The organism is Paenibacillus nuruki, from assembly GCF_001721045.1.
Lineage (GTDB): Bacteria > Bacillota > Bacilli > Paenibacillales > Paenibacillaceae > Saccharibacillus > Saccharibacillus nuruki.
This window is the reverse complement of record NZ_MDER01000025.1, coordinates 1-57,671: the sequence shown is the minus strand read 5'-3', so window position 1 is coordinate 57,671 and position 57,671 is coordinate 1. Positions and strand designations below refer to the sequence as shown.

The window sequence follows — 57,671 nt, the reverse complement described above, 5'->3', positions numbered from 1 at the left end:
CTGAAGTGCTTTTATTAACTTTACCTGTAGCTAGTGAGCAAGTGGTACAACGTTTATTAGCAGAACCACCTATGTTCTTACGTCATATTCAACCGGTTCATTATGATCTGGTATTGGATCAGATCGATGCAGCGCAACATCCATTTGATGTATTAGCCGATTTACTATTGAAACGTGATGAATTGAAAGGTATTCGTCTAGCTGTGCATATTCGCAAAACAGCTGATGCTACGCCAGAAGAAAATGCATCTGAATTACGGCTTCTGCTTGAACAACGTCTAATGGGCTTACAGTCTGATTTTGCAGTACAGGATGCAGACAAAGTAGTCTCTGTATTTTGGACAGCAGAACGATTGTATGCAGGCATTTCGGTGCCAACAGATAATCTGTCGGATTGGAATGGTGGAGCTGTTCGTTTCCAACGAGAAGAAGGTCAGATTTCACGTGCCAAATTCAAATTACTTGAAGCAGAACGTGTATTTGGAATCGACTTTACTGCGTTTCGTTCTGCGGTTGATGTAGGTGCTGCGCCGGGAGGCTGGACTTCTTTTCTACTGGATAAAGGATTGCAAGTGACAGCAGTAGATCCAGCTAAAATGGATCCTTCTCTACAAAATATTCCTAATCTTAAAGTAGTCAAAAAAAATGCAGCTGATGTCAAATTCAAACCGAATGAATTTGATCTACTGGTTTGTGATATGAGCTGGAGCCCTAAGTTAACAGCTAAATTGGTTATTGGTATGTTAGATGCTGTTGTGCCGGGCGGAACTGTGATTGTTACAGTGAAGTTAATGAACAAAAAGCCACTGGCTTTGATCAAAGAAGTCATTAGCACCTTTGAAGAAGCGCGTATGCAGGTTCAACGTGCGAAGCAATTATTTCATAACCGTGACGAGATTACGCTCTATATGGTCAAATACTGATAAAATAGGGTTGATCAGATCATTGGATATATCAATATAAAGATCAATGTGGAGAAGGATGTGTACTTATGCAAAACGCAATTTATCGTTATTTACCGGATATGGAGCATTTTGTAGAACAGATTCGCGCGATTCCTGAAGCAGAAATTGATTTTAAACCAGCACCAGAAGCATGGAGCATTCATGAGATCGTTGTTCATCTATTTGATGTAGAAATTATGCTTCAATCCCGATTGAAATCAGTCTTGGCTGAAGAAAATCCTGTGATTAGAGCATTTGATCAAGATCTATGGGCACAAAATCTAAAGTATAGTTCACTTAATATGGAACATCACCTACAAGCATTGATCGCGATGCGTAGGGCTTTTGCACCTGTTTTGGAGCAGATTCGTGATGAAGATTGGGAACGTACAGGTGAGCATACAGAAGATGGAACCCTGACTGCACGTATGATTGCAGAGAAACTTTGTGTATCTCATTTAGAATTGCATGTCAAACAAGTGCAACGTAATCGAGACGCTTATGCTGCTCAAAAATGATCATATTGAACTATGTAGGAAAATAGTCTTATAAAAACTCTTTACAAATCCCGACTTTATCATTTATAATAAATTCAAATTGAAGTGCAACGGACAGGGAAAGCATCCCGTCCACTGAAACAACTAATCCTAACAGGGTTATTTTCAGTGTGGCGGAAGCTTTCCCTTTTTTGTTGCATTTTTTGATATGGAGACGATATGACTGAATAACAAACTGTAATCAAGGAGGTATATCTATGATTCATTCATCCAAATTAGCATATGGCATGGTACTAGGAGATCGCTATCGGATTGAGCAAAAGTTAGGCAGTGGTGGTATGAGTCATGTCTATCTAGCTCATGACTTGAAGTTACTCGGAAGATCGTGGGCGATCAAAGAAAGTGTCTCTGCGCCATCACAATTTGTAAATGTAGCCGATGAAGCACAGATGTTAATTACATTGAGTCATCCTTCTTTACCGAGAATTGTAGATTTTTTTGAGCCTGATGCTGAAGGATTTACATACTTAGTTATGGATTATATTGAAGGTATTACATTGGATCAACAATTCAAAAAACATCCTGAATATATTACAGCGTCTTTTATTATGCGCTGTGCAGATCAATTGTGCGAAGTACTAGAGTATTTACATGATCGTGAACCACCGATTGTTTTTCGAGATATGAAGCCTTCTAATGTGATGGTCACGCCGATGCAAGATATGAGGTTGATCGATTTCGGAATTGCACGCAACTTTAAGCCAGAAGAAACAGAAGATACAGTGAAATTAGGAACAGTTGGATTCGCTGCACCCGAACAATATGGTAGTGGACAAACGGATAGTCGTTCTGATTTGTATGGATTAGGAGCATTAATTCTGTATCTAGCTACAGGAGGTCATTATAGCGAATGGATGCCCGGTATGGAGAAATTTATTCGTAGCGATCTTCCTCGTGGAATTATCCCTGTATTACGCAAAATGCTACAACAGCGTCCAATCGATCGTTTTCAAAATGCTACTGAAGCTCGTGAAGCAATACGCAGAGCGGTGCAAGAAAATACAGCGCCTATCTATCCGAATTCATTTTCTAGCGCTGTAAATATGCAACAAGCGACGATGGTAGTGGCTGTAATTGGCACAGCATCAGGTACAGGAACAACACATACAGCTATAGCAATCGCCCATTATCTTGCCCGTCATGGAGGCGGCGTTGCCCTAGCAGAAATGAATGGAGTACCTGGAACATTTGCAAGAATTCAATCGGTTGCAGGAGGAAGCTCCAACCCGCTTGATCGTAAATTTCAAATACAACATGTAGATTATTGGCGAGAATCAGCACGTGCAGAAGTAGTGAATTTATTGGGTGGAAGTTATCGCTTTCTCGTACTTGATCTCGGTTGCTACAAAGACAATGAGCGCTTAGAAGAGTTTTTAAGATCCGATATTCCGATTGTAGTAGGATCGGGAGCTGAATGGCGTTATCAAGATATTTTGAAGTTTGCAGAACAATTGCAACGTCATCCGCAAAACAAATGGCATTATTGTTTACCTTTGGCTACACAAGAAGTGACACAGCGGATAAGCAAAGAGATGGAGACTCAGCAAGTCTATGCGTTACCATGGCAACCTGATCCTTTTGATCAACATGCGCAGATGGATACCGCTCTACAAACTATTTTCAATAGTATTATCCCAGCACCTATCAAAAGAAAAAAATTTCGCTTTAGTCTACGTTAAAAAGCAGAAATGAAGGAGATTATAACATTGTCTAAAATCAGACAACGCACCAAGCATTTAATATATGCAGGTTTATGCGGAGCAGGGGCGATTGGTCTTTGTTTTGCAGGATATGTGATTTACTCTAGTATTCAGTTCAAACATGATCAGAATGAACTTAGAGCACGCTATGAACAGCAGATACGCACATTAGAAGAAGGTACAGAACGTGTAACTGTATTTGTACCTTCACAAGAAGTAACAGCAGGCAAAGAAATCACTAAAAAAGATCTAGTTAGCATCAATTTGCCTAAGCAATCTTTGCCAGATCATCTCTTACCTACAGTCAATGAGTTAGTCGGTAAAACAACTAAAATTAATTTAACCCGTAATATGCCGATCACCACTTCGATGATTTATGAAGAACAGCCGACTACAGATGATATGCGTAATCGTGAACTAAACACCATCTTAATGCCTACAGATATCAAAAAAGGAGATACGATTGATATTAGGATTCAATTTCCTACCGGACAAGATTATATTGTGTTAACCAAAAAGAAATTAAATAATCTAGATTACCCAACCATATGGACCACTTTAAAAGAAGACGAAATGTTAGCATTATCCAGTGCAACCGTAGATGCGTTATTGCATAAAGCATCATTGTACGCTGTTAGTTATGTAGAACCAGAATTACAAAAAGAAGCTATTCCTACGTACCCTTCTAACGCTGAAGTATTAAATTTAATGAAAGCAGATCCTAATATCGTAGGCACAGCAGAACGTTATTTATTAGACAATGTACGGAAGCAATTAGAATTAGATCTTAAAGCTCTATCCGATGAACAACGACTCAATATTGCACAGTCTGCTCAATCGGCAGCAGAATCTGCTGTATCTACAAGACAATCCTACAATCAGTCAGGTGGAGCAAGTTCATATAACAACAATTCTAATCAGGAAATGAATACATCTAACAACGAACAGACAACTACAGATAATAGTTCTACCAATACTGAGAATTCGATATATAAAAACAACGCATCTGAAGCCTTTACATCCCAATAGATCGAAACTAGAAACGATACCCTTTACCAAAAGAAAGGATTGAGCAGTTTGAAAACCTGGATATTTACAGGATTGTGCGATAAGCGAGATTTAATGTTATCCCTTTGTGCCTTGATGACCTCAGCCGGGCAAAAAGTATTATTAATCGATGCGACTTTAGAACATCGTTATCGCTACTACAGTGGCAATTCGGATTATAGACAGACTATTACTGAATTTGCCGGATTTGATTTAGCGACAGGGTTTGAAGCTTTTGAACATATTAATACACAGTTATCCCATACAGATGAAGATTGTATGCACTACGATTATATTCTTTGTGATGTAGAACAGACTACTTTTTATAATCGTGAGCAATGGATTAGTGCCGAGGAACATGTCTGGGTAAGCGATTATGATCGATTGACAATCGACAAAAGTATTAACTGGTTCGAACAGTGGTATCAACAGATGCAAGCTCAAGATAAAGCCACTTTTGTCCCTTCATTTCATTTAACGTTTATTCATACAATAGATTGTTCATTAGAATCGCAATATATCCGCAGTCATTTAGATCATTTACCGATTGCTTGGAATACAGAGATTGTTACTATTCCATGGACAGAATCGGATATGGCTCTGAAGTTAGAAAATGAATATGCAGAAAAGTTACGTATTCGTCCATTATCCCGTTTGTTCAAAAAAGGATTGTGTGAACTTACAGGTCAGATCAGCGGAATGGAAAATAAAGAAATTAAAAAAGCGCTTAAACAAGCAGAAAGGAAAAGAGCATGAGTACAGTAATGTTTTGGAGTCCGCAAGCAGGTCATGGTAAAACATCTTCACATACCGCATTAGTTACCTTGACAGCAGCACTACAATATCGCTTACGCATATTGGTCTGCCATAATCAAGCTCAAGGCGAAAGTATAGAGAGCGGATTAATGGCTCATGGTACTCTCGTATCTACCGCTTATCAGGAATCAGATATTGGTATTGATAGTGTGCGTCGATTGTTATCTTCACGCAAGCTGAACAAAAATAATATATCTGATTACACGATTCCTTTATTAAAAGATCGATTAGACCTACTACCGGGTACAATGATTCAATCCAACCAGACAGTGATAGATAAAGATTCCGATTGGCATGATATTTTGAATATTGCGAATGAGTATTATGATCTTGTGATTGTAGATATAGGTTCAGGTATGGATAAAGTGGAATTGTTGAAGTATGCAGATGGTGTAGTCGTCAATATGAGCCAGAATATCAATCATTTAGAATCCTTTTTTACTACTAGCAAGCAATGGGCATCGATTCATCAGCAACCATGGACAACTGTATTGGGTGCTTATGATCCAGATTCCAAATGCACGATATCCAATATTCGTCGCAAATACAGTTTGAAGCAAAATATATTCGCTATTGAAAATGATGCTCAATTTAGAGATGCATGGAATGTACAGACATTGCTTCCTTTTGTTCGTCGGAATCTGGGAGTGGCTCAGCCGCGTAAATATGTGGAACTCTTTAAGCAAGCGACTATGTTAACAGAACATGTACTCGAACAGTTAAATGAAGGACATGATCATAAGCAGCTTGGAGAGGGGAAGCTTCATGCTATTTGAAAATGGAATCAATATGACTTTGATTATTATCGTTCTGCTGATTCTGGGTGTACTTTTGTTTGCACGTCATCGTCGTGCAGCCCTTGCAGGTAATGATATCGCTGTCAATCATAGTCAGGAGCATACATTGTCTGCATTGATTCAATATGTTAAAGATCAATTGCATGATATGAGCCATAGTCGTTTATCAGATTATGGTCTGAATGAAGAAGAGTATAGACGTAGAATTGCAAAGCGTACCGAATTACGTCAAGCGTTAAAAGGCTGTATTTCTGGAGATATAATGGATAAGCGCTATGTCAAAGATTTTATTGCAGGTCTTTTACACAAAGGATACGGGCTAAATGAAACCAATATCAATCAGATTATTCCGTTTGATCAAGAAGAACGATTAACAACAGGTGAACAGTTCGATATTTTGTTATATCGCTATATTAGCAAATATGGACGTGATGGATTATCGATGCTGATTGATACATATGATCTAGCAGCGCCTAAATTAATCGAAACCGATGGAGATAGCTTATCTTATGCTATAACAGATCATGATATTCAGCAGATTTTTAGACAGGAATATCGTCCTTTAACTTTTGAAGAAAAGTTAGATATTGTAACGCAAAAAGTCTATCAGCATTATAAAGGATTTTCTGTTATTGATGAAATTAGAGATCAACGAGTGGATGGAGTAAGTGGCGGGGTCAGTGGTGTATTGGAAGACTCAGGGCAACTGACACCACGGTATATGCCTAATCCTAAAGATGAAGTTGTTGAAGCACCTGCTAAAGGATGGGAAAGCGTATGGCTATTTTATAAAGGTAAATCTATTCACTTATCTTTTTTAAGCTTTGGGTCTGTGCGCGAATTAAAACGGGTCTGTCAAAATATCTATAAATACAATCATCCAGGGCAATTGTCTGAAGCTAATGGATACAAAGTAAATGAAATGAAAGATGGTTCACGGATCGTCGTTGTACGTCCTCCTTTTGCAGAATCATGGGCATTTTTTGTACGTAAATTTGACGTGCAAAATGCTACCTTAGAACAATTGATTCGTGGCGATCAATCGGCAATGGTGATTGAAATGCTGGTTTACTTGATGAAAGGAGCACGAATCACATCGATAACAGGTGCTCAAGGTTCTGGTAAAACAACATTGTTGATGGCACTGGTGAAGCATATCTACGCTTCGTATACATTGCGTGTACAAGAAATGGCGTCAGAACTTCATTTGCGTGAAATCTATAGTCGACGTAATATTTTGAGCTTCCGTGAAACTGAAAATGTATCTGGTCAACAAGGTCTAGATGTGCAGAAAAAAACCGATGGAACAGTTAATATTCTGGGAGAAGTTGCTACTGATGAAGTCGCTGCATGGATGATTCAGATGGCACAGGTAGCTAGCTTATTCACTATTTTTACTCATCATGCCAAAACATTTCGTGATCTGATCTATTCGCTTCGTAACTCATTGCTCAAAACAGGGGTTTTCCAAAATGAAGTGATCGCTGAAGAACAAGTCGTTAGTGTCATTAACTTTGATATTCATTTGAAAAGAGATGCAGAAGGACAACGTTATATTGAACGTATCACTGAATGTGTACCTGTAGCAGATCTAAGTGAAGAAGAAGGTCATAACCAGCGATATACGTTTATTGCACGTAATATTATTGAATACCATGATGGTGTATATGTAGCTGTTCATCCGTTATCTACAAAAAATAAGATCGAAATGCAGGAGCAAATGACAACGCAAGATCGTGTTTCGTTTGAACGTTTTGTACATACGTATTGGGGGCAAGTGGTATGAGTATCAAGCATTTGCTTATCGCTGTATTGATTATATGTGCAGTTGGAATGGCAGTTGTTATCATACTTTATCGGATACAGCATAATCGTAGTCGTCATTTAACAGCAATGATGCCTTCTGAGAAAAATCATGATCTGCGCAAACGATGGCAAGCATGGCATTATCAGACGCTACAGCAATCGTATATGGTAGCAATGAAAGTTCCATTATTAGGAAGTTATGTGCTTCGGATCCGTAAACGGCTTACCAGTATTCATGCTTATGAAGAATGGGAATTACGTCGTCGTACGATGGCAGTAACATGGATGATTATAGGTATACTAGGTGGATCGATAGTGATCCTTATGATCCGTAATCCTGACCCTTTGTTCTTTATTATGCTTTGTATTGCTGCTGTAGTGCTCAATGGCATGTTTATCGAAGCTTATGCAGGTCGATTAGAACGAAGACTGCTGCGTCAAATGGTCGATTTGCTAGCAGATGTCAGACATCATTATCACCGTCATGGAATGGTGGATGAATCTCTATATGAAGCGTCAGAATATGCCGCTCCTGAGATTGCGCTCCATGCGAATTTGATCGTAGAAGCATTAACCGACCAACATCCAGAAGAACGATTAGAACAGTATTATGAGACAGCTCCTAACCGCTTTCTGAAAGCTTTTGCCGGTATATCCGGTATGGTGATGGAATATGGGGATAAAGTAAGGCAAGACGGTTCTATGTATCTTAGAGGACTCAGTAATCTCACTAAAGAGATTCATTTAGAGATTTTACGAAGAGATAAGCTGGATTATCTGCTTAAAAGTCTAAACATTATTGTGCTTGTGCCAATCTTTTTTACCAATCCAATCGAACAATGGGCACGTAGTAATTTTCCAGCAATGGATGATTTTTATACCAGTAAATTAGGATTTATCGCACGTATTTTTATTTTTATCTTGATTCTCATTAGTTATCTGTTACTTCAAAAATTACAAACTTACGATGAGACAACGTATCGAGCAGGGAAAGATTATCGTTCCTGGGAACAAGCATTGTTGAAATGGAAATGGTTTAACAAAATTGTTTTTCTAGCATCGGCAGGAGAAAATCCACTTCATAAGTATCGGTTAGACAAATTATTGAATGATGTAAATGCCAGAATTACAGTGGAGTGGTTACAAGTACGCAGATTAGTACTTTGCATCTTATGTTTCGTCGTTACTTTATCAGCAGGAATGATTCTACATCATCAATCCAAAGAAATGATTCTATATGCGCCTGTCAAAAACGATATGTTATTTGGCTCTATGTCTATAGATGAACAAAAAAACGCGCAGGAATTAGCTGACTTGGATCGTCAAATTATGCTTTCTGTCGGATTGTCTAGTCAAGTGACTTATGAGCAGATTGCAATACAGGTGAACAACTCTGGCAAGTTTCGAGATCAAGAGCAGATCAATACCACAACGGATCGCATTTTGCTCAAGCTCAAAGCATATGATAGTGAATATTTTCGCTGGTGGGAGTTGCTGATTGCCCTTATGATGGCTTTGATTGCTTATCAAGTCCCTGTATGGATGCTGTATTTCCAGAAAAAAGCACGAAGTATGGATATGAAGCACGAAGTATATCAATTTCATACCGTGATCTCCATGCTCAGTGGAATGGATCGTATGTCTGTCGAAGTGATTTTGGAATGGATGAATCGATTCGCCGTTATCTTCAAATTACCGTTACAGAAATGCTTACTTCATTATGAACATGGACCTGAAGATGCATTGGAACAGCTCAAAGATGAAGTCTCTTTTCCTGAATTCGGTAAGCTAGTCGACAAACTTCATCTAGCCGTAGATAAAATTCCGATTCCACAAGCATTTGATGATCTAGAAAGTGATATGTCTTATTACTTTGAACAGCGTCGTCAAGAATATGAAAAAATGATCGAAACGAAAGCAACATGGGGAAAAATGATTGGCTTTACGCCTATGTATGCTTTGATATTCCTTTATCTGGTATTACCGTTAATCGGTATGAGCTTTAGCCAGATGGAAGTGTATTATGATCAGATTCAGAAAATATAGCTATTCATAAACTATTAACGTATAAACTACAAAACCAATAACGGGGGATTTTACAATGAATAATGCTTCAACTGCTTTGAAGGTAGCCGCAGGAATATTTTTAACGATTGCTTTGATTACGATTGTTGTTATTTTATTTATTTCTGCTCAAGAAGCTACCAAGACTGCACAAAATAACTTTGCGGATATCCAAACTGAATTATCTCAAGCTTCTTATACAGTATATGATGGTACAACTATAAGTGGTTCTCAAGTAACGAATGCTTTGCGTAAGTTCAGCGGCAAAGAACAGTTTGGTGTTCAGGTAACAACGGGTAAAAACAAAGGGTCTAACGGACAATGGTATGGCAATACGTTAAATACAAGCGGAGAATTAACTTCAGATTCGTATGGATCCGTAACCGCTAAAGCTAATGGGGATATGAATAATACAATGGCCGAATCAAGTGCCGAGTATGTTAATCCAAGTGGTAAATTCAAAGCAGCGATTATCAAAGATCGTTCTAATGTAGTTCGCGGTCTTGTTTTCACACAACAGTAAGGAATGATCTATGGATAATAGTACAAAAAGTATGTTATGGCTGGCTGTTCAATTATTTTTGTTTGGAACAGCTTGCCTAGCGGCGCTTTACTTGAGCGGTGGAATGCAGAAAGTCACTCAATTATCAGAACCCGTGATGCAGGGTCAAAAACAAAGTGTTCAGCAGTATATTGGCGTTTCAGAACCGCTGACATATACAGGCGCACAGGTCAGGCAGTCGATAGCTCAGATTCAAGAGATCGGTGTCGATATGCAAATAGATCATTCTCTTTATCCTCATCATATACAACCTGAACCATCTGCATTACTGAAAATAGACGTACAGCGTACGTATCAGGTCACTTACCAGACCGATCAGCAAGGGAATATAGTGACTATTCAATTTAGCTAAGAAGGATCAAGGAGAACGCTATGAATTCGATGTCCAAAGTATTTGCCGCTTTTCTTGCGGTAGCTTTATTATATGTATTTCCGACGATGCAGGCGGCAGAGCGGCAAGACGATCTTTCTCAGATGATGGTTTATAATGCAGTTGTTCAATTTACCGATGCTGTACGTACCAAAGGATATGTGACTCCAACAATGTACAATGATTTTACCCGTGAAATGAATGCCACAGGGAATCAGTACACTATTCAATTAGAACATTTGCACAAAACGTATCATCCTGAATATACAGATCCTGCGAATCCGAATACATTTGAAAATAAATTTACTACTGTATATGAAGGGTATTATGAGAATGCGATACTCCCTGTATTGTATCCAGAAAATAGTATGGCTAAAGATGATCCAAGCAGACAATATCGTTTACAAAATGGTGATTATTTCACCGTAAAAGTAGAAAGTACCAATCGAACCATGGCAGCGATCTTACGTGGGATGCTGGGGATTGAAGGAAATCAGAATCGTTCTGCTGTACTTGCACGTTATGGAGGCATGGTGCTCAATGAAGATTACTGATTTTGCAATTTTATTCGTAATTATTTTCTTTCCATTATTTTGGCTAAGTGGACTACATACCGATGAACAGTCACAAGCATCCAGTCTACAGATTTCGTACACTACAGCACTTCGGACTGCTTCTCAAGACGCAGGTCAGGTTATGAGTACTAATGAACAGCAACAATATGAAGCAGGATATTCTTCTGAGAAGTTTTTTCGAGCAGACAAAGAACTAGCCTTACAGACATTTCTGAATACACTTTATTTGAACTTTGGTATTCGTGGTGATGAATCGGCTCAGCAAAACCTTTTGTATTATATTCCTGCTATTGTTGTCATAGATTATGACGGATATTATATTTATGCTACCGAAAATTACATAGGTGCAGATGGATCATCCAATGCTAGACATACATGGCATCCCAAAAAGCCGTATGCGTATTCAGATGCGCAAGGTAACAGTATACAATTTACATTAGATCATACTGTTCATGTGACAGAAGCAAATACCGGCGAAGTATTAGATGGACAAGCAGAGCAGTTAGCTAATGAGACAGATATTGCACTTTTAGACCAAATGGATACCTTTGAGCAAGTTAGACGTACAGCTATCGTTAGTTCGATACAAAAGGATTTGGCTTATTATATCAACAAGCACAATGAATATGCTTCTCGTTACGGGATTTCTTATACATTTACGTTGCCAACGATTTCGCAAGAGGAATGGAATAATAGTATCAATGATATCGGTATTTTATCTTTTTTACAGGGAATTCCTACAGGTAGCGGTTATTACAACAATTATGCGCTAGGTGGAGGACGATTAGTGAAAAAGACTTCTTGGTTAGGAACAGTCGATCCTAATTCAGGTATTAAATATGCATATCCTAATGGCTGTAAGTTACCTGCGCCTGCTCAAGATTTATTCACCGATGCCAAAGAAGCAGCGAAATCAGGATACTTTCTACGTGATTGCCGTAATCCTTTAATACATTAATCATTTACTAATTGGAGAGTATTATCTTTTTGACAATAAATAAGAATCGTTCAAGCCAATGGCTACCTATTTACAGCTTTATTAATCGTTTTTTTTATTTATTCGTAATAAATTCACTTACAACGGTGTTCAAATTTATTTAAAAAGTAGTAAATATATTTGCTTGATCAGAAAATGAATGTAAAAAAATGAAAATTTTCAGTTCTAGACAGCTTCTGCTTATGTTACAATACACTCTGTAGCAATTTTGTAACGGTGCATATTTAAAAAAGAGATATTTAATATAGACAGGAGCATTATTTAACATGAGTTTGTTATCAGTAGAAAATGTAACGCATAATTTTGGAGACCGGACATTATTTCGGGATGTATCTTTTCGTCTGCTTGCTGGAGAGCATGTAGGCTTAGTCGGTGCGAATGGCGCTGGCAAATCAACACTAATGAATATTATGACAGGTAAACTGTTAAAAGATAGCGGTAAAGTCGAATGGGCTCCGCGTGTACGTTATGGTTATTTGGATCAGCATACGAAGTTAACTGAAGGAAAAACAGTACGCGATGTACTTAAAGATGCTTTTCTTCCTTTACTGGAATTAGAACAACAACTAAACGAAGTCACTAACCAGATGGCAGATGCTTCACCTGAACAATTGGAAGTATTGTTAGAGCAAATGGGTGATATCCAAGAACAATTGGAAATTGGAGATTTCTATTTACTAGATACCAAAGTTGAAGATATGGCTTATGGTCTGGGTTTGAATGTGATCGGACTTGATAAAGATGTAACAGCATTAAGTGGTGGACAACGTACCAAAGTATTACTTGCCAAATTACTACTTGAAAAGCCTAATGTATTGTTATTAGATGAGCCTACCAACTATCTGGATGTAGAACACATTCAATGGTTAACACGTTATCTACAAGACTATCCACATGCTTTTGTATTGATTTCGCATGATACGGATTTCATGAATCAAGTTGTTAATGTTATTTATCATTTGGAATTTGCCAAATTAAATCGGTATACAGCTGATTATGCTAAGTTTTTGGAAATGGCAGATATTCAAAAGCATCAACATATTGAAGCGTTTGAAAAACAGCAAGATTTTATCAAAAAACAAGAAGAATTTATTCAAAAAAATAAAGCACGTGCATCGACATCAGGACGTGCGAAAAGTCGTGAAAAGCAATTAAATCGGATCGAGCGAATCGACAAACCGGAAGAATTTGCAAAGCCGACATTTAATTTCAAAGAAGCACGTGCAAGTAGTAAAACGGTATTTGAAGGTAAAGATTTCGAGATCGGTTATACTCACGCTTTATTGCCTAAAATGACTATGAATATTGAACGTGGTGAGAAAATTGCTATCGTAGGTTGTAATGGTGTAGGTAAATCAACTTTGCTCAAAACAATTCTAGGTAAACTTCAACCAGTTAGTGGTAAAACGTATCTTGGCGATTATTTACATTCGGCTTATTTTGAGCAAGAAGTACGCCCGGATCAATTGACACCGATTGATGAAGTATGGAATGAATTTTCGCATTTGAGTCAAAATGAAGTTCGAGGTCACCTGGCACGTTGTGGATTGAAAAATGAGCATATTACACGTCCTATGCGTATGTTAAGTGGTGGAGAGCAAGCGAAAGTACGCTTATGCAAACTTTTATTACGTGAAAGCAACTGGGTACTGTTCGATGAGCCTACCAATCACTTGGATGTTCATGCTAAAAACGAACTGAAACGTGCTTTAAAAGCATACAAAGGTACGATCTTGCTTGTTTCTCATGAACCTGAATTTTATGAAGATTGGGTCACTAAAATTTGGGATGTTGAGCAATGGTCTGAAGCTAAAGCAAAATAATAGATGTATAAATATTTTTATAAATAAAGCTAACAATATCATTTATTTATAATAATTTTGGATGTATATTTGCTTTTGATTTACATTATTTGTATATTATATTTCTATAATGATTTGCTTTATCGAAATCTGTTTGCTAAGATGAATAACAAATCGAATAGCTTGAATGCACTAGGGGGGCCGCTTGAGGCTGAGATGAAAGTAGATATTGCTTTCGGACCCTTTGTACCTGATCTGGATCATACCAGCGTAGGGAAGTGGTAGCAGAGTTACGGAAATGTTAGATCATATTGTATGTACGATTAAGTCATTGACTGTATAGAGTAGAAATTATTTTATACAGAATTAGCTTATGACGATTGTCGATATGTTGTCCGTTATTCTAATAATAATCTTGTTTGATCTCAGACAAGAATCATTATTTTCTAAGTTTATACTAGCCACTTCTTTATTCATAAGAAGTGGCTTTTTTGCGTTCACTTATACATATTTTGAGGGAAGGAGAGCATATATCTTATGGAGCTTCATGCCATCAGTACAGGTCAACAATCGATCGATCAGCTTGTAAAGATAGCTTCCCAGATCTATTCATGGACGACCGCTATTCATATTCGTGAAAAAAAGTGGTCTGATTCTCAGGTCATTAATGCTGTCCAGCAGTTGATTCATACAGGAGTGCCACCATCCAAAATCAGGATCAATAGCCGACCTCAATTAGCAGTGAATCTGAATATAGGTGGTGTGCATTTAAGTGAACATATGTCTTATATAACTACAGATGATCCTCTTTCACGATGGAAAGTCGGGCGATCTGTTCATAGCATAGAGCAAGCATTACAAGCTCAAGATGAAGGGGTCGATTACCTTTTTTATGGACATATTTATGCGACTACTTCTAAGCCAGATCTGAGTCCACGAGGATTAGATCAATTAGAAAAGCTTTGTCATGCTGTATCTATACCTGTGATTGCTATAGGTGGTATTCAACCCGAACATTGCCAAGACATTCATCAAGCAGGTGCTACAGGAATAGCTGTCATGTCGGGTATTTTTGAAGCGGAACATCCACAGCATGTCTGTCAGTTATATAACGAAAGTATTCAACAAGTTACTTTTACCGATCTACAATCACAATCATTAGGAAAGAAGTGAATCGGCGGATGGTTCATCTATCGAATGGTAAGACTAATCATTATGACGTGATCGTTGTAGGCGCTGGCGTTATCGGTGCTGCGCTTGCTTATGAACTGGTACAACAAGGAGTCAAAGTCGCTTTGCTGGAAAAAAATCAACCCGCTTCTGGTGCGTCAGGGGCAGCAGGTGGAATGTTAGCGGCTCATTCAGAACATTTCGCTCATCAAGAGTTGTATCAATTGGCATTATACAGTCAATCGCTCTATAGCAAGCTGGCTACTGATCTATTGGAGCAGACAGGGATTGATATTGGACTGCGAACAGAAGGATTTTTGCTACCCATGACTGCTGTTCCTACACATACTGATTCGAAAGTAGATCTCAAAGAGTGGTGGAGTCCTTCACATTTAGCACAAGTGGAGCCATATATTCATGCTCCTTCTGGCATGATCTACAATCCAGATGAACCGCAATTAATTCCAGCTTTGCTCAATCAAGCCCTTGTTCAAGCAGCGATTCAATATCATGTCGATTTTTATCCAGAGACTGAAGTATATCGCTTGCTACATTCGCAAAAGAAAGATCATATTACAGGTGTAATCACTAATCAGGGAGAGATCCATGCTGAGCAAGTAGTTTTAACAACAGGCTTATGTACACAACAATTGTTAGCAACAGAGCAGTATCATTTGCCTTTTGTGCCGGTCAAAGGAGAATTAATCGAAGTTAGTACGCCTTCTCAGTATCTTGGACATACGATCTATGGAGAAGGCATTTATATGATTCCCAAAAGCGATTATCGAATCTGGATCGGAGCTACGAGTAAACCAGAACGTACAGATACAACAGTAGATATTTCTGCAATTGCTCAGTTGTTGTCTGGAGCGGAGCAATTTCTACCTGCGGTGGGATCAGCTACGTTTGAACGTTGTTGGTCAGGCATACGACCTGGAACACCGGATGAATTACCTTACTTGGGGCAAATTCAACCGCTCGCTGGATTATGGACCGCGTCAGGTCATTATCGCAATGGAATGTTGTTGGCTGCTGGCACAGCAAAATGGATAGCAGAGGCACTCATAAACAATCATACAGTTCATATTCCCGATTGTTTTTCACCAGAACGAGCTTTACGAAAGTCGAAATCTCTATCAACTAAATCTTTATCCACAATCGAAGGAGTGTCTACATGGAATTAATAATTAATGGCAATCGGAAATATGTAGAACCTGAATACAATACCGTATCCAAACTACTAGAATCATTATCTCTCGGTCAAAAAACAGTCATTGTAGAGCATAATCAACAAATTTTGCAAAAAGAAGAACACCCGCATATTGCACTGGCAGACAAAGATATATTAGAGATTGTACATTTTGTAGGAGGTGGCTGATTTGTTAACGATAGGTACACATACATTTACATCACGGCTATTATTAGGAACAGGGAAATTTACAGATTTACAGATTCAGAATCAAGCTGTTGAAGCTTCAGGTACAGAAGTGCTAACTTTTGCCGTCAGACGATTGAATTTAGATCAAGTGAATGAACCGAACTTTCTGGAAATGTTAGATCTCAAAAAATATAAATTACTCCCAAATACCGCAGGAGCCAAAACAGCAGAAGAAGCGATCCGTATCGCTCGCTTAGCAAAAGCTTCTGGATTATGTGATATGATAAAAGTAGAAGTTATCGGAGATGATACGTTGCTTTTACCTGACCCTTTGGAGACGGTCAAAGCTTGCGAAGTCTTGCTAGCAGAAGGATTTATTGTTCTGCCGTATATCTCTGATGATTACATGTTAGCCAAACGTCTACAGCAACTTGGTGTACATGCGATTATGCCGGGTGCTTCACCGATCGGTTCGGGTAAAGGAATACTCAATCCATCTGCTTTACAATGGATTATCGATCAAGCGACTGTACCTGTGATTGTAGATGCAGGTATACGTTCTCCTAAAGATGCTGCTTATGCAATGGAATTAGGTGCGGATGCAGTACTGCTAAATAGTGCAGTCTCAGGTGCAACCAATCCTGTCCAAATGGCAACAGCAATGAAGCTGGGGGTAGAAGCAGGTCGATTAGGAAGGGAAGCAGGCATGATTCCTGTACGTGAGTATGCTGTGGCAAGTAGCCCAGCAGAAGGGATGATTACCACTTGAACGTGAATACTACCAACATAGAGCAACAACCTGAACAACAAAATCGGTACTCCAGACAAGAACGATTTGCTCCATTAGGGCAAAAAGGTCAGCAACATTTAGCAGAAGCTACTGTACTTATTGTAGGCGCTGGAGCTTTAGGGTCGAGTTCAGCAGAAACGTTAGTGCGAGCAGGCGTAGGTAAAGTCATTATTGCAGACCGTGATTATGTGGAATGGAGCAACTTGCAACGACAACAACTTTTTACAGAGCAAGATGCTCAAGAGCGTATGCCCAAAGCGATCGCTGCTCAACGTCGTCTACAACAGATCAATTCTGAAGTAGATATACAAGCACATATTGCAGATGTTACTGCTGATGAAATGAAAGATCTAGCTAAAGGTGTAGATCTTATTATGGATGCAACCGATAACTTTGAGACAAGACTTATGATTAATGATATATCACAAAAATATAATATTCCGTGGATATATGGTGGTTGTGTAGGTAGCTATGGTATTACATTTACGATTATTCCGGGAGTTACTCCTTGTCTGCAATGCTTAATGGAATCTGCACCACTTGGAGGAGATACATGTGATACTTCAGGTATTATTCCTCCAGCTGTGCAGATGGTGGTGGCTCATCAATGTACAGAAGCAATTAAGTTACTTAGTGGTAATGTAGATCAACTGCGAGGTACATTGTTATCGTTTGACCTATGGAACAATGAACAAGTCTCGATCAAAATGAGTAGCGCACGCAAACCTCATTGTCCTTCGTGTGGCAGTGAACCCACGTATCCTTATTTGACAAAAGCCGGTCAAAGTAAAACCGAAGTATTATGCGGTAGAGACACGGTACAGATTCGTCCCGCACAAAAAGTAACCGTAGACTTGCAAGAAACCGCTCAGCGCTTAGCTAAATTGGAAGAACATCAAGTCAGTGTTACTCCTTTTTTAGTATCTATGACGATGCAAAGTGGACAACGTCTTGTTATTTTCCGTGATGGACGTGTAATGGTGCACGGTACTAAAGATATTGCAGAAGCGCGTACTTTATATCACAGATATTTTGGTTAAAAAGGAGAGGATCATATTGACTGATATTCACAATGAATCAACTTGGCCTGTCTGGGCAACAGAAGCTATTGAAATTGCTCAACCTGATCCACAATGGGTAGAACAGGGGCATATGTACAAAAACGAATTAACGATATTATTAACTCCGTTTGCGATAAATGATATTCAACATTTTGGTAGTACAGCGATACCACATCTACCAGCCAAACCTATTATTGATATGATGGCAATCACAGATTCTTTTGATTCATTACCAGCGATCATTTCTGTATTGGAAAAAGAAAACTGGAATTATGTACCGCCTGAATTGGATGGTAAAGAACATCGTAGATTTTTTGTGAAAGTAATCAATGATAAGCGTGTTGCTCATTTGCATATCGTATTGCAACAAGGAGAGCAATGGAAAAATCAACTGCTGTTTCGTGATCGCTTAATCGCACATCCAGAATGGGCAGAGCAATATGCTCAATTAAAGCAAAAGCTGGCTATAGATAACAAAGATGATCGAGAAGCCTATACGCAAGCTAAAACAGATTTTGTACAAAAAGTACTAAGTCATCATTAAGAACGGTCTCATTAACTTAATCTTATTATGCGTACAAGAAAGCTTATCATGACTAGACAGATTCTATAGCGATCAATAACTTTACAGAGGTATACAAAAATCCATGTACAAAGAGAATATCCTCTTCATACATGGATTTTGTATGTAATACTATGAACTGATCATAAGCACGATTACAACCTATATGATTAAAATAGAGCGATTAATCTCTACTTTGAATAATAAGTAGTAGACCACCTTCAATACTCACTGTACCTTCTTCATTAATCAAATGATTACTAATACCACGGGATTGACCCATACGTAAAGTAGCATGTTCTAACGGATATTGAAATCCGGTGAGATTAATACCGGTCACCTCAGAAGTAATAGGCAACAATGAAATATAAGGAAAACCACGATTTTCGATAACCGCTTGAGTACTGGTAAGTGAAATATAATTATTCATATCCATAATGCTACAATTCACTTGATGCTGAACAGCACGGACTAGCAGTTGTACATTGGCTAACGTATGATCGAATCGTGTACCAAGCGCTCCCAAAATTAAAATTTCCCGAATATGACGTTCCATCGCAATTTCAAAAGCAGCTTCAGTATCAGACCAATCTTTTTCCACCGAGTCATAGACAATCAACTGATCACTATTAGCTTTGATATTCTCTAGATCATGTTCACGATTGGTCAATGAGTCGAAATCCCCTACAGCGACATGAGGGTGAATACCGTGTTCAATTAAAAATAATGCTCCACGATCTGCACCGATAATCAAATCGTCTTCTTGAATCTGTTGTACAAAATCAGGATGTAATTGACCACCCGAGAAAATAATAGCACGCTTCATCGACATGAATCAGCCCTCGTTTCATCAAATAAAAGAAGATATATTGAAATTGTAGTTGCATAACTTTCTATCACACAGATACAATAGAAAAGACGAGCAATCAAACGAATTATAGATTTTTTTGGATGTGAAAGCGTAAACATCAATATAACCCGTTTGAAAGTTCGATTTCTACTGTAAGTAATAAAGAGCTACAAATTTTAGATTTCTGGTAAAAAGTATTTTAATGCAGCAGGAAGTTCTTTTTGCCAGAAGCCCCACAAATGTTTACCATCTTTTTCGCTATATTGTACAGTGGCTCCACGTTCTTGTAAAAGGTCACGAGTCTCACGGTTTAATTGTACAAAATCGTAAATACCTGTATCGCTCTCAAAATCAGTTTCTTGCAGACCTACAATCATATATACATTCAAATCTGTAAGATTTTGAGCTTGTGCGATAATATCTTGACTTTGCTTATAGTAAGCACCGGATAGACTAATCACCTGCTGGAACAGTTCAGGATATAACAGGGACAGATGGATCGAAACGCTGCCGCCAAGGGAGTCACCTGCCAAAATACGCTGATCTGGCGTACGTCGTACAGGATATTTTTGTTCAATATAAGGAATGATTTCTTCAGCAAAACAAGTGGTGTACTTTTCGAAGCGATCACCAAATGGAGCATATTCTTGTGTTCGAATCTTCGTATTTACTTCTACACCTACAATAATAAAAGGTTCGATATTTTCATCAAGGATTAATTGGTTGGCATACGTAGCAATGCGACCAAAGTTGAAAAACTCTTCACCATCCTGACAATACACGACAGGGTAACTTAATACTTCATTATAGCCTGGCGGCAAGTAAATCCGTAATGTACGACTTTCACCAAGATGGCTGCTTTCGATCTGTTCTTTCAGTATTGTCCGTTTAAGATAACGGGAATCTGTCACAGTGATCACCTTTTTCGGGAATATTTTTTGCATTGCGTATCACAATGCGTTAAGATTGTTTCGTGCGGTCGTGAAGTCTTTGAATACCAAGATCGTAAAACTGTTATACAAATATTAACCTGCTGTTATACATACAATAATACACATATCTACTAAATTTCAATGTATGTTTTGACGAATGGAGTAGAACAGGTGTATAATAATTCTATAACAGCGGGACATGATATTCAAATTTTTTATTGAGGTGAATAAAATGAGCAAGGTTCCTTATGAAGTTTATACGGAGGACGTGGAAGCTCTTTCCGTTCTTTCTCCTGAAGGCAAAATCGTCAACAAAGATTTATTACCTGATCTTAACGATGATCAATTGAAAGAAATTATGTATCGTATGGTCTTCACACGTAGTTGGGATGATCGTGCAGTTAACTTAGGTCGTCAAGGTCGTCTTGGTTTCTATGCACCAGTATCTGGTCAAGAAGCTACAATGGTTGGTAGCGAATTCGCTTTGCAAAAAGAAGATTTCGTATGCCCGGGATACCGTGATATTCCTCAGTTGGTATGGCACGGATTACCACTTTATCAAGCATTCTTGTACTCTCGTGGACATCAACACGGTGGACAAATTCCTGATGGCGTTAACGTTTTGATGCCGCAAATCATCATTGGTGCACAAATCTTACATGCAATGGGTATTGCTATGGCTTACAAATTGAAAAAACAAAAGCAAGTTGTTATTGCTTACACAGGTGATGGTGGTTCTTCTGAAGGTGACTTCTATGAAGGTCTTAACTATGCTGGTGTATACAAATTGCCTGTTATTTTCTTTGTACAAAACAATGGTTATGCTATTACAACTCCTTTTGCAAAACAAACAGCTGCATTGTCTATCGCTCACAAAGCGGTTGCAGCAGGTATCAAAGGCGTAAAAGTAGACGGTATGGACGTTCTTGCTGTTATCAAAGCGGTCCAAGATGCTGCTGAACGCGGACGTAATGGTGAAGGTGCTACATTGATCGAAGCGGTTACTTATCGTTTCCGTCCTCACTCCATGTCAGATGATACAAGTAAATATCGTACTAAAGACGAAGAAGGTATCTGGAGTGAAAAAGATCCAATCGCTCGTCTTGCTAAATACTTGGCTGAAAAAGGTCTCTGGACTGATGAAGATACAGAGCGCGTAAGAGAAGAAGCTAAAGCTAAAGTAAATGAAGAAATCAAAAAAGCAGAGAAAACAGAGAAAATGACTGTTTCTGGCTTGATTGATAGCATGTTTGAACAAACACCTCAACACTTGGAAGAGCAAAAAGCTGATTTCGAATAAGAGGTTTCTAACAATAGAGCGTTAATCTAGATCCTTGATGCGTGAACATGAACAGTGAAATGTTTAAGGAGGAAATGAAGCAAATGGCACAAATGAATATGAAAGAAGCGATCCGTGATGCGCTTCGCGTTGAATTGAAAAATGATCCTAATGTGATCCTTTTCGGAGAAGACGTAGGTCATGTTGGCGGCGTATTCCGCGCAACAGAAGGTTTGCAAGCAGAATTTGGTGAAGATCGTGTATTTGATACACCTCTTGCTGAGTCAGCTATCGGTGGTTTGGCAGTAGGTTTGGGTATCCAAGGATTCCGTCCTATCGCTGAGATCCAATTCGTAGGTTTTATTTTTGAAGCACTTGACCAAATGGTTGTTCAAGCAGCTCGTATGCGTTTCCGTTCTGGTGGCAAATACAATTCTCCAATCGTTTTCCGTACACCTTTCGGTGGCGGTGTAAAAGCGGCAGAATTGCATACTGACTCACTAGAAGGTTTACTTGCACAAACTCCTGGTATCAAAGTGGTTATTCCGTCTAACCCTTATGATGCTAAAGGACTTATGATTGCTTCTATCCGTGATAATGATCCTGTCTTCTTTATGGAACATTTGAACTTGTACCATGCATTCCGTGCAGAAGTACCAGAAGAAGCTTATACAGTAGAATTGGGTAAAGCAAACGTAGTACGTGAAGGTTCTGATGTAACAATCATCGCTTACGGCATGATGGTTCATACAGCAACTAAAGCGGCTGATCAATTGGCTGAAGAAGGAATCAAAGCAGAAATCATTGACCTTCGTACAGTAAGCCCGATTGATATTGATACAATCGTAGCTTCTATCCAAAAAACAAACCGTGCAATTGTTGTTCAAGAAGCACAAAAAAGTGCTGGCGTAGCAGCAGAAGTTATTGCACAAATCAATGAAAAAGCAATCTTGCACTTGGAAGCTCCAGTACTGCGTGTAGCAGGACCGGATACTGTTTATCCATTTGCACAAATTGAAGATTCTTGGTTGCCATCACCTAAACGCGTGATCGATGCTGTTAAAAAAGTAGTACAATTCTAAAATAGTTTTTATTGTCAAAAGGCGGGTACATGAGCATATTCATTCAGTTTGATGATCGTCCTTTGGATACTCGTTAAATCGAAGAATATAATTTTGCGGACGCCTTTTGGCTTTCAAATATGCACTAAATAGATTATGTAAAGAGATATTGCTGAATGATAGGAGTGGAATCAATTGTTCAGCAATCTAAATAGGGAGGTTTTGCAAGTGGCAAAATTTATTTATAAATTTCCAGAGCTTGGTGAAGGTTTGCATGAAGGCGAAATCATCAAAATGCATATCAAACCAGGTGATAAAGTAACAGACGATAGCATCATTATGGAAGTACAAAATGATAAAGCAGTAGTTGAAGTACCTTGTCCAGTTGACGGAACAGTACTTGAAGTATTGACTAAAGATGGTCAAGTTTGTCATGTAGGCGAAACGGTAGCAATTATCGAAGCTGAAGGTGACATTCCAGATCAAGACGAAGAAGAAACAGCTCCAGAACAAAAGAGCGGTCAAGAACAAGAATCCGTTCAAGGCGGAGTAGACACAACTTCTTCTCCTGCTTCTGATAGCCCTGCTGATGCAAAAGAAGGCAAAGAAACAAATGCTTCTACACCAGCAGCACCTAACAAAGATGTTTTAGCTACTCCAAGCGTTCGTAAATTTGCTCGTGAGCAAGGTGTTGATCTAGCGCAAGTTAGTGGCACTGGCAACAACGGTAAAATTACACGTGAAGATGTAGAATCTTTCAAACAAGGTGGCGGACAAGTTTCTTCCCAAACTGCAGAAGTAGCAGCAGAAGAGAAAACATCTGCTCCAGTTGCACCTGCGGCAGCTCCTACAGCTATCGCAACAGGTGGAGACGAAGAGCGCGTACCATTCAAAGGTATTCGTAAAGCGATCTCTAACGCTATGGTTAAATCTGCATACACAGCTCCACACGTAACGATTATGGACGAAGTAGACGTTACAGAATTGGTTGCTTTCCGTACGCGTATGAAACCACTTGCTGAGAAAAAAGGCATCAAAGTAACTTACTTGCCATTCATCGTAAAAGCACTAGTTGCTGCTACACGTGAATTCCCAGCATTGAACGCTTCTATCGACGAAGCTTCTAACGAAATTGTATACAAAAAACATTATGATGTAGGTATTGCTACAGACACAGATAATGGTCTAATCGTTCCTGTTGTTAAAGATGCAGATCGTAAGAGTATCTTCATGATCGCAAGTACAATCAATGATTTGGCTGTACGTGGTCGCGAAGGTAAATTGTCTGCTAATGAAATGCGTGGAAGCACAATTTCAATCTCTAACATTGGTTCTGCTGGCGGTATGTTCTTTACTCCAATCATCAACTTCCCAGAAGTTGCTATCTTGGGAACTGGACGTATCAGCGAGAAAGCTGTTGTTAAAAATGGCGAAATCGTAGCAGCACCTGTAATGGCTCTATCCCTAAGCTTTGACCACCGTATTATCGATGGTGCAACAGCACAGAACTTTATGAACTTTATCAAATCACTTCTCGCTAATCCCGAGTTGCTGGTTATGGAGGTGTAATCAATGGTAGTAGGCGATGCTTCACTCGATATTGATACTTTAGTTATTGGTGCAGGACCTGGTGGATATGTAGCTGCTATTCGTGCAGCTCAATTGGGTCAAAAAGTTTTGATCGTAGATAAATCCGAACTAGGCGGCGTCTGTTTGAACCGTGGTTGTATTCCTTCTAAAGCGCTAATCTCTGCCGCTCATCAATTTGAAGCTGCACAACATGGCGAAGCTTTTGGTATTACAGCTGAAAATGTTAAAGTGGATTTCTCCAAAACTCAAGAATTCAAATCAGGCGTTGTTAAAAAAATGACTTCTGGTGTAGCTGGATTGTTGAAAGGTAACAAAGTGGAAGTATTCCAAGGCGAGTGCATGTTCATTAACCAAAATGAAGCACGTGTATTCAACGATCATGAATCTCCTCGTTACCGTTTCAAAAACTGTATTATTGCAACAGGTTCTCGTCCAATCGAACTTAAACCATTCCCATTCGGTGGACGCATTCTTTCTTCTACAGAAGCATTGAATTTACCTGAAATTCCGAAAAGCATGGTTGTTATCGGCGGTGGTTACATCGGCGCTGAGCTTAGCCAAATGTATGCTAAATTTGGTACTAAAATTACAATCATCGAAGGTCTGGATACAGTATTGCCAGGCTTCGATAAAGATATGACTAGCCTTGTTGCTAAAAACATGAAGAAATCCGGTATGGAAATCTTCACGAACGCGAAAGCGGAAAGCGCAGAGCAAACAGATAAAGACGTAACTGTTAAATTCAGCGTTGGTGGCGAATCTAAAGAAGTTACAGCAGATTACTTGCTAGTAACCGTTGGTCGTCGTCCTAACACTGATGGTGAGTTGGGTCTAGATCTTATTGAAATGGAATTGGACGAGCGTGGATTGATCAAAATTGATCACCAAGGACGTACAAATATTCCTCACATCTTTGCTATCGGTGATATCGTTGCTGGTCCTGCTCTAGCACACAAAGCTTCTTATGAAGCTAAAGTTGTTGCTGAAGTTATTGCTGGTGAATCATCTGTAATCGACTATAAATGTGTTCCGGCTGTTGTATTTACAGATCCAGAATGCTCTAGCGTTGGTTACACTGAGACTGAAGCAAAAGAAAAAGGATACAAAGTATCTGCTGGTAAATTCCCTTATGCAGGTAACGGTCGCGCAACTTCTTTGAACAACACAGAAGGTTTCGTGAAAATCGTAGCAGACGAAGAAACAGGTCTTGTTCTTGGTTCTCAAATCGTAGGTTTGGAAGCTTCTAACATGATCGCTGAAATGGGTCTTGCAATCGAAATGGGCGCAACTCTTGAAGATTTGGCATTGACTATCCATGCGCATCCAACATTGGGTGAAATCGTGATGGAAGCTGCTGAATTGGTTATGGGTCATCCTATCCATGTTATCGCTCCACGCAAAAAATAATAAATAAACATCAGTGTTATGTATAATCATTAAGTTTATCTATAGGATTGTGCTAACATGAGTGGTTACTCCAAGCCGTCAGAATATACTTCTGGCGGCTTTTTGCTGTTCATAAATATCCGTGTATATCAAAGATAGATTATAAAAATAATTGACAATAGGTATATCCATCAGTATATAATAATTTAATAGTAATTATTACGATTAAAGTGTGATGGGGGAAATTTTAATGATAAACAATCAACAGTCCAGAATTCCAGTAACTGTATTGAGCGGTTATTTAGGTTCAGGTAAAACAACCGTTCTCAATCATATTCTCAATAATCGAGAAGGTTTAAAAGTAGCTGTAATCGTAAATGATATGAGTGAAGTGAATATCGATGCTAACCTGATCAAATCAGGCAGTACATTATCACGAACTGAAGAAAAATTGGTTGAAATTTCGAATGGATGTATCTGTTGTACACTACGAGATGATCTATTATTAGAAGTGAAGCAGTTAGCAGAAGAAGGAAGATTTGATTATATACTTATTGAATCGTCAGGAATTAGTGAACCTATTCCTGTAGCTCAAACATTTAGCTATGCAGATGACTCGCTAGCTTTTGATTTAACGACACTTACACGTTTGGATTGTTTAGTTACAGTAGTCGATAGTAATCGCTTCTGGCATGATTATGAGTCGGGTGAAACATTATTAGAACGAGGAGAAGCTGTAGGTGAAGACGATACACGCGATGTGGTAGATCTATTGATCGATCAGATAGAGACTTGTGATGTTTTGATTTTGAATAAATGTGATCTGGTTACGGAATCTGAGTTAAATAAATTAGAAGCAGTTATTCATAAGCTTCAACCAAGTGCACGCATTATTCGTACAACAAAAGGAGAGGTTGATCCTAAAGAGATTCTAAACACTCAATTATTTGATATGGAAAAAGCAGCCACTTCAGCAGGGTGGATGCAGGAATTGCAAAAAGATCATCATACTCCTGAAAGTGAAGAATATGGTATTCAATCATTTGTTTATCGCCGTAGACGTCCGTTTGAACCGCAACGATTATACGATTTTATGGAAGAATGGCCTGAACAGATTGTACGGGCAAAAGGTCTGGTCTGGCTAGCTACAGGTGAAGATGTTGCAGCTACATTAGGTCAAGCAGGCCCATCAGTACAATTTGGACCCGCTGGCAATTGGGTAGCAGCATTACCTCAGCAAGAACGCCAGCAGATTCTGGAGAAAGAACCTGAACTATTGGAGCAATGGGATCAAGAGTGGGGAGATCGTATGACAGAAGTTGTTTTTATCGGTATAGGGTTGAATCAAAAACAGATAGAGTCTGATTTGGATCAATGTCTACTTACTGATTATGAAATGCAACAAGATTGGTCAACATTTTATAATCCTTTACCATGGTTACAACCGGAAGAGAATCATGTGAATGAAGCGATACAACATTTACTGGGGTAATCGTAGTAGAAATGTAACTCAAAGATTCAACGCATTTTCTTTTCAAAAATTAAGCGTACTCAATATAAATATTGAACAATCTATGGTATAATAGAAAAGGCTGTTGGACATCAAATCTGTGTGTTATTGAACAGATTGAGAAAAGATTTAACATATCATTTAGTGAATATAGTGTTTTTCTGAAAATTGAAGTTGAACATTTCTCACAATTAGGGTACATTAGTATAGTTGAATATTTTTGTCTATTAATTAGTGAAGTGAGGTGAATTCACATGCGCGTTATCGTAACTATGGCATGCACAGAGACTGGCGACCGTAATTATACTACAACCAAGAACAAAAGAAATCATCCAGAACGTCTTGAGTTGAAAAAATATTGCCCACGTCTAAAAAAATACACGATCCATCGTGAAACTCGTTAATATTTATTAACGTCTAAACGTTCGCCCATCTGTTTATGCAGATGGGTGTTTGTGTTTTTGAAGATGTTTTTTAATTGCAGTTTGCTTTAGGATTTTAGGATAAAGGTGAGATTATAGTTTATTTTTTGTTATTAGATTGTATTACATATAAACATAGATTGAATATTTAGCATCATTTCTTGGTATAAATGTCTATATGAATAATCATCTGATTTTGGTATCATAATAAGAAGCTAAGTAGATACGGATATGAGTATATTCTATATTGAACGTTTAGCGAAGTCTTATAATGAGGTGAATTATGAAAGCATATTTAGAGCTATTACAAGATATTTTGGATGAAGGCGTGGAGAAATCAGATCGCACAGGAACAGGAACGACTTCTGTTTTCGGTAGACAAATGCGTATCGATTTACAAAAAGGATTCCCTTTATTAACAACGAAGAGGTTACATACTCGTTCGATTATACATGAATTGTTATGGTTTCTCAGTGGTAGTACTAATATCAAATATTTACAGGATAATGGCGTTACGATCTGGGATGAATGGGCAGATGCAGAAGGCAATCTAGGACGCGTATACGGAGCACAATGGAGAACATGGCGTGGACCGGGTGGCGAAGTGATTGACCAGATTACATCGGTGATCGAAAGTATCAAGCACAACCCGGACTCACGTCGTCATATCGTGAATGCTTGGAATGCGGCAGAAGTGGATTCAATGGCTTTACCCCCGTGTCATTATGCTTTCCAATTTTATGTAGCGAATGGCAAATTATCTTGTATGTTCCAGATGCGTTCGGTCGATACATTCCTTGGATTGCCGTTCAATTTGGCTTCGTATGCGCTTCTCACTCATATGGTGGCTCAGCAGTGTGATCTTGAAGTTGGAGATCTAGTATGGACAGGCGGAGATGTTCATATCTATGCTAATCATATGGAGCAAGCGAAATTACAGCTGACAAGAGAGCCGTATCCATTGCCACAGCTTCGTCTAGCTCGCAAGCCGGAGTCTATTTTTGATTATCATTTTGATGATTTTGTTTTTGAAAATTATGAATATCATCCAGGTATCAAAGCACCGATCTCGGTTTAAGCGTAGATCAGCTATAGAATGATGAGCTTTTGATATCTATAAGACGATATATCGTTTGAATAGAACTCTTATTATCTTTTCTGTAACGAGAAAAGATAGTAAGAGTTTTTTGTATATAAAGGGTGTATTTGTAAAAGGTTATCGTAAAATTCTAGGTAAGAGTACAAAGTGATCAAATAAGTGATCAAATTTATAAATAAGGAACCAAAGAACATTTTATATATTGCTTTTTTACAAATGATTGAGTATAGAAGCCAATGAATAGTTCGGGATTGGATAATAATGTGATGCCAATGATTCATTTTGATGATATGATACAGTATAAATTGGTCTGAATAGTATTCTGGATAGATGGAGGATGCACAAGCGATGACAATTACAATGATATGGGCACAAGCAAGTAACGGAGTGATTGGAAAAGATAATGATCTGCCATGGCGCTTGCCTCGTGATATGGCTTATTTTAAACAACAAACCCAGCATAAGACAGTCGTTATGGGTCGTAAAACGTGGGAATCGTTTGGTAGGAAGCCACTACCTAATCGTCGCAATATTATTATTACACGTAGTCAGGAGTTTACAGCTACAGATGCTGAAGTAGTTTATTCTGTAGAAGAAGCGATACAACTGGCAGGACAAGACAATGAATTGATGGTGATTGGTGGCTCCACGATCTATGAGCAGTTTTTGCAGTATGCAGATCGTCTGCTGATGACAAAAATTGATCATGATTTTGCAGGGGATACTTATTTTCCAGAAGTGGATTGGTCTCAGTGGCAACAAGCCTCAATCACTGAAGGTATTCGCGATGAGAAAAACGATTACGATTACCGATTTGAAGAATATTTGCATATTTAATCATTTTATGAGATATTTATGCGAAAATAAAAAATGAGTTATCTTTACAAGTATACGTATAGCATAGGAATGAGTACTTATTTTCAGCTTAAATGTTAGCAAACAGTCTAAATATAAGCTTGAAAAAGTAGGAAAATAACAGAAATATGCTTGCAAGATGTTTCATCACGGTGTAATCTCTATGTAAAAAGTACAAACAATCATGCGCATAATCCATTTGGTATTCATTTGTGTGAATGATAATCTAGAAAATAAACTTATTGTAAGTAAAATGTAGCATTCCAAAGATTGTAGATGTATCCAAGTAAGCTAAATACAGAAAGAAACCAGCTTTGAATATCATACAATATCTGTAACACAGGCTCAGCAGTGACAGAACGGATGGGGGAAATGTTAAAATGTCTACACCAACTGGATTCATGGAATACAAAAGACAAATTCCCGCGGATCGCAATCCGCTTGAACGCGTAAAAGATTGGCAAGAGTTCCACAAACATATGGCAGAAGATGAGCTTCGTACACAAGGAGCTAGATGTATGGATTGTGGAACACCTTACTGTCACACAGGAATGGATATGGCAGGTGGAACTTTTGGTTGTCCGGTTCATAACTTGATTCCTGAATGGAATAACTTGGTGTATCGTGGATTGTGGAGAGAAGCATTAGAGCGTCTACACAAAACAAATAATTTTCCTGAATTTACAGGGCGTATCTGTCCAGCACCGTGCGAAGGCTCTTGTACGGTAGGTCTGATCGGACAACCGGTAACGATCAAAACGATTGAAGAAGCGATTATCGAAAAAGGTTTTGAAGAAGGTTGGGTTGTTCCACAACCACCTGAAAAACGTACAGGTCGTCGTGTAGCGGTTATCGGATCAGGTCCAGCCGGTCTGGCATGTGCAGCACAATTAAACAAAGCAGGTCATTCGGTAACCGTCTATGAGCGTTCTGATCGTGTCGGTGGATTATTGACTTATGGTATTCCAACGATGAAACTAGATAAAGGTATTGTTCAACGTCGTGTGGATCTCTTGATAGCAGAAGGTATTGAATTTATTACAGGTACAGAAATCGGGAAAGATATTCCTGCACAACAATTAGTTGATGAGTATGATGCAGTGATACTTTGCGGCGGTGCAACGAAACCGCGTGAATTCAATATTGAAGGTAGCGAACTTAATGGCGTTGTCTATGCAATGGATTTCCTAAACGGTTCAATCAAAAGTTTCCTTGATAGCAATCTTGAAGATGGTAATTACTTATCCGCTCAAGATAAAAACGTGATTGTAATCGGTGGTGGTGATACAGGTTCTGACTGTGTGGCTACTTCTGTCCGTCATGGTTGCAGTACAGTAACTCAGTTCGGTACTCATGATAAAGCACCACTCGAACGTGATCCAATTAGCAATCCTTGGCCACAGTTCCCTAATGTATACACACTGGATTATGCACAAGAAGAAGCAAAAGCGATATTTGGTAGTGATCCACGCGAATTCTCAATCATGACGACTAAATTTGTTGGAGACGAAAATGGTAACTTGAAAGAGTTACACACGATTCAAATTCAACGGATTGTAGATGAAACAGGTCGCAAAATCTATCAACCTATCCCGGGTACTGAAAAAGTATTCCCTGCGGAACTTGCGCTTATTGCTATCGGATTTGATGGTCCTGAACAAACATTGCCTGAACAGCTGGGTCTGGCAACAGATCGCTGGACAAATGTTAAAGCACGTTATGGTAAATACAATACCAATGTAGAGAAAGTATTTGCTGCTGGTGATATGCGTCGTGGTCAAAGTCTAGTGGTATGGGCGATCAATGAAGGACGCGAAGCTGCGCGTGAAGTGGATAAATATTTGATGGGTTCTACAGTTCTGGTCTAATAGAATCGATAAAGTGATATGTACTGTTAGCATGGTCACAATCGATTAATATCCTCGTTATAGATCATAATAAAAGCTAGGGTGTGCCAAAAATATTGCTGGCGTACCCTAGCTTTTATTGTATTTAACTTGCCAATCTTGATTTCAAATATCGGTCTAAGCTCAAAAGAGAAGTCTAAAACTTCAATCGAAATTTGAATAAGGCTATGGTATAATAAATAGCAATAGCAAGTACGTGGGCAAGGGGGCTACACTCCAGGGTGTGGTCCCTTTTTGCCGCTAAGATGCAATCCATTCCCGGAAAGGAATGAACGAAATGAAAATATTAATCGTAGCAGAAAAACCAGATATGGGACGGAATATTGCTGCTGTGATGGAGCCTAAAGCACGCAATCACCGTACATATCTGGAAGGGGAACAATATATTATTACATGGGCAATCGGTCATTTGATAGGGCTAGCCGAACCCGATGCGTATGATCCCAAATATAAAAAGTGGAACTTCGGCGATCTGCCTATTATTCCAGAACAATTCAAAATAGTACCTAACCCAAGAACCAAAGATCAATTGAATACGATCGGAGAATTAGCCAAGCGCTGTGACCGCATTGTAAACGCCTGTGATGCCGGACGGGAAGGGCAACATATATTTGCGTTAATCCAGCGTCAATTGAAGCTTACACAGCCTGTCAAACGCTTATGGATATCTGATCTGACACCAGAAAGTATTCGCAAAGGGTTTGTTGAATTAAAAGATGGACAAGAATTTGACAATTTAACTCGTGCAGCAAGAGCACGTAGTGAAGCAGACTGGTTGATCGGCATGAATGCTTCACGCGCATTTACGATTAAGCATAATAATCTATTATCTGTTGGACGTGTACAGACGCCTGTATTAGCGCTAATCTATGATCGGCAAAAAGAAATCGAAGCGTTTGATTCGCAAACGTTTTATGAAGTACGCGCTACGTTTAAGCAAGCAGATAAAAGTTACACTGGAGTCTGGCAAGGCGATCGTATTACTGATCAAGCTAAGGGACAAGCGATTGTAGATAAAGTAAAAGGTAAAGAAGGTCGTATCACCAAATACGATATTCGTGAAAGTAAAGAGTATCCATACAAATTGTATGATCTAACGTTGTTACAACGGGATGCGAATGCCAAGTTTGGTTACTCTGCTAAAAAAACATTGGATACCGCGCAAGCTTTATATGAAAAACATAAAGTGATCAGCTATCCACGTACCAACTCTAACTATGTAACAGAGCAGAATATTGATGGGATGCATAAAGTGCTCGGTATGCTCAAAAATACACCGTATGAACAATTAGCAGAAGGCGCAGAAGGTAAACGAGTGCATATAAACAATAAAGCAGTCTGTAATCCATCCAAAGTAGAAGATCACCATGCTATTTTGCCGACATTAAAAAAGCCGGGTACCCTTAGTAAAGAAGAACAGCAATTGTATGATCTGATTGTACGTCGTTTTCTAGCTCAATTTTATCCACCTGCTGAATACAAGCATCATACTGTAATGACAACGGTAGAACAGGAAACATTCAAAACAGCGGTAAAAGAACTACTATTTCTAGGTTGGAAAGCCACATTGCCGGATAAAGATAAATCCAAATCTTCAAGCAAGTCTGCAAGCAAAGGTGAAAATGGTAAAGAAGAAGAACCTGAAGAAGAAGTTCAAGAGCCATTTGTCATCAATGATCAGCAATCTGTGCAATGTAGCAAAGCAGAAGTGAAAGAGAAAGCAACTCAACCGCCCAAGCACTATACCGAAGGTACATTGCTCAAAGCGATGGAGAGTGCGGGGAAGCAGATTGAAAATGAAGAATTGCGTGATGCGATGAAAGAATCGGGTCTGGGTACACCCGCAACGCGAGCGGCAACGATTGAACGATTAAAGCAAGTTGGATATATCAACACACAAGGCAAAAAGATGGAGTTAACATTGAAAGGTCGAGCCGCTATTGAATTGATTCGTGCTGCTGGAGTGGAACTACTGACTTCTCCAGAAATGACAGGTCAATGGGAACGTCGACTGAACCAGATTTCACGTGGAGAAGCAGACTCTGATCGGTTTTTGGAAAGTGTTAAGAAATTTGCCGCTTCTGTGATTGAAAAAGTAAAAACACAGACCCCTGCGATTGCTGGGCGATTTGGCGATGATTCCCGTTCTAACAGTAAAGGTAAACGTTCATCAACATCGACAAAGACGGCTTCAAGCAAAGGAAGTACAGGTACAACCAATCGTAGTAAAAGTAGTACTGCTAACCAAGCCACTACCAAGTCACCGTCTAATAAAACTCCATCAACAGCACGTTCAGCGACAGCAACTGTATCGATGGGAGCAGCTGGAGAACATACCGCACTAGGGACATGCCCTAATGCTAATTGTGGTGGACAAATTATTGAAGGACGCAAAGGGTACGGTTGCTCGCATTTCAAAAAAGGATGTACTTTTGTGATCTGGAAAGAATTTGCCGGTAAAAAAATATCGGTATCTATGCTCAAAACGTTATTGCAAAAAGGTGAGACTCAAGCACTTGCTTTCAAAAAAGGCGATGAAACACATAAAGGACGGATCAAGTTAGTGGATCAAGAATCAGGCAAATTAATTGTAGAAGCTGTGAAATAAATCTAAGATTTATTTTGTAGGAATAAGCTATGTACACATAAAAAAAACGGACCGGGAGTTAACCCGAAGTCCGTTTCTTTTGCTGTTGAGTTAAGCTGTCATGAATAACTTGAGGTACTTCAATCAATTGCGATATGGTATAGAACGGAAGATCATCTTCATGCTGAAGTTGAACAACGTCATAAGCCCATTCATGAGATTGTTTGAGATAGATCGTATTCAATGAAGCATGTAGAGCCGGCTGAACATCAGAACGTAAAGAATTACCGATCATCCAAGTATCCTGACGTGGAAGTACATGAGAATTAATAATTTCTTCGAGCGCATGAATATTTTTGTGTTGACGAATAAAGATACGGGATTCGAAATAAGAGGTTAATTTCATCTGATCAATCTTACGTTGTTGAATCACCGTTTCGCCACCGGTATAAAGATATAAGGTGTGTCCTGCTTGTTGAAGAATCTCTAGCGTTTCAACCATACCCGGATAAGGTTCGACTTCTTTCTCATAGACGCTATTGCCGAGTAAACGCAATTGAGTTTCTTCTTTTTCGTTAATAGGTCGTCCAAATAATTCACTGAAATGATGATACGTTTCGACTAATGATTTGGGAAAATGTTCACTAGCAAATCCGACTCTGTGAACGCCAGCTACATCAATTTCGATCTGCTTTTGCCGAATCGCTTCCATAGTGATGTCGTGATTGTTAAACCATTCTGATAATAAGCTAATAAATTCGTCTAAAATAAGATTGAAATATTTGTTACAATGGATCAGCGTATCATCCATATCAAAGATAAGGTGCTGATGTCTGATATCTTTCATGTGAGTCACTCCTTAAATACGGATATACGATTCGAGGAACAGTTGAAGCTCAGAAGCACCGTCCTGTCGAATACTAAAACGTTCAATGTCGCCTCTACCGAGGTGGATACGTAATAAGCCTGCCACTCTAAGCATCATCAGATGATGCATAAGCGATTCTTGCGGTTGTAATAGATAGTGAGCCATATCTTGCAGAGAACGCGGTTCACCGCCAATATAGCGCAGCATACGCAGACGTTCTGGATCAGATAATGCTCGTGTCATACGGAGCAACACATTTGGTGGATCTTCTTCGTCTTGTTCAGGTACATCAACCGGATATTGAATCAATAATACACCTTCATAGAAGCAATACGTATTGATCGGACGATTGTGTACAGTAGGGAATAAGATCACCGTGTTCAGTTCAGGGAAAGGATCTACCACTAAGCCGCCTGAAGCATATTCAATCAGAGCTGTAGGGTCCATTTTATCCAGCAACCCTTTTTTCTCTTTAGCGTCTTCTGTGATCAATTCAAGAATTTCAGCTTCCATATGATGAAAATAATGCTCATACCATAATTTTAACAGTGGAGCATAACTGGTCTGGATCCGTCTTGTATCAATTAATGTCATAGCCGGGAGCAGTTCATGAATCTCATTCCACATTTCATCTTCAGGTGCATTCTCTAAATGATCTAAAAAATCACGAACAGAACCGTCGGCATGACGACAGCTTGCCCAGGCATACAATACATCAAAATCATCAAAAGGCCACGAAGAAGCTTCCAATATAGCAGAGCGTACTCCAGGGCTTAGTTGGTTGTCGATGTCTCTGATCCATTCTGAACCCAGATCGATATCACGAATCCATTTTTTGGTCACATAGACCATAAAACTTCCTAGTAAATCGTAGATCGGAGACACATCTATTTTCACGTCATAGCTCATGAAACCAGAACCCTCCCAAATAGTATCTATTCAACAATAAATGAATCTGATTTTAGATTCAACATAGTGTAACAATATAACCTGTTGGTACGTCTAATATCAAGTTATACCATCGGTTATCGTCCTGTTATTATGGCTTGTTTACTTATACATTGTCTACTATAATGTTCGGATGGTATTTCGCAAAAAAAAGATTTTATGATTCATTTACATCTTGTTTCATTACATAATTGGAGGAACCGTCGTGCTCAAAACATCGTCCCAACATTCGCAATCGATTCATTCTGTATCCAAAATTCATTTTGCTATTTTGATTATTGCTATTATAGTAGCAGGGATTAGTCAGGGAATGTTATTACCTGTACTGGCTATTTTTCTAGAAAAAATGGGCGTTTCTTCCACATTAAATGGATTGAATGCCGCAGTATTGTATATCGGTTCATTCGGTATGACACTGGTTGCAGAACGATTGTTAGGCGTTTTAGGATTTAAAAAGTTAATGCTAGGAGGATTATTGTTAGTCCTTATCACTTTGCCTCTATTTCCAGTATACCCAAGTATCGCCTTCTGGTTCGTGCTTCGGTTATTAGTCGGTATCGGAGATAGTGCTGTTCATTATTCTGCTCAATTATGGGTACTTATGGTCACGCCGTCTGAACATAGAGGACGTAACCTTTCGATATATGGGATGTCGTATGGTATAGGATTCAGTATTGGACCACTTGGTATTAAATTGTTAGATTGGGGTATCTATGCACCGTTTCTTTTACTTGCTGGATTATTTCTAATCGTAGTTATGCTGGTGATCTGGAAGTTACCGAATGGAACTCCTGAAAAAACAGCAACCAACGAACCTGCACAACGCCGTTTTGTTAAAAGTTATAGCTGGGCATGGTATGCACTTATCCCAGCATTTCTATACGGATATATGGAAGCGGCAATGAATAGCAATTTCCCTGTCTATGGATTACGAGTCGGCTTTTCCACAGGGGATATCGCCTTCTTACTTCCTTTTATCGGTATCGGAGGATTGATTCTTCAACTTCCTTTGGGAATATTAAGCGATCGCTATGGACGCAAAAAAATGCTTATGATCTGTGGAGGGCTAGGCGGATTGTTGTTCTTATTCGTTCCGATGGCAGAAACAAATATGATCGCTATTGCAGCTATTTTTGCATTGGCTGGAGGTCTGATCGGTTCTTTCTTTTCACTTGGACTTGCTTATGCCGCAGATATGTTACCCAAAATGTATTTGCCGGCAGCTAATGTCTTAGCTTCGTTCCATTTTAATGCAGGAAGTATTATTGGACCGGCGCTAGGCGGAAAAGGAATCGAGATGGGCTCAACAGCTAGTTTATTTTGGGTTTTGGGTGGTTGTTATATGATTTTTGCAGCAACAGGTTTTATATTTAAAGAAAAATCGAAATAATCCGGTGCCGTAGATGGCATTTCTGTGCTTTTTCCCCTAAACTAATAAGTGATGGCTACATCTCAACACTCAAACAGTATTCACGTATATACAGATGATAGTAAACACGAATAAGTCTTAAGCAATCACTAGATAGAGAAGGGCGGCTCATAATAGATGTCGATGATCAAAATAGAGAATCTTACAAAAACGGTCGGTGAACATAAAACCAAAGTATTGGATCGGATTAACCTAGAAATTCAACATGGTGAAATGATCGCTATTTTGGGACCGAGCGGTAGTGGTAAAAGTACATTACTTAAATGTCTGGCAATGAAAGAATCATGGACAGATGGTAGCTTTCAGGTCGGTGATATCGATATTATGAAAGCAGGCTTTAGCGGTAAACGCAAAATATCGCGTGAATGGGCATATGTTGAACAAAGCCCTCAACTTCATCCTGAACGAACAGCGCTCAAAAATGTGTTGATCGGGCAAGCCGGACAAACCCCAATCTGGCGTATGCTTACAGGTATGGTGCGATCCGATGATTATATGGGCGCAATGGATGTACTGGAAAGTCTGGGCTTATTAGATAAAGCACATCAGAAAGCCAGTACGTTAAGTGGTGGGGAACGTCAGCGTGTAGCGATCGCACGATCGCTTGCTCATGGTGTCAAAGTAGTTTTAGCGGATGAACCGATTACAGGGCTTGATCCGAAGTCAGGGGAAGATGTCATCAAAACACTTCGCGCGCTATGTAGTAGTGAACGAGTCACGATCATTACAGTGATTCCATTAGAGTTAGCAGAAAAATATGCAACTCGTATTATTGGATTACAAGAAGGACATATTGCTTTTGATATTAAAGGTAGACGATTGACCAGTGCAGAACGTCGATTGTTATAACAGATTTAGTTAATGAAAAGAGTGATACTATTGAAATGGAATCTATGGGTGCGCTTGGCGACAGTCACTACATTACTGATCTTGTTGAGTGGTTGTGAACTCATTTCAGATCCGAAAGGGCTTATGCAGTTGCCACAGCTTCCTTCGGATAAACAGACATTAAGTAGCACGATCCAAGCAGCATTACCTCCGGGAGCCAAACTTGCCAATCCCAAAAATGGGAATGCTAACGATTGGATTCAACAAGCAGATCTAGATGGAGACGGCAAAATGGAAGCTATCGCTTTCTACACCACGTCAGATGCGCGAATTAACGGAATGATTTTTGAACAGTCGGGTTCTGATTGGATTAAGAAAAGAGATATTGAAGGTCAAGGATATGTGCTAGAAAGTGTAGAAATCAAAGATATTACTCATGATGGTCATAAAGACCTGATCGTCGGTTACTCGAATGCGATCAATACGATCAATAGTGGCGTAGATAGCATGCAGAAAAATCTAGTTATTTATAGTTATGACAAAGGTGAGTTGAATATTGTAGATAAAAAGCCATACACTTATTATGAGATATTAGATATGAATGGTGATGGCATTGATGATCTAACGACGATGTACATGAGTCGCAACAGTTATTTGACGATTACTAATTTCCGCTACAAAGACGGTTTTCAAGAAGTGGATTCGATTGATCTGGATTCAACGATTACTTTAGGATTCTATAATGTAGTATCTGGCAAAGTGTCTAAAGACCAGAATGGTATTATTATGGATCAATTACTAGGGATCTCCTCTGGATTCACACACCTCATTATTATGGAAAATAATAAGCTTCGAGATGTATTCCCTTTAGGCAGAGCGGCTACATTCAAAGACTCTCTGATCTATAGTGATGATGTTAATGGAGATGGATTATTGGAAATTGGAATGCTACAAATTCCATTAGGCTGGGAAAATATTGAGCCTAGCGAAATTCCATACTTTACGTATTATTATCAATGGGATGGAGATAATGGTCTGAAATTAGTCAGTCAGCAATATCGAGATGATTCGGGACGATTTGTACTCAAATTTGCGCCAGAATGGAATGATAAGATTACGCTCGATACCAAGTCTAATAAAGATCAAGATTTACGCTTTATTTTAAAAGATACGGGAGAAAAAGTAGCTGAAGTACGTTTCTTCACTTCAACCCAATGGGCCAACCAAGCGAGTAAAGATTGGGAGCTTATTACCAACTCTAATGATCAATACATTGCACTTTGGCAAAATACAAAAAATAATCTGATATTGAATTGAGGGGGCCTTTTTTATGAGTAAAGTGTTAATTATGGAAGATGAAGAGTCAATCCGTAGTTTTATTATTATTAACTTAAAGCGCAATGGATTTGAAGTGATTGAGACTGAGAACGGTGAACAAGCGCTGCATATGTTAGAAACGGTACCGGATATCGATATTGCTTTACTAGATGTCATGGTTCCGGGGATCGACGGATTCGAAGTCTGTCGCCGTATTCGTGAGAAAAATGAACGGATTGGGATTGTCTTCCTAACAGCTAAAGTTCAAGAGCAAGATAAAGTCTATGCTTTATCTGTAGGTGCAGATGATCATATTAGCAAGCCATTTAGCCCAACAGAATTGATCGCTCGTATTCAATCTTTGTTACGTCGTGTGAATGTACAACGTGAATCCAATACCAAAGTATCGTTTGAATCAGGACCTTTCACTTTGGATCTTATCTCCAAACAGTTCAAGAAAAAAGGGCAACAAATCGAATTGACACCTACCGAGTTCTCATTGGTTCAATTTTTCCTAGAAAAAGAAAATACACCGCTTAGTCGTGATCTACTTTTAGATCATGTATGGGGCAAAGAGTATATGGGTGATCCCAAAATTGTAGATGTAAATATTCGTCGTTTGCGTCAAAAAATCGAAAACAATCCGTCTGAACCTGAATTCCTGCAAACAGTGTGGGGACATGGTTATAAATGGAGAGGCCGGGAGTCCTAATGATCAAAAAAGGCATTAGCCGCCAGATTGTTCTACATTACTTTATTGTAGTATTTCTGGCGTTACTCTTGGTAGAATTGGTATTTCTGTTTTCTATGCGCACATATTATTACGACAGTATTTACAATTATTTGAATAGTTCGACAGATGTACCACAGAATTATATCAGTGATCAGTCTAGCCCTGTGAAATATCAAGAAATTATTCAACGTTATGAGCTAGGTGATACGGTTGAAGTTCAATTGCTGGATACACAGGGAAATGTGTTGCAGAACTCAACCAACTTTAGAGTCGATAAGCCAATTCAGACCGGTGATATCCCGCAAGCATTAGCAGGCTCTACTGGACGTTGGATTGGCAAGCAAGCTGGCACAGGTGAAAATGTTATGGCGGTTACAAGACAAATTCAAGTGAATGGTGATAATTATCTGGTTCGTTATGTTACTTCACTAGAGCGTGTTAATCAGAAGTTATTAACGATTACAATGGTTGCTGTAGGCGTTGGAGCCGCAGTCTTGATTATTGTACTGGTTGTAAGCTTAGGGCTGGCTAATTCAATTGTACGACCGCTGAACAATATTATCGGTGTCTCGACATTGATGGCAAAAGGAGACTTTAACGCCCGAATCAAAGGGAACTATCCTCATGAAATTGGTGAGCTTGCTTCAACACTGAATTATATGGCTGAAGAAATTATTCGTAGTAATCAGATTAAAGACGACTTTATCTCTTCGATCTCTCATGAATTGCGAACACCGCTTACCGGGATTAAAGGATGGAGTGAAACGCTAGTCTCAGGTGGATTTGATCCAGAAGAGACTAAGCTTGGGATGAGTATTATTTCCAAAGAAACCGATCGTCTGATTGGATTAGTAGAAGAAATGCTTGATTTCTCTAAATTGCAACAGAATCAGATGAAAATGGTGATCGGGGAAGTTAATCTTAAAGAAGTATTGCAAGAGACGATGCTTAATGTCTGGGCAAAAGCAGAGCAGAAAAAAATCCAGCTGAAGTTAGAACCCGGTGCTCGTCCTTTTATAGTACAAGCCGATGGTAACCGTCTAAAGCAAGTTTTTCTAAATATTGTCGATAATGCCATTAAATTCTCACCGGAAGAATCTACAATCTTTATTATGCTTACAGAAGTCTCCCCTGAACGTGTACGAATATCGATTCAAGATGCCGGAATCGGTATTAGTCAGGAACATTTGGAAAAAGTAAAAGATCGTTTCTTCCAGGTGAATCCGAACCGGGGCGGAACAGGCTTGGGGCTTGCGATTACACAGCAGATTGTACAATTGCATAATGGTGAAATGTATATTGATAGTGAGATCGAAAAAGGCACCACAGTTATGATAGAACTTCCATTAACCAAACAGCAAGAAATACTACAACTAACCTAAAACAGACTAAACAAGGGGGATCACCATTTGACATTACAGCAACCTCAAGTTAACGATTTGCCACTTCGTATTATTAAAGCAAATCAGCAATATGCTGAACAGGTAACCTCTTTGTTAGTGAATGCAGCAGAGTGGATGGAGTCTAAAGGCATAGAACAATGGAAAAAGGAAATGTTTACTCCTGAGTTAATTCATAGCTATTTTCTAGAACGAGAAGTGTTTATTCTATACATGGCAGAGCAACCAGCTGCTATGTTTACTTTACAAGCAGGCGATCTGGAGTACTGGCAACAGCTGAATGATGAAGATTACTTTTATTTGCATCGTTTAACGGTACATCAAGATTTTCGCAGTGTAGGGCTAGGAGCTATTGCTATTCAGTGGGCTAGTGATTATGCACATAGTTCGGGTAAAAAAGGGCTTCGCCTAGATTGCATGGCACATTTGCCTACTCTGAATCGCTTTTATCAAAGTCAAGATTTTCGTTATATGGGTACACATGAGGTAAAAGGTCGCCTAGCTAGTCTTTATGAAAAGCTTGCGCCTGCCAAAGATTATCAGATTCGGTTAGAGTATTTTCTGGAAAAAGATTTCGATCAGTTGTTAGAATGGTCGGGAGATGCTGTGTTTCTACAACAATGGAGTGGATCAGGCTGGGAGTATCCGCTAGATCAAGATGATCTTAATGCTCATATAAAAGGATCGAATCATCCACGATTTTCAGATCAGTTGATCTATATAGCTGTAGATCGCATGACAAATCGTAAAATAGGGCATGTAGCGTTAAGTAAAATAGATCGTAGTAACCGGTCTGCACGTATATCCAAATTATTAGTCGGTGATCCTGAAGCGAGAGGGAAAGGCTACGGGCGACAAATGATTCAAGAGCTATTACGGATTGGTTTTGATACTTTAGGAATGCATCGTATCACTTTAGGTGTGTATGATTATAATGGATCAGCGATTCAATTGTATGAGTCTTGTGGATTTAGTAAAGAAGGATTAATGCGCGATTCTTCTTGGTTAAACGGTCATTATTACAGTGTATACGAGATGAGTATACTCGAACACGAGTGGAAAGCATTGTAATAGCAAAATAAAAAGCGGAGCCATAAGGCTACCGCTTTTTATTTATTCTATACGTTGTATATCGTAATGATCATCATTGAATGATCTATATTTACCAAAAGGATGTAATAAATTATAATCCGCCCGCACGCAATCTAGTGGATTTATCATAAACTTCTTGAAGTAAGCGAGCAGGTTGTGTACGAACAACAGGTTTAGCATGGATAATCTCGTAAGGAGCAACAACTTTGATATCAGCAGCAGTACCTTTGATGACTGCACCTTCTTTGATTACTGCCCCTTCAGCGACAATCGCATATTCTACACGAGCATTTTTGCCTACAATTGCACCTGGCATAATTACACTGTGACGAACATCGGCGAACTTACCGATTTCAGCGTTGTTAAATACAACAGAACGTTGTACATCACCTTCTAATACCGCTTGATCGCTAACCATAGAGCATTGAGGGACTTGACGTTCACGAGTGATCGTATTTGTAGCATTTAAGCTAGGTGAGAACATAGGCCAAGCTTCATTTTTAAGTTCAAACTGTTGATCTTGACTTAAAATATCCATATGCGCTTCCCATAAGCTATCGATTGTACCTACGTCTCTCCAGTACCCTTGGAATTCGTAAGCTACCACGATTTGGTGTTCTGCCAACATTTGCGGAATAATATCTTTACCAAAATCATGATTGGAATCTGCTTTGACTGCATCTTCGATTAGATGACGTCTAAGATATTGCCAGTTAAATACGTAGATACCCATAGAAGCTAGATTACTTTCTGGTTGAGCAGGCTTTTCAGAGAATTTGGTAATATTCATTGAAGAGTCAGTACTCATCACACCAAAGCGACTTGCTTCTTCCCATGGAACTTCCATAACAGAAATAGTTGCCATAGCATTGTGTTCTTGATGGTAGTTAATCATATCACTATAATCCATGTGATAAATATGATCGCCTGAAAGAATCAAAACATTTTCAGGATTAAGCGCATCAAGATAAGCGATATTTTTCGTGATCGCGTCTGCTGTTCCCATATATTCACCTGTTGCTTCAGAAGACAACAGAGAGAGGTTCATTTGAAGATCGGATGTGGACCAAGCATCCCCTTGATCGATATGGTCATGAAGCGATGCTGCTTCATATTGCGTCAGTACACCGATCGTATCAATGCCTGAATTCACGCAATTACTGAGAGGAAAATCAATAATCTTGAAGTCTCCGCCAAACGGAACTGCTGGTTTGGCTACAATTGATGTAAGTGGTGCGAGTCTGCGCCCTTCTCCTCCGGCCAGCAACATAGCAACACACTTTTGATTTTTCATTAAATTTTCCCTCCAACTGTATAGTGACAACGCTCGTGATGATGTAATAATTTATAACCTTGAAAGATATTGTTTGAAACAAGTTTATTGTAAAATTTTTTCATTAACCAATTCTTTGTTCCCCTAATTACGTAGAGAGGTCTTTTCAACTGGAACAAATACGGGTAATAATTGTGGTTAGTGACTTAAATCGTTTACCTATTCTAATCAGAAGGATAATAAACTAGAATAGAAGTAGAAGATATAAAATAATGTAAAAAATAAACATACATCTACTATGTAGCGGGGGTGATTTTTTGAGTCAAAAACGAACAGTTTATGGAGAACCAACTCCTGAGGAACTTTATCTTTTTCATGAAGGCACAAATTATCATACGTATCGTCACTTTGGGTCTCATGTGACGTCAGAAAATGGTGAGTCTGGTGTACGCTTTACGGTATGGGCACCTGATGCCATACATGTCGGAGTCGCAGCAGACTGGAACAATTGGGATGGCGAACATCATCCATTACATAAGCTTCCCAACTCAGGAGTATGGACAGGATTTCTGCCGAATGTTCATGAAGGCAGTTTGTATAAATATCATATTACTCCATCTAATGGGGTGCCTTTTCTTAAAGCTGATCCGTATGCGCATTATGCTGAAGTTCGACCAGCGACAGCTTCTGTTGTTTCTTCATTAGCAGGATATACATGGAATGATGCGGTATGGAGACGCAAACGTCGCGCACCTTATCGTAAACCACTTAATATTTATGAAATGCATTTTGGAACATGGAAACAAAAAGAAGATGGGAGCTTTTATACCTATCGTGAGTTGGCAGATATCTTAATTCCTTATTTGGTAGATATGGGATATACGCATTTGGAATTGATGCCATTAACTGAACATCCGTATGATCTATCATGGGGTTATCAAAGTACAGGCTATTTTGCACCAACTAGTCGTTATGGAACGCCACAAGAATTAATGTATTTTGTAGATGCTTGTCACCAAGCGAATATCGGTGTGATCTTAGACTGGGTTCCAGGACATTTCACCAAAGACGCACATGGTCTGAGAATGTTTGATGGTACACCACTATATGAATATGCTGACCCAGATCGAGCTGAAAAGATCGGATGGGGTACGTTATCATTTGACTTTGGTAAGCCAGAAGTTCGTTCTTTTCTAATATCGAGTGCCTTATATTGGATGGAAATGTTCCATTTTGATGGTCTGCGTGTCGATGCAGTTACCAGTATGATCCGACTTGATTTTGGTAGAGAAACGGTTGGAGGCTGGAAGCCGAACGAACAAGGTGGAGCCGAAAATAAAGAAGCGATCTCGTTTTTGCAACAGCTCAACAAAACGATTTTTCAATATTACCCTCATGCTCTGATGATGGCAGAAGAATCCAGTGCGTGGCCGGGTGTGACGAAGCCTGCACATGAAAACGGGCTTGGATTTAACTATAAATGGAGTATGGGTTGGATGAACGATACGCTAGACTATGTCGAATCAGACTTCGACCAGCGCCCTAGTAAACATAATCTGTTAACGTTCCCGATTACCTATGCATTTGCAGAAAATTCCACGTTACCTCTTTCTCATGATGAAGTGGTGCATGGTAAGAAGTCGCTACTTGATAAAATGCCGGGTAGCTATGAGCAGAAGTTCGCAGGACTACGTCTGTTACTGGCTTATCAGATGACCCACCCGGGCAAAAAGTTATTATTTATGGGTGGCGAATTTGGGCAATTTATCGAATGGAAAGATCAAGATCAATTGGATTGGTTACTGCTTGAATACGATATGCATCAGAAAATGAAAAGTTACACACGCGAGCTGAATCATCTCTATCTACAATTACCTGCTTTGTGGGAACAAGATCATGAGTGGGAAGGGTATGAATGGTTAAATGCAGACGATGCTGCACGTAGTGTGATTACGTATATGCGTAAAGGTAAGAAAACTAACGATACACTGATTATTGCGATTAATTTCCAACCGATTCCACAAGTGAATTACCGTGTAGGTGTACCCAAAGCAGGAACATATGAAGAGATATGGAATAGTGATGAGCCTCGCTTTGGCGGAACAGGTGGACGAACAGAATCATTAGTCTTTTCTGAAAAAGAACCGTTCCATCAGCAAGAGCAAAGTATCGAAATCACTTTACCACCACTTAGTGTGCTTATATTAAAGCGTCGTACTTCCAATAGACGCAAATCATAGAAGGAGGACATAAACGATGAATATTTTATTTGCAGCAGCAGAAGCGAATCCTTTTATCAAAACAGGAGGTCTTGCTGACGTTATCGGCGCATTGCCTCAAGCTCTTCAAAAAGAAGGGGCAGATGTACGGATCGTATTACCTTTTTATAAAAGTATCCCTGCACCCATTCGTGAAAAGTCTGTCTTATTGAAAGTGATTCAAGTACAAGTGGGATGGCGTAGTCAATATTGCGGTATTATGCAATATATCGAAAATGGTGTGACCGTATATATGATCGATAACGAGTATTATTTTGGACGTGATGGGATCTACGGGTATGGAGATGATGGGGAGCGTTTTGCTTTCTTTAACCGTGCTGTGTTAGATATTTTACCAGTGATCGAATTCCAACCTGATATTATTCATGCTCATGATTGGCATACAGGCATGGTACCGATGTTACTTAAAGCACAATACCGTTATAACCCGTTCTATGCAGATATCCATAGTGTATTTACGATTCATAATCTGCTATATCAAGGTATTTTCCCTTATTCTGTATTGGGTGATCTACTTGGCATGGATGATCGTTATTTCCAATCTGAAGGAATCGAATATCATGGTAATGTAAGCTTTATGAAAGGTGGAATCGTATTCGCTGATCAAGTGACTACGGTAAGCCCAACCTATGCAGAAGAAATCAAAATGCCTTATTATGGCTATGGATTAGAAGGATTGTTAGGCTCACTCGGTGATCGCTTGCACGGGATTGTGAATGGAATTGATACGAAGAGTTATAATCCAGCAACAGATACGTATCTAACCAGTAATTATCGTAGTGCAACAGCGAAGCGGACAGCTAATAAGTTGGCATTACAAGAAGAATTAGGATTACCAATTGATGCTAAAATCCCTATGATTTCTATGGTTACTCGCTTGGCTGAATCGAAAGGATTAGATCTAGTCACTCGTGTACTTGATGAATTATTATATTATGATGATGTACAGTTTGTTATTTTGGGGACAGGTGAGCAGGAATACGAAGATTGGTTCCGTGAAGCGCTGTCTCGTCACTCTACTAAGCTTGCGGCAGAGATTAGATTCAGTGAAGGCGTAGCACGCCGTTTCTATGCAGGTAGTGATATGTTCTTGATGCCTTCCAAATTCGAACCTTGCGGGATCAGTCAATTGTTAGCGATGCGTTATGGTAGTATTCCAATTGTTCGTGAAACCGGTGGATTGAATGATACGGTACAATCGTATAACGAATTTACAGGCGAAGGTACAGGATTTACATTTGCTGCTTACAATGCACATGATATGTTATTCACTATTCGTCGTGCATTATCTATTTATAATCAACCTAAAGAGTGGAAAAAAGTTGTGAAAAATGCGATCACTGGCGAATATAGCTGGCAGGTGTCTGCGCAAGAATATCTAGAAGTGTATCGTAAAGCATCTGAATCTTAAGGTTGTATAATAATTCAAAATAGTAGGTTAAGCTCAATGAGTGAAGCCAAAAAAGGCTACCCGCAAAATAAACGATAACGGGTAGCCTTTTCTTATTTTGTATAGGATGATTTGGTTATAACGTGCATTATCTATATTGATAAATCAATCAAGAGGTAGAGATAATTCTTGCTTTTGATTAAGTTATCGATGAGACACTCTAAATAATGGTAAAAGGTGGAAATACATATGCTTAGTCTAACCAGTACAAAATGGGAACTTCTCCACGGGCCGTATGGTAACGGTGGACATATTCCTTCACTTATCACATCATTACAACAACATTATGATCAAGAGCAAGCAAACGAATTATATTATGAAGAGTTATATCATCAGAACACAATTTATTCTAGTACGTACGTATCGGTTCCGTATTTGGTACAGATGGCACTGGAAGCTTCTGATCTTCAGACTCAACTGGATATTTATATCGTATGTGGAATGTTTGAAGCGTGGAATGAATTGCCTATAGGTGAAGACACTCATGAACCATCTAAAGAGTGGTATGATTATTTTACAGATTTAGGTACTGAAGAAGTAGTGGATGTATACCGATCGTATCAACAATCAATGCAAAGATTAGATTCCGTTCTAAACAAAAATAGGACACAGATCCATCAGGTTGAAGAAAGTGAAAAGATTCATCTTTTAGCTGCTACAGCTGCTTTGCAAGGATACCGACATTGGGCAAAATGTTTTCTTATGTACAGTGATGGTGAAGAATACATAGGGGCATGTCCTAATTGTGATCAAGATCTCTATATATGGACCGATCAAAATAGTGAACTCACCGAATGGCGAGCTTATCCTACAGATCCAGTGATGAATATAGAAGCAAACTATCAAAAAATACGACCGGATGCGGAATATCAGAACCAAGAGGATCTGAAATGGTTATATACGTATATGACTTCATTGCAAATGACATATCGGGTAACCCAGCTAGCTTATTTAGGAGGAAAAGTGAATTGTCCTCATTGTTCTGACGATATATCTATAAGAGAAGCTTTATTAAAAAATATCTTCTAAATCGATTATTATATTAGGCTACAGCATTGCTCAACATAAGGGAGCGTTAGGCAGATATGAGTGAAGTAACCATAAGTGAAGAAGTATACCAACGATTACTATCGAATGAAAAGCATTATCAAAATATTATGGATTATTCTAACGATATGATTAGTCGTCATCAGATCAATACAGCATCTACCTATTTGTCAGTATCTGATGCAGCATATACATTAACAGGCTATACCCCAGAAGAATTGCTAGGAACCAGTGGATATCTCTATATTCATCCAGAAGATGCTCCTCAAGTTATTGAATATATTAATGTCAGTCTGATTATGAATCATCATGTAACGATTGTATACCGGATTTTGCGCAAAGATGGTTCGTTTTTCTGGGCAGAATCGGCTTGTCATTATTTGTACGATGAACAAGGTCGCAAAAAAGAAGTGCTATCTATTACTCGTGATATCACAGAACGTAAATTGATTGAAGAACAATTGCAATACAGCGAGTGGCAAATGCGTCTTATTACAGATCATACATCTGATTTGATTTCTAGGCATGTAGCCAATAGTGACGTGACATACTTATATGCTTCACCCGCCTGTAAAACATTGCTTGGTTATACTCCAGAAGAAATGTTGGGTAAAAATGGACTAAGTTATGTACATGAAGATGATGTAGAGAAAGTACGTAACTACTTAACAGCCGTTCAATATGTGCAATCCGATCCAGAAGCGGTTATTTTCCGTTTTAAACGTAAAGATGGAACATATATGTGGTCTGAAACGACTTGTCGATATACGTATGATGAGCAAGGCGAATTGGAATATCTGGTAGCTGTCTCGAGGGATATTACCGAACGACGTGAACAAGAAAAAAGACTGCGTGAAAGCGAAAGTCGTTACAAATCGTTATTTGAACATAATCCTACAGGTATTAATGCTTTAAGTATAGATGGCACTTATTTGGCTATGAATAAAAGCATGGAGGATCTTCTAGGTTATACGAATGAAGATTTGAAAAATAAACCATTTGAACCTGTGGCTCATCCTGACGATCTAGCTAAAACCAATTATCATTTTGAATTAGCCAAAAAAGGTGAGACACAGACGTACGAAATACGCACTTTTCACAAAGACGGTCATGTTATTGAAGTACATGTTACGAATGTACCGATTTATGTAGAAAATGAAGTGGTTGGTGTGTATGGGATTATTAATGATATTACCGAGCGTAATCAGTATTTAGCTAAAATAAAAGATTTAAGTAATCAGCAAGAGCTTATTTTAAATTCAGTATCTGAAGGGATATTCGGCGTCGATCTGGAAGGCAATACAACGTTTATTAATCCAGCCGGATCAGCAATGTTAGGGTACGATGTCAATCTCATGATGAATGAATATCATTTGAAGCAGATCGAGCAAAGTCAGCCAGATGGAAGCCCAGCGCTGGCGGGAGATACACCGATTATGCGTTCTCTGTCAGATGGACAACCTCTTTACCGTGAGGAAGCCGTATTATGGAGACAAGATAATTCAAGCTTCTTAGCTTCATACCGTGTGACTCCTATTATTGATAATGGGGAACGTGTAGGTGCAGTAATTGTTTTTCGAGATCGTACGGAAGAAAATGAAGTGATTCGAGCACGTGAGATTGCTGAACAAGCAGATCGGGCAAAATCTGAATTCTTGGCAATTATTAGTCATGAATTACGTACTCCAATGAACGGTATGATCGGTATGATTGAACTGTTGTTCGATACGTTAGAGACGCAAGAACAACGAGAATATGCTGAGATTATTATAGATAGCAACAATGCATTATTGAAAATTCTAAACGAGTTGTTAGACTTTAGTAAAATCGAAGCTGGACGTATGGAGCTAGAGTATGGTGAAGTCAATATTCAGCATTTACTCGATCAAGTGACGGATATTTTTGTGACACCGGTACAGGAAAAGAAACTGTTTATTAATACACATATCGATCCCAAGTTACCTTCTTATATTATTGGAGATGAAGATCGATTACGACAAGTTCTGATCAATTTGGTCGGAAATGCTGTTAAATTTACAGAGCATGGTGGTGTATTGATTTCTGCTCATCTGAAGCCACAAGTTGATGCGCAATCGATTGTTATTGAATTTTCTATTCAGGATACAGGGCACGGTATACCGGAAGACCAACAAGCCAAGTTATTCCAACCGTTCTCTCAGATCGGGACAGCGACCAATCGTAGATATGGCGGAACCGGTCTAGGATTATCTATTTGCAAAAAGATTATTGAATTGATGGGCGGTTCTATTCGGGTTGAAAGTAATTCTAATCGAGGAGCTACTTTTGCATTTACACTAACATTAAATGCAGCCGATTATCCTGAAATCGATATGACTACACAACAAATAGCTGCGCAGCCATCGGTACCGACTTCATTATATGGCCCTTTACGTATCTTAGTGGCTGAAGACAATGCAACGAATCAGAAAGTATTGTTAACCATATTAAGCAAGCGAGGGTATCAGGCAGACCTTGTAGAGAATGGGGCAGCAGCCGTAGAAGCAACCACTCGTAAGAAGTATGATTTGATATTTATGGATGTGAATATGCCGATTATGGATGGTATGGAGGCAACACGTCGTATTCGTCAGCAACATAAATCTTCACCGATTATTGTAGCGGTGACTGCATTTGCTCGCAAAGAAGAACAGTTATTATGCATGGAAAGTGGAATGCAAGACTTTGTATCTAAGCCACTGCGGATCACTAATATTGAAGCACAGTTAGAAAAGTGGTCAGAGTATATTCGTACGCATGATAGAAAATAATACAACCTAAACAAAGAAACTCTCTTAACGTTAGAGAGTTTTTTTGTTTACCATTCTATAGCTTGTTCTCGAAAATCAGAAGGCGTATATCCCGTTTCTCTTTTGAAAAATTTACTGAAATGGGTTGCTTCTTTGAAGTTAAGATGTTCTGCAATGTGACTGACCGATTGATCGGTATGCACAAGTAATCGCTTCGCTTCTAAGATCATTCGAGCAGAAATAAAAGCTTTGGCAGTCATTCCGGTTGCTTCTATAGAAGCTCTGGTTAATGTTTTTTCAGTACAATTTAAATAGTGCGCATACTCGCTAACATGACTCCATTCAGCGAAATGTGTCTCGACAAGCTTATGGAAATGAATAAAACGTTGTGATAATTGAGTATAGGTTATGGGAAGAGTATTTTTGTGCAAAATATGAAGCCAAGTCATCAAGGTATAAAGTTGATAACGTAATAACATATGGACATCTTCGGTAGGTTCTGAGATTAGAGAATCTTCGATCATTCTAGCAATCGAATAAACAGCTCGATCTAATTCTGTATTAGTGAGCGTTAGCACTTTGGGTAGTCTTTCAATATCAAAAGCTAGCTTGTGTTCATTTAAAGTTGAAGACCTAGGTATAAGAAACTCGGAACGAAATAAAATAATCCAACCCTCCCAATCTTCATCTTTTCCAAAGTTATGAACCTGATTAGGAGAGACTACAAACAGAGTTCCTGATTTACACAAAACGAGTTCAAAATCAATAGATTGAGTACATTCCCCTTGAGTCACGCAAATAACCATATAGAATTTGTATCTATGATTAATATCTATTCTTCCTTCAGGTGTACGCTTTTTCAATTCGGAAAAACTGAAAATTTCTAAGTCGTATGAATAAGGCGAAGGTGGATTATATCTTAGAGCTTCTATTTTGACATCATGATTTAGTTGAACATTCATAATATATATTTCCTTTCAGTGAAAAGTTGTATAAAAATATAATGTCCATTTTATATCTTTTTTAGTCCTGATATAGCCTTTATTTCATATCCTAAATTACCTAAAATGATCATATAGCATCTTATCAATATAACATAGAAAAGGAGTTTGAAAAATGAATACGATGAACCACAACGAAATTGCTGAAATTGTTATGGATATCGAGCGCGCAAATAATGAGCGTTGGAATCAAGGGGATTGTTACGGTTATCTCGATAATTATAGTAACGATATCAGTTACTTTGATCCGATTACTGCAAAACTTCTCGTCGGTAAAGTAGCTGTAGAAAAGCATATTTTGACACATTATAAAAATCCAAATATTATTCGAAGCGAATATATAGATCCAAATGTAGCTATTAGTGAAGCTGTTGATCTCGCTGTACTCAGTTACAATTTACGCAATTTTGTAGTAGGAGAACATGGAGAAGAACAACTTCAGACTTTTTGAAACTCAACAGCAGTATTTCGCCCAATCAATAACAAGTGGCGTACAGTTAGTGCTCACTGGTCTTTTGTCCAGCATCCAGGTATCATGTCCAAACATAATTCGTTTTAAAACAATAGGAATGAATTACAGCTATGTCTTTATTCGCTCAAAAAATTAAGCAAAGTATTTTTTGATTTTGAGCAAATATAAATTAAATACACATAAAAAAGCGTCTGTATTAAAGCAGACGCTTTTTGGTATGATGATATATTGAAAAATAAATCTCTTATATTACGTTATAGCGTACCACTTGTTTCATCTATATATGTTATTTTGGTGGTAAAAATGATATCAAAATAGACTCTAGAGGTGCAAACAAATGAAAAAAATTATTGTAATACCACAAGGCGAACAATATGCTAAATATGTAGAAATAGGTTTGCTGATCGATCCATCATATGCGATTACATTAGGCGAAGAGCATGTACATTTGGTTAAAGTAATGCCTACAACACGCGCAGATATTTATATCGCAGAGCAAACGTATAGCTTTATAACCATCGCTGTAGGTATATATGAGATTGAAGATTTACCTGCTATTTTGAAAAGGTTGAACAAGATATCAGCATATCAATTATTAACAACATACCATCATGTAGAAGATCGTATTTTTAATATTTCAACATAAGTAGAATTAGTTGTATGTTGAAGATACACTTCAAAACGTAGGGGTAAAGAAGTAATGTAATGGAGTACTTCATCATAGAAAGGATGGAATACAATGACTATTCGCTCTTCAAAATATCCTTATCTTACAAACAATCATACTCGAAATCTAATGATAGGTGCAGTAATTATGGGTCTATTCGCTAGTGCTTGTACAGTAGGAACCGGTACAAATCATGCAACCATTCAAGGTGAATCGAATTCTAGTTATCATAATACTTATTTTGTGATGGGTAACCGTGCTGTAGTGAGCGTAGTTGTTGTAGGTGTAAGCATTGGTATTAGTCTGGGTCTACCATTAACTATAAAGCTATATTCGGGTATTGTAAGTCGTACAAAGTAAAGAATATATACGAATTACATATCAGTGCTTATATATAATACCAATATACGCTAAACTAGCTACACACACTAAGAATCCCAAAATGGCTGAAATTCGCTGAAAATGGGTATATTTGTGAGGATGCAATGTAACAAATTCAATGACTTGCGTTAAAGTAAGCACAAGGTAAGAAAATGCTGCTAATCCTAATAACCAAATAGCTTGCGGATAAGCCAGTCTCAATAGTAAGCTAATCACTGCTACAACTGGACATATAATAGATATAGCTTTAAGGAGGATTCTCATGATAAAGCCTCCTTTTTCTATGATTTAAAAGATTCAGAAGATCTATTTAACGCGATAAAAGTAGCAATAATTAGACACAATAAACCACCAAACCAGCCTATTGTTGGAGCATAGGCGAATATATGCTGACTATACATGCCTACAAGAATTATGCATATCCCTATTGATATAAATATAATGATTTTACGTTTTGACGACATATTATGAATTCTCCTTTCATTCTTTATTTTAAGCATTATTTAATATTATCAAAAAAAAGAAAAATGTACTAAATATCTTAGAGGTGAAATCATTATTATTAATTCTAAAATGCAGGAATATCTCGTTTATTTGGAAAAAAATATAGAGAATATCAAAAAAAGAGTAGATTTATCAGAATGTAAAGAACTATTTTCGCCATGTTTTTTGGAGTGGGATCAATGTGTTCTTTTATACCAATCTCATATGGATACATTACCTAATTATTTTGTAGCCAATCCCTACATAGCTGATCGAACTGCTTTTGAAGCGTATTATAATTATGTACATTTGGATGATTGTGTAGATTCAATTGCCGATTCACATTATTTGTTAAAAATAGCTATTGAGATTATTGAAATCTGGAAAGTAACTCTGTTTAAACAATAAGCTTGCGACACAATGATTCCAATTAAAGGGAATCGATAAGAGGTAGCTGAAACTCTCTCTTTTTGGTAGCCTGCAGACAAGAAACTTTGTATGAGGAGCATGCCTGACCTGCTGACTTCCCCTGTAATTCCTTCTCTGGCTCGTCCAGACTTTTCTTTTCTGAAACAGATACGCATTTTGTGCAGACGAAGTGGAAGCCCGGGTGATCTACCGGCTTCTCTAAAACCCTATCCTGACCGAAGCCTTTTGCTAAGTGACGCTAAAAGAGGTGAAGGAAACCGGTAAATCGGTGTTCCTCTGCGCTCAGGATACAACGGAAGTGAGCTATGCCAAACGGGAGAAAACACCGGACTAGGCGAATGCTCCGGTAAATATTCTAAAGGTCTACTGCTGTCTACTGCTGCATTCAATACTGGCGCTTAAGACTTCTGGGCTTCCTATGGGTCTGCTGCACCAAAAGATATGGACCCGAGGCCCCTTTGCTGAAAGGAACGCGTAAGGTAGAACGTCCTTATGAAGAAAAAGAAAGTTAGAGATGGAGGGAAACACCGAAGGCCTGAAACTGATTCACGTCAGCGATTAGGAAGCCGACTTTTTCGCATATCTTGCGCAATTGGAACAAGACGGCCAAACTTATGTGATCCAAGCTCTCCAAAATCGGGTCTGGGAAGGAGTGCGTCAGCAGTCGGTCAAATTCAAGTTTCGATCCTTCAAGACACACGTAAAGGAATCCCTCGCCGGGAAACGATGCTTGCGCTTCGATTTCGGAAATCGCTTGGAACGAAAAGGGGGATATGGCCGCTTTCCAGTACAGTTATTCAGTTGCGATAACTCATCCTGCTTCCGGACGAAGACCCTTGGAATAGTTTTGTGGGCCAAACTGCCCCTTGAAAGCGTAAGGATGAAGCAGAAAAGATAGCCTGGTATGTACAACGCTGGAATATTTAACGATTCTACTACATATTCAAAGTGGGTATGAAGTGGAGAAACTGCAAGTCCTCGAAGCCGACTGGCTGCGCAAATTAGTGCTGATGTATTCGATGATTACAGCCTATCTGCAGCACTTGACGTACGCGAAGCGGCACGCGAGTGGCTAGAAGCTGCGTGTACGGACGTGATGGGTGAAAAAGAGTGGCAGGTGCTATACCGAATGGCCAACTAAACCCGAAAACTGCCAGAGCAGTCCCACGGCTTGAATGAAGCCGTGGGACTGCTCTGGCCAAACTCAGAGAATTTTAGGCTGCAAAGTGATGCAGAGCTGGGAGCCAAAGTGATTTGGAAAGAGTCACAGGTGCTGCGTACTGTGCTGGATAGATAACAATTTTTAATGTGAAATTTGTTCCAGCCTTGTGTCATAAGCTTAGAGTTCGGGTAGGTTAGCATTTACACACAGTGTTGGTCTTACGAAATGGATCAGGACGTTCAATTACTGAAGAAGGGAATTCGACGCACAATCTGGCCGAATATCGTCATTTCTGAAACCTTGTCAGAAGTCAAAGGGTTGAATATAGTTCTATCTTCAGCACACTTTTTTGCTGGATCAAGATATAAATGTTGATTATCAGTTTAGTTGGCAGAGAAATGAAGAATGGCAATGTGGTTAATTGTAAGTGAAATCCGCAAATAATAGAGAAGTATGAAGATATGTAGTTGTGATTTGTTATTTCTCCTAAACGTGCCTTAGCACGTTTAGGAGAAGATCTTTTATGATATTTTCCTATGTTTTTCAATCATAAATCTGTTGTATGCAGCAGTTTTCCTTACGAGTAACTATAATTAATTGTTTGTTTTAAAGAAGGGTAACTAAGCTTAATCAATTAAGTTCTTATGTAAAGAGACTATTTGAGTTTTCTTTTTTTTAATAAATATGCAACGAAGTATCCTAATGCAATAATTCCGGTAGCTACAAGGGAAACGAAAATGGCTGTAATTGTAATAGTGCGCGCAACAATATAAAATGCTAACAAACCAGTTAAAAAACATAAGACTAAATTCAAAGCCATTTTATTAAATCTCATAATATCCCTCTTCTCAAATAGTATTTTATTTTGCCTAAATACTTGCTTTATAAGTATTTAGGACATTATTCAATTAGCTTTGTGTTCTAAAAATAGGATGTTGTATTTAATTGTACAATGAAACATTCGCAAAATACAATATTTACAAAAGAAATAAAATACAAATTTAATAATAAAAATCGTCTAAGCTTGACTAAGTAATTATATTTATGATAGTTTTAAGGTGTAATTACATATTTTAGAAAAGGAGGATAGAAAAAGAAAGAGAATGAATCATCTTGACTAAGTAACTATGATAGTTTTTACGGTTCAAATAACTATTACGAAAAGGAA

At 38.7% G+C, this 57,671-nt stretch carries 51 protein-coding genes, 1 pseudogene and 1 riboswitch (1 of these 53 running past the window's edge); of the genes and pseudogenes, 44 read left to right on the top strand and 8 right to left on the bottom strand.

The genetic code is table 11. From position 1 onward, the window contains the following. The 20 genes and pseudogenes from PTI45_RS02640 to PTI45_RS02550 all read left to right on the top strand — a co-directional run. A protein-coding gene (locus PTI45_RS02640) for an SAM-dependent methyltransferase (protein WP_069325986.1) crosses the window boundary here: on the top strand, positions 1-923 show its 3' portion. Its footprint begins 148 nt before the window's first position; 923 of the gene's 1,071 nt are visible here — the last part of the coding sequence; its start codon lies beyond the left edge, outside the window; the stop codon is at positions 921-923. A 68-nt stretch (positions 924-991) separates the two neighbouring features. Continuing rightward, the gene (locus PTI45_RS02635) at positions 992-1,462 is read left to right on the top strand and encodes a DinB family protein (protein ID WP_069325985.1); all 471 of its coding nucleotides are present in this window, start codon (positions 992-994) and stop codon (positions 1,460-1,462) included. 236 nt (positions 1,463-1,698) lie between these two features. Continuing rightward, positions 1,699-3,180, top strand: coding sequence for a serine/threonine protein kinase (locus tag PTI45_RS02630; RefSeq protein ID WP_069325984.1), 1,482 nt, complete (start codon positions 1,699-1,701; stop codon positions 3,178-3,180). Between the two features lie 27 nt (positions 3,181-3,207). Beyond that, a complete protein-coding gene (locus PTI45_RS02625) occupies positions 3,208-4,230 on the top strand; it encodes an SAF domain-containing protein (RefSeq protein ID WP_069325983.1) in 1,023 nt (340 codons plus the stop codon). Positions 4,231-4,278: 48 nt separating this feature from the next. Next, positions 4,279-5,004, top strand: a complete 726-nt coding sequence (locus PTI45_RS02620; protein ID WP_069325982.1) for a hypothetical protein — start codon at positions 4,279-4,281, stop codon at positions 5,002-5,004. Further along, positions 5,001-5,840, top strand: a complete 840-nt coding sequence (locus PTI45_RS02615) for a hypothetical protein (RefSeq protein WP_069325981.1) — start codon at positions 5,001-5,003, stop codon at positions 5,838-5,840. The genes PTI45_RS02620 and PTI45_RS02615 overlap by 4 nt, the downstream gene beginning before the upstream one ends. Beyond that, positions 5,830-7,647, top strand: a complete 1,818-nt coding sequence (locus PTI45_RS02610) for a P-loop NTPase family protein (RefSeq protein WP_069325980.1) — start codon at positions 5,830-5,832, stop codon at positions 7,645-7,647. The genes PTI45_RS02615 and PTI45_RS02610 overlap by 11 nt, the downstream gene beginning before the upstream one ends. Then, positions 7,644-9,713 carry a hypothetical protein gene (locus PTI45_RS02605; protein WP_069325979.1) on the top strand — a complete coding sequence of 690 codons (2,070 nt, stop codon included), beginning with the start codon at positions 7,644-7,646 and terminating at the stop codon, positions 9,711-9,713. The genes PTI45_RS02610 and PTI45_RS02605 overlap by 4 nt, the downstream gene beginning before the upstream one ends. A gap of 55 nt (positions 9,714-9,768) precedes the next feature. Continuing rightward, entirely contained in the window at positions 9,769-10,254 is a 486-nt protein-coding gene (locus tag PTI45_RS02600; protein WP_069325978.1) for an ABC transporter permease, read from the top strand. Between the two features lie 10 nt (positions 10,255-10,264). Further along, entirely contained in the window at positions 10,265-10,645 is a 381-nt protein-coding gene (locus PTI45_RS02595; protein WP_069325977.1) for a hypothetical protein, read from the top strand. Positions 10,646-10,665: 20 nt separating this feature from the next. After that, on the top strand, positions 10,666-11,217 hold the full coding sequence (locus tag PTI45_RS02590) for a hypothetical protein (RefSeq protein WP_069325976.1): 552 nt from the start codon (positions 10,666-10,668) through the stop codon (positions 11,215-11,217). Beyond that, complete coding sequence (locus PTI45_RS02585) at positions 11,204-12,196, top strand: hypothetical protein (protein WP_069325975.1); 993 nt, start codon at positions 11,204-11,206, stop codon at positions 12,194-12,196. The genes PTI45_RS02590 and PTI45_RS02585 overlap by 14 nt, the downstream gene beginning before the upstream one ends. A gap of 305 nt (positions 12,197-12,501) precedes the next feature. Continuing rightward, positions 12,502-13,090 (top strand): annotated as a pseudogene (locus PTI45_RS24610) (ATP-binding cassette domain-containing protein); the annotation flags it as partial. A 74-nt stretch (positions 13,091-13,164) separates the two neighbouring features. After that, positions 13,165-14,058, top strand: a complete 894-nt coding sequence (locus PTI45_RS24605) for an ATP-binding cassette domain-containing protein (protein WP_425415563.1) — start codon at positions 13,165-13,167, stop codon at positions 14,056-14,058. Positions 14,059-14,221: 163 nt separating this feature from the next. Then, positions 14,222-14,331, top strand: a riboswitch (TPP riboswitch). A gap of 243 nt (positions 14,332-14,574) precedes the next feature. Next, positions 14,575-15,210, top strand: coding sequence for a thiamine phosphate synthase (locus PTI45_RS02575; RefSeq protein ID WP_069325973.1), 636 nt, complete (start codon positions 14,575-14,577; stop codon positions 15,208-15,210). 8 nt (positions 15,211-15,218) lie between these two features. Then, positions 15,219-16,391, top strand: coding sequence for a glycine oxidase ThiO (gene thiO / locus PTI45_RS02570; RefSeq protein WP_069325972.1), 1,173 nt, complete (start codon positions 15,219-15,221; stop codon positions 16,389-16,391). After that, positions 16,382-16,585 (top strand): sulfur carrier protein ThiS, encoded by a 204-nt coding sequence (gene thiS, locus PTI45_RS02565; RefSeq protein ID WP_069325971.1) that lies wholly within the window; start codon positions 16,382-16,384, stop codon positions 16,583-16,585. Before thiO ends, thiS begins: the two co-directional genes overlap by 10 nt. A 1-nt stretch (position 16,586) precedes the next feature. After that, a complete protein-coding gene (locus PTI45_RS02560) occupies positions 16,587-17,354 on the top strand; it encodes a thiazole synthase (RefSeq protein WP_069325970.1) in 768 nt (255 codons plus the stop codon). Between the two features lie 2 nt (positions 17,355-17,356). Continuing rightward, positions 17,357-18,415 (top strand): MoeB/ThiF family adenylyltransferase, encoded by a 1,059-nt coding sequence (locus PTI45_RS02555; RefSeq protein ID WP_069326042.1) that lies wholly within the window; start codon positions 17,357-17,359, stop codon positions 18,413-18,415. A 16-nt stretch (positions 18,416-18,431) separates the two neighbouring features. Next, on the top strand, positions 18,432-18,980 hold the full coding sequence (locus tag PTI45_RS02550) for a GrpB family protein (RefSeq protein ID WP_069325969.1): 549 nt from the start codon (positions 18,432-18,434) through the stop codon (positions 18,978-18,980). A gap of 202 nt (positions 18,981-19,182) precedes the next feature. On the opposite strand, the gene PTI45_RS02545 is transcribed toward PTI45_RS02550, so the two are convergent. Both PTI45_RS02545 and PTI45_RS02540 read right to left on the bottom strand, forming a co-directional pair. Beyond that, the gene (locus PTI45_RS02545) at positions 19,183-19,830 is read right to left on the bottom strand and encodes a thiamine diphosphokinase (RefSeq protein WP_069325968.1); all 648 of its coding nucleotides are present in this window, start codon (positions 19,828-19,830) and stop codon (positions 19,183-19,185) included. Between the two features lie 194 nt (positions 19,831-20,024). Then, positions 20,025-20,759, bottom strand: coding sequence for an alpha/beta hydrolase (locus PTI45_RS02540; protein WP_069325967.1), 735 nt, complete (start codon positions 20,757-20,759; stop codon positions 20,025-20,027). Between the two features lie 253 nt (positions 20,760-21,012). Between PTI45_RS02540 and pdhA the strand changes: the two genes are divergently transcribed. From pdhA to PTI45_RS02495, 10 genes are all read left to right on the top strand, one after another. After that, positions 21,013-22,080 carry a pyruvate dehydrogenase (acetyl-transferring) E1 component subunit alpha gene (gene pdhA / locus PTI45_RS02535; RefSeq protein WP_069325966.1) on the top strand — a complete coding sequence of 356 codons (1,068 nt, stop codon included), beginning with the start codon at positions 21,013-21,015 and terminating at the stop codon, positions 22,078-22,080. A gap of 83 nt (positions 22,081-22,163) precedes the next feature. Continuing rightward, positions 22,164-23,141, top strand: coding sequence for an alpha-ketoacid dehydrogenase subunit beta (locus PTI45_RS02530; RefSeq protein WP_069325965.1), 978 nt, complete (start codon positions 22,164-22,166; stop codon positions 23,139-23,141). Between the two features lie 207 nt (positions 23,142-23,348). Then, a complete protein-coding gene (locus PTI45_RS02525; RefSeq protein ID WP_069325964.1) occupies positions 23,349-24,689 on the top strand; it encodes a dihydrolipoamide acetyltransferase family protein in 1,341 nt (446 codons plus the stop codon). A 3-nt stretch (positions 24,690-24,692) separates the two neighbouring features. After that, positions 24,693-26,117, top strand: coding sequence for a dihydrolipoyl dehydrogenase (gene lpdA / locus PTI45_RS02520; protein WP_069325963.1), 1,425 nt, complete (start codon positions 24,693-24,695; stop codon positions 26,115-26,117). A gap of 229 nt (positions 26,118-26,346) precedes the next feature. Next, positions 26,347-27,588, top strand: coding sequence for a GTP-binding protein (locus PTI45_RS02515; RefSeq protein WP_069325962.1), 1,242 nt, complete (start codon positions 26,347-26,349; stop codon positions 27,586-27,588). A 272-nt stretch (positions 27,589-27,860) separates the two neighbouring features. Next, positions 27,861-28,010 carry a 50S ribosomal protein L33 gene (rpmG, locus tag PTI45_RS23605; RefSeq protein WP_083243303.1) on the top strand — a complete coding sequence of 50 codons (150 nt, stop codon included), beginning with the start codon at positions 27,861-27,863 and terminating at the stop codon, positions 28,008-28,010. Positions 28,011-28,311: 301 nt separating this feature from the next. Beyond that, a complete protein-coding gene (thyA, locus tag PTI45_RS02510) occupies positions 28,312-29,106 on the top strand; it encodes a thymidylate synthase (protein ID WP_069325961.1) in 795 nt (264 codons plus the stop codon). 369 nt (positions 29,107-29,475) lie between these two features. After that, positions 29,476-29,964 (top strand): dihydrofolate reductase, encoded by a 489-nt coding sequence (locus PTI45_RS02505; protein WP_069325960.1) that lies wholly within the window; start codon positions 29,476-29,478, stop codon positions 29,962-29,964. A gap of 398 nt (positions 29,965-30,362) precedes the next feature. After that, entirely contained in the window at positions 30,363-31,850 is a 1,488-nt protein-coding gene (locus PTI45_RS02500) for a glutamate synthase subunit beta (RefSeq protein ID WP_069325959.1), read from the top strand. 316 nt (positions 31,851-32,166) lie between these two features. Further along, on the top strand, positions 32,167-34,497 hold the full coding sequence (locus tag PTI45_RS02495) for a type IA DNA topoisomerase (protein WP_069325958.1): 2,331 nt from the start codon (positions 32,167-32,169) through the stop codon (positions 34,495-34,497). Between the two features lie 58 nt (positions 34,498-34,555). Here PTI45_RS02495 and PTI45_RS02490 read toward each other — a convergent pair whose 3' ends face one another. Together PTI45_RS02490 and PTI45_RS02485 are read right to left on the bottom strand one after the other, a co-directional pair. Next, a complete protein-coding gene (locus PTI45_RS02490) occupies positions 34,556-35,323 on the bottom strand; it encodes an HAD family hydrolase (RefSeq protein ID WP_069325957.1) in 768 nt (255 codons plus the stop codon). Between the two features lie 12 nt (positions 35,324-35,335). After that, positions 35,336-36,253 carry a winged helix-turn-helix domain-containing protein gene (locus PTI45_RS02485; protein WP_069325956.1) on the bottom strand — a complete coding sequence of 306 codons (918 nt, stop codon included), beginning with the start codon at positions 36,251-36,253 and terminating at the stop codon, positions 35,336-35,338. A gap of 244 nt (positions 36,254-36,497) precedes the next feature. On the opposite strand from PTI45_RS02485, the gene PTI45_RS02480 reads away from it, so the two are divergent. The 6 genes from PTI45_RS02480 to PTI45_RS24025 all read left to right on the top strand — a co-directional run bounded on the left by PTI45_RS02480 (position 36,498) and on the right by PTI45_RS24025 (position 43,070). After that, complete coding sequence (locus PTI45_RS02480) at positions 36,498-37,682, top strand: MFS transporter (protein ID WP_342671971.1); 1,185 nt, start codon at positions 36,498-36,500, stop codon at positions 37,680-37,682. A 162-nt stretch (positions 37,683-37,844) separates the two neighbouring features. Then, positions 37,845-38,570, top strand: a complete 726-nt coding sequence (locus PTI45_RS02475; protein ID WP_069326040.1) for a phosphonate ABC transporter ATP-binding protein — start codon at positions 37,845-37,847, stop codon at positions 38,568-38,570. Positions 38,571-38,582: 12 nt separating this feature from the next. Then, positions 38,583-39,866, top strand: a complete 1,284-nt coding sequence (locus PTI45_RS02470) for a hypothetical protein (protein ID WP_069325955.1) — start codon at positions 38,583-38,585, stop codon at positions 39,864-39,866. 13 nt (positions 39,867-39,879) lie between these two features. Beyond that, positions 39,880-40,578, top strand: coding sequence for a response regulator transcription factor (locus tag PTI45_RS02465; protein WP_069325954.1), 699 nt, complete (start codon positions 39,880-39,882; stop codon positions 40,576-40,578). Continuing rightward, a complete protein-coding gene (locus tag PTI45_RS02460) occupies positions 40,578-41,981 on the top strand; it encodes a sensor histidine kinase (protein ID WP_069325953.1) in 1,404 nt (467 codons plus the stop codon). Before PTI45_RS02465 ends, PTI45_RS02460 begins: the two co-directional genes overlap by 1 nt. Positions 41,982-42,008: 27 nt before the next feature. Next, entirely contained in the window at positions 42,009-43,070 is a 1,062-nt protein-coding gene (locus tag PTI45_RS24025) for a GNAT family N-acetyltransferase (protein ID WP_175425107.1), read from the top strand. Between the two features lie 112 nt (positions 43,071-43,182). Here the strand turns inward: PTI45_RS24025 and PTI45_RS02450 are convergent, their stop codons facing one another. Beyond that, positions 43,183-44,385 (bottom strand): glucose-1-phosphate adenylyltransferase, encoded by a 1,203-nt coding sequence (locus PTI45_RS02450; RefSeq protein WP_069325952.1) that lies wholly within the window; start codon positions 44,383-44,385, stop codon positions 43,183-43,185. 296 nt (positions 44,386-44,681) lie between these two features. Between PTI45_RS02450 and glgB the strand changes: the two genes are divergently transcribed. The 4 genes from glgB (at position 44,682) to PTI45_RS02430 (ending at position 51,929) form a co-directional block, all read left to right on the top strand. Then, positions 44,682-46,604 carry a 1,4-alpha-glucan branching protein GlgB gene (gene glgB, locus PTI45_RS02445; protein WP_069325951.1) on the top strand — a complete coding sequence of 641 codons (1,923 nt, stop codon included), beginning with the start codon at positions 44,682-44,684 and terminating at the stop codon, positions 46,602-46,604. Between the two features lie 16 nt (positions 46,605-46,620). After that, positions 46,621-48,054 (top strand): glycogen synthase GlgA, encoded by a 1,434-nt coding sequence (gene glgA / locus PTI45_RS02440; protein WP_069325950.1) that lies wholly within the window; start codon positions 46,621-46,623, stop codon positions 48,052-48,054. A 228-nt stretch (positions 48,055-48,282) separates the two neighbouring features. Further along, positions 48,283-49,122, top strand: a complete 840-nt coding sequence (locus PTI45_RS02435) for a hypothetical protein (RefSeq protein ID WP_069325949.1) — start codon at positions 48,283-48,285, stop codon at positions 49,120-49,122. A 56-nt stretch (positions 49,123-49,178) separates the two neighbouring features. Continuing rightward, positions 49,179-51,929 (top strand): PAS domain S-box protein, encoded by a 2,751-nt coding sequence (locus tag PTI45_RS02430; protein WP_069325948.1) that lies wholly within the window; start codon positions 49,179-49,181, stop codon positions 51,927-51,929. 47 nt (positions 51,930-51,976) lie between these two features. Here the strand turns inward: PTI45_RS02430 and PTI45_RS02425 are convergent, their stop codons facing one another. After that, positions 51,977-52,870, bottom strand: coding sequence for a helix-turn-helix domain-containing protein (locus PTI45_RS02425; protein WP_069325947.1), 894 nt, complete (start codon positions 52,868-52,870; stop codon positions 51,977-51,979). Between the two features lie 154 nt (positions 52,871-53,024). Between PTI45_RS02425 and PTI45_RS02420 the strand changes: the two genes are divergently transcribed. The 3 genes from PTI45_RS02420 to PTI45_RS02410 all read left to right on the top strand — a co-directional run bounded on the left by PTI45_RS02420 (position 53,025) and on the right by PTI45_RS02410 (position 54,408). Further along, positions 53,025-53,360 (top strand): DUF4440 domain-containing protein, encoded by a 336-nt coding sequence (locus PTI45_RS02420; RefSeq protein ID WP_245703396.1) that lies wholly within the window; start codon positions 53,025-53,027, stop codon positions 53,358-53,360. A 358-nt stretch (positions 53,361-53,718) separates the two neighbouring features. Then, positions 53,719-54,027 (top strand): hypothetical protein, encoded by a 309-nt coding sequence (locus tag PTI45_RS02415; protein ID WP_069325946.1) that lies wholly within the window; start codon positions 53,719-53,721, stop codon positions 54,025-54,027. Between the two features lie 93 nt (positions 54,028-54,120). Further along, positions 54,121-54,408 carry a hypothetical protein gene (locus tag PTI45_RS02410; RefSeq protein ID WP_069325945.1) on the top strand — a complete coding sequence of 96 codons (288 nt, stop codon included), beginning with the start codon at positions 54,121-54,123 and terminating at the stop codon, positions 54,406-54,408. A 21-nt stretch (positions 54,409-54,429) separates the two neighbouring features. On the opposite strand, the gene PTI45_RS02405 is transcribed toward PTI45_RS02410, so the two are convergent. Further along, complete coding sequence (locus PTI45_RS02405; protein WP_069325944.1) at positions 54,430-54,693, bottom strand: hypothetical protein; 264 nt, start codon at positions 54,691-54,693, stop codon at positions 54,430-54,432. Between the two features lie 444 nt (positions 54,694-55,137). Between PTI45_RS02405 and PTI45_RS23845 the strand changes: the two genes are divergently transcribed. Beyond that, the gene (locus PTI45_RS23845) at positions 55,138-55,320 is read left to right on the top strand and encodes a hypothetical protein (protein ID WP_139129205.1); all 183 of its coding nucleotides are present in this window, start codon (positions 55,138-55,140) and stop codon (positions 55,318-55,320) included. Positions 55,321-57,158: 1,838 nt separating this feature from the next. Here the strand turns inward: PTI45_RS23845 and PTI45_RS02390 are convergent. Further along, on the bottom strand, positions 57,159-57,338 hold the full coding sequence (locus PTI45_RS02390) for a hypothetical protein (RefSeq protein WP_069325941.1): 180 nt from the start codon (positions 57,336-57,338) through the stop codon (positions 57,159-57,161). Positions 57,339-57,671: the final 333 nt, after the last annotated feature.

Excerpts from the sequence above, each read along its gene's own strand:
- PTI45_RS02635 (WP_069325985.1), top strand. The coding sequence starts at position 992 with ATGCAAAACGCAATTTATCGTTATTTACCGGATATGGAGCATTTTGTA.
- PTI45_RS02630 (WP_069325984.1), top strand. The coding sequence starts at position 1,699 with ATGATTCATTCATCCAAATTAGCATATGGCATGGTACTAGGAGATCGC.
- PTI45_RS02615 (WP_069325981.1), top strand. The coding sequence starts at position 5,001 with ATGAGTACAGTAATGTTTTGGAGTCCGCAAGCAGGTCATGGTAAAACA.
- PTI45_RS02610 (WP_069325980.1), top strand. The coding sequence starts at position 5,830 with ATGCTATTTGAAAATGGAATCAATATGACTTTGATTATTATCGTTCTG.
- PTI45_RS02605 (WP_069325979.1), top strand. The coding sequence starts at position 7,644 with ATGAGTATCAAGCATTTGCTTATCGCTGTATTGATTATATGTGCAGTT.
- PTI45_RS02600 (WP_069325978.1), top strand. The coding sequence starts at position 9,769 with ATGAATAATGCTTCAACTGCTTTGAAGGTAGCCGCAGGAATATTTTTA.
- PTI45_RS02595 (WP_069325977.1), top strand. The coding sequence starts at position 10,265 with ATGGATAATAGTACAAAAAGTATGTTATGGCTGGCTGTTCAATTATTT.
- PTI45_RS02590 (WP_069325976.1), top strand. The coding sequence starts at position 10,666 with ATGAATTCGATGTCCAAAGTATTTGCCGCTTTTCTTGCGGTAGCTTTA.
- PTI45_RS02585 (WP_069325975.1), top strand. The coding sequence starts at position 11,204 with ATGAAGATTACTGATTTTGCAATTTTATTCGTAATTATTTTCTTTCCA.
- PTI45_RS24605 (WP_425415563.1), top strand. The coding sequence starts at position 13,165 with ATGAATCAAGTTGTTAATGTTATTTATCATTTGGAATTTGCCAAATTA.
- PTI45_RS02575 (WP_069325973.1), top strand. The coding sequence starts at position 14,575 with ATGGAGCTTCATGCCATCAGTACAGGTCAACAATCGATCGATCAGCTT.
- thiO (WP_069325972.1), top strand. The coding sequence starts at position 15,219 with ATGGTTCATCTATCGAATGGTAAGACTAATCATTATGACGTGATCGTT.
- thiS (WP_069325971.1), top strand. The coding sequence starts at position 16,382 with ATGGAATTAATAATTAATGGCAATCGGAAATATGTAGAACCTGAATAC.
- PTI45_RS02545 (WP_069325968.1), bottom strand. The coding sequence starts at position 19,830 with ATGTCGATGAAGCGTGCTATTATTTTCTCGGGTGGTCAATTACATCCT.
- pdhA (WP_069325966.1), top strand. The coding sequence starts at position 21,013 with ATGAGCAAGGTTCCTTATGAAGTTTATACGGAGGACGTGGAAGCTCTT.
- PTI45_RS02530 (WP_069325965.1), top strand. The coding sequence starts at position 22,164 with ATGGCACAAATGAATATGAAAGAAGCGATCCGTGATGCGCTTCGCGTT.
- lpdA (WP_069325963.1), top strand. The coding sequence starts at position 24,693 with ATGGTAGTAGGCGATGCTTCACTCGATATTGATACTTTAGTTATTGGT.
- PTI45_RS02515 (WP_069325962.1), top strand. The coding sequence starts at position 26,347 with ATGATAAACAATCAACAGTCCAGAATTCCAGTAACTGTATTGAGCGGT.
- rpmG (WP_083243303.1), top strand. The coding sequence starts at position 27,861 with ATGCGCGTTATCGTAACTATGGCATGCACAGAGACTGGCGACCGTAAT.
- thyA (WP_069325961.1), top strand. The coding sequence starts at position 28,312 with ATGAAAGCATATTTAGAGCTATTACAAGATATTTTGGATGAAGGCGTG.
- PTI45_RS02505 (WP_069325960.1), top strand. The coding sequence starts at position 29,476 with ATGACAATTACAATGATATGGGCACAAGCAAGTAACGGAGTGATTGGA.
- PTI45_RS02500 (WP_069325959.1), top strand. The coding sequence starts at position 30,363 with ATGTCTACACCAACTGGATTCATGGAATACAAAAGACAAATTCCCGCG.
- PTI45_RS02495 (WP_069325958.1), top strand. The coding sequence starts at position 32,167 with ATGAAAATATTAATCGTAGCAGAAAAACCAGATATGGGACGGAATATT.
- PTI45_RS02490 (WP_069325957.1), bottom strand. The coding sequence starts at position 35,323 with ATGAAAGATATCAGACATCAGCACCTTATCTTTGATATGGATGATACG.
- PTI45_RS02485 (WP_069325956.1), bottom strand. The coding sequence starts at position 36,253 with ATGAGCTATGACGTGAAAATAGATGTGTCTCCGATCTACGATTTACTA.
- PTI45_RS02475 (WP_069326040.1), top strand. The coding sequence starts at position 37,845 with ATGATCAAAATAGAGAATCTTACAAAAACGGTCGGTGAACATAAAACC.
- PTI45_RS02470 (WP_069325955.1), top strand. The coding sequence starts at position 38,583 with ATGAAAAGAGTGATACTATTGAAATGGAATCTATGGGTGCGCTTGGCG.
- PTI45_RS02465 (WP_069325954.1), top strand. The coding sequence starts at position 39,880 with ATGAGTAAAGTGTTAATTATGGAAGATGAAGAGTCAATCCGTAGTTTT.
- PTI45_RS02460 (WP_069325953.1), top strand. The coding sequence starts at position 40,578 with ATGATCAAAAAAGGCATTAGCCGCCAGATTGTTCTACATTACTTTATT.
- PTI45_RS02450 (WP_069325952.1), bottom strand. The coding sequence starts at position 44,385 with ATGAAAAATCAAAAGTGTGTTGCTATGTTGCTGGCCGGAGGAGAAGGG.
- glgA (WP_069325950.1), top strand. The coding sequence starts at position 46,621 with ATGAATATTTTATTTGCAGCAGCAGAAGCGAATCCTTTTATCAAAACA.
- PTI45_RS02435 (WP_069325949.1), top strand. The coding sequence starts at position 48,283 with ATGCTTAGTCTAACCAGTACAAAATGGGAACTTCTCCACGGGCCGTAT.
- PTI45_RS02430 (WP_069325948.1), top strand. The coding sequence starts at position 49,179 with ATGAGTGAAGTAACCATAAGTGAAGAAGTATACCAACGATTACTATCG.
- PTI45_RS02425 (WP_069325947.1), bottom strand. The coding sequence starts at position 52,870 with ATGAATGTTCAACTAAATCATGATGTCAAAATAGAAGCTCTAAGATAT.
- PTI45_RS02420 (WP_245703396.1), top strand. The coding sequence starts at position 53,025 with ATGAATACGATGAACCACAACGAAATTGCTGAAATTGTTATGGATATC.
- PTI45_RS02415 (WP_069325946.1), top strand. The coding sequence starts at position 53,719 with ATGAAAAAAATTATTGTAATACCACAAGGCGAACAATATGCTAAATAT.
- PTI45_RS02410 (WP_069325945.1), top strand. The coding sequence starts at position 54,121 with ATGACTATTCGCTCTTCAAAATATCCTTATCTTACAAACAATCATACT.
- PTI45_RS02405 (WP_069325944.1), bottom strand. The coding sequence starts at position 54,693 with ATGAGAATCCTCCTTAAAGCTATATCTATTATATGTCCAGTTGTAGCA.
- PTI45_RS23845 (WP_139129205.1), top strand. The coding sequence starts at position 55,138 with ATGGATACATTACCTAATTATTTTGTAGCCAATCCCTACATAGCTGAT.
- PTI45_RS02390 (WP_069325941.1), bottom strand. The coding sequence starts at position 57,338 with ATGAGATTTAATAAAATGGCTTTGAATTTAGTCTTATGTTTTTTAACT.